At 67.5% G+C, this 57,671-nt stretch carries 45 protein-coding genes and 2 pseudogenes (2 of these 47 only partly in view); 18 read left to right on the top strand and 29 right to left on the bottom strand.

The annotated features are described in order from the left end of the window. Positions 1-271: the start of a hypothetical protein gene (locus tag ACFY7E_RS27145; protein ID WP_389489230.1), read on the bottom strand. Its footprint begins 443 nt before the window's first position; 271 of the gene's 714 nt are visible here — the first part of the coding sequence; the start codon lies at positions 269-271; its stop codon lies beyond the left edge, outside the window. A 56-nt stretch (positions 272-327) separates the two neighbouring features. Then, on the bottom strand, positions 328-1,053 hold the full coding sequence (locus ACFY7E_RS27140; protein ID WP_389489227.1) for a hypothetical protein: 726 nt from the start codon (positions 1,051-1,053) through the stop codon (positions 328-330). 639 nt (positions 1,054-1,692) lie between these two features. Here ACFY7E_RS27140 and ACFY7E_RS27135 point away from each other — a divergent pair. Then, positions 1,693-1,830 carry a hypothetical protein gene (locus ACFY7E_RS27135; protein ID WP_389489225.1) on the top strand — a complete coding sequence of 46 codons (138 nt, stop codon included), beginning with the start codon at positions 1,693-1,695 and terminating at the stop codon, positions 1,828-1,830. A gap of 312 nt (positions 1,831-2,142) precedes the next feature. Here the strand turns inward: ACFY7E_RS27135 and ACFY7E_RS27130 are convergent, their stop codons facing one another. Next, entirely contained in the window at positions 2,143-2,349 is a 207-nt protein-coding gene (locus ACFY7E_RS27130) for a DUF4193 family protein (protein ID WP_389489222.1), read from the bottom strand. A gap of 143 nt (positions 2,350-2,492) precedes the next feature. Next, positions 2,493-3,179: a hypothetical protein gene (locus ACFY7E_RS27125; protein WP_389489220.1), complete on the bottom strand. Its 687-nt coding sequence runs from the start codon at positions 3,177-3,179 to the stop codon at positions 2,493-2,495. Positions 3,180-3,584: 405 nt separating this feature from the next. Here ACFY7E_RS27125 and ACFY7E_RS27120 point away from each other — a divergent pair, with 405 nt between their 5' ends. The 3 genes from ACFY7E_RS27120 to ACFY7E_RS27110 all read left to right on the top strand — a co-directional run bounded on the left by ACFY7E_RS27120 (position 3,585) and on the right by ACFY7E_RS27110 (position 4,952). Continuing rightward, positions 3,585-3,965 (top strand): hypothetical protein, encoded by a 381-nt coding sequence (locus ACFY7E_RS27120; RefSeq protein WP_389489218.1) that lies wholly within the window; start codon positions 3,585-3,587, stop codon positions 3,963-3,965. A 124-nt stretch (positions 3,966-4,089) separates the two neighbouring features. Continuing rightward, complete coding sequence (locus tag ACFY7E_RS27115) at positions 4,090-4,770, top strand: hypothetical protein (protein ID WP_389489216.1); 681 nt, start codon at positions 4,090-4,092, stop codon at positions 4,768-4,770. Positions 4,771-4,772: 2 nt separating this feature from the next. Beyond that, a complete protein-coding gene (locus tag ACFY7E_RS27110) occupies positions 4,773-4,952 on the top strand; it encodes a helicase associated domain-containing protein (protein WP_389489214.1) in 180 nt (59 codons plus the stop codon). 149 nt (positions 4,953-5,101) lie between these two features. Here ACFY7E_RS27110 and ACFY7E_RS27105 read toward each other — a convergent pair whose 3' ends face one another. The 7 genes from ACFY7E_RS27105 to ACFY7E_RS27075 are packed head-to-tail and all read right to left on the bottom strand — an operon-like array spanning position 5,102 to position 12,509. Then, positions 5,102-5,923, bottom strand: coding sequence for an SAM-dependent methyltransferase (locus ACFY7E_RS27105; RefSeq protein WP_389489211.1), 822 nt, complete (start codon positions 5,921-5,923; stop codon positions 5,102-5,104). Continuing rightward, positions 5,917-6,702, bottom strand: coding sequence for a DUF6182 family protein (locus tag ACFY7E_RS27100; RefSeq protein WP_389489209.1), 786 nt, complete (start codon positions 6,700-6,702; stop codon positions 5,917-5,919). Before ACFY7E_RS27100 ends, ACFY7E_RS27105 begins: the two co-directional genes overlap by 7 nt. Further along, the gene (locus tag ACFY7E_RS27095) at positions 6,699-7,865 is read right to left on the bottom strand and encodes a hypothetical protein (protein ID WP_389489207.1); all 1,167 of its coding nucleotides are present in this window, start codon (positions 7,863-7,865) and stop codon (positions 6,699-6,701) included. The genes ACFY7E_RS27100 and ACFY7E_RS27095 overlap by 4 nt, the downstream gene beginning before the upstream one ends. Before the next feature lie 5 nt (positions 7,866-7,870). After that, the gene (locus ACFY7E_RS27090) at positions 7,871-9,274 is read right to left on the bottom strand and encodes an NAD(P)/FAD-dependent oxidoreductase (protein WP_389489205.1); all 1,404 of its coding nucleotides are present in this window, start codon (positions 9,272-9,274) and stop codon (positions 7,871-7,873) included. 1 nt (position 9,275) lies between these two features. Beyond that, positions 9,276-10,139 (bottom strand): class I SAM-dependent methyltransferase, encoded by an 864-nt coding sequence (locus tag ACFY7E_RS27085; RefSeq protein ID WP_389489202.1) that lies wholly within the window; start codon positions 10,137-10,139, stop codon positions 9,276-9,278. After that, the gene (locus ACFY7E_RS27080; RefSeq protein WP_389489200.1) at positions 10,136-11,884 is read right to left on the bottom strand and encodes a GH3 auxin-responsive promoter family protein; all 1,749 of its coding nucleotides are present in this window, start codon (positions 11,882-11,884) and stop codon (positions 10,136-10,138) included. Before ACFY7E_RS27080 ends, ACFY7E_RS27085 begins: the two co-directional genes overlap by 4 nt. Beyond that, positions 11,871-12,509 carry a hypothetical protein gene (locus ACFY7E_RS27075; RefSeq protein WP_389489198.1) on the bottom strand — a complete coding sequence of 213 codons (639 nt, stop codon included), beginning with the start codon at positions 12,507-12,509 and terminating at the stop codon, positions 11,871-11,873. Before ACFY7E_RS27075 ends, ACFY7E_RS27080 begins: the two co-directional genes overlap by 14 nt. Positions 12,510-12,860: 351 nt before the next feature. On the opposite strand from ACFY7E_RS27075, the gene ACFY7E_RS27070 reads away from it, so the two are divergent. The 7 genes from ACFY7E_RS27070 to ACFY7E_RS27040 all read left to right on the top strand — a co-directional run bounded on the left by ACFY7E_RS27070 (position 12,861) and on the right by ACFY7E_RS27040 (position 17,727). Beyond that, positions 12,861-13,412, top strand: coding sequence for an EF-hand domain-containing protein (locus tag ACFY7E_RS27070; RefSeq protein ID WP_389489196.1), 552 nt, complete (start codon positions 12,861-12,863; stop codon positions 13,410-13,412). 65 nt (positions 13,413-13,477) lie between these two features. Then, positions 13,478-14,125, top strand: a complete 648-nt coding sequence (locus ACFY7E_RS27065) for a substrate-binding domain-containing protein (protein WP_389489194.1) — start codon at positions 13,478-13,480, stop codon at positions 14,123-14,125. Further along, entirely contained in the window at positions 14,122-14,895 is a 774-nt protein-coding gene (locus tag ACFY7E_RS27060; protein ID WP_389489192.1) for an alpha/beta fold hydrolase, read from the top strand. Before ACFY7E_RS27065 ends, ACFY7E_RS27060 begins: the two co-directional genes overlap by 4 nt. Beyond that, on the top strand, positions 14,889-15,752 hold the full coding sequence (locus ACFY7E_RS27055) for a class I SAM-dependent methyltransferase (RefSeq protein ID WP_389489190.1): 864 nt from the start codon (positions 14,889-14,891) through the stop codon (positions 15,750-15,752). Before ACFY7E_RS27060 ends, ACFY7E_RS27055 begins: the two co-directional genes overlap by 7 nt. A 484-nt stretch (positions 15,753-16,236) precedes the next feature. Further along, positions 16,237-16,776, top strand: a complete 540-nt coding sequence (locus ACFY7E_RS27050; protein ID WP_389489188.1) for a winged helix-turn-helix domain-containing protein — start codon at positions 16,237-16,239, stop codon at positions 16,774-16,776. Next, positions 16,773-17,300 carry a transposase gene (locus ACFY7E_RS27045; protein ID WP_389489261.1) on the top strand — a complete coding sequence of 176 codons (528 nt, stop codon included), beginning with the start codon at positions 16,773-16,775 and terminating at the stop codon, positions 17,298-17,300. The genes ACFY7E_RS27050 and ACFY7E_RS27045 overlap by 4 nt, the downstream gene beginning before the upstream one ends. A 64-nt stretch (positions 17,301-17,364) precedes the next feature. Beyond that, entirely contained in the window at positions 17,365-17,727 is a 363-nt protein-coding gene (locus ACFY7E_RS27040; RefSeq protein ID WP_389489186.1) for a hypothetical protein, read from the top strand. A 327-nt stretch (positions 17,728-18,054) separates the two neighbouring features. On the opposite strand, the gene ACFY7E_RS27035 is transcribed toward ACFY7E_RS27040, so the two are convergent. Further along, positions 18,055-19,002, bottom strand: a complete 948-nt coding sequence (locus ACFY7E_RS27035) for a hypothetical protein (RefSeq protein WP_389489184.1) — start codon at positions 19,000-19,002, stop codon at positions 18,055-18,057. A gap of 136 nt (positions 19,003-19,138) precedes the next feature. On the opposite strand from ACFY7E_RS27035, the pseudogene ACFY7E_RS27030 reads away from it, so the two are divergent. The 3 genes and pseudogenes from ACFY7E_RS27030 (at position 19,139) to ACFY7E_RS27020 (ending at position 23,195) form a co-directional block, all read left to right on the top strand. Continuing rightward, positions 19,139-19,902 (top strand): annotated as a pseudogene (locus ACFY7E_RS27030) (IS5 family transposase). Between the two features lie 33 nt (positions 19,903-19,935). Continuing rightward, positions 19,936-21,804, top strand: coding sequence for a zinc-ribbon domain-containing protein (locus tag ACFY7E_RS27025; RefSeq protein WP_389489182.1), 1,869 nt, complete (start codon positions 19,936-19,938; stop codon positions 21,802-21,804). 509 nt (positions 21,805-22,313) lie between these two features. Next, the gene (locus ACFY7E_RS27020; RefSeq protein ID WP_389489179.1) at positions 22,314-23,195 is read left to right on the top strand and encodes a hypothetical protein; all 882 of its coding nucleotides are present in this window, start codon (positions 22,314-22,316) and stop codon (positions 23,193-23,195) included. Positions 23,196-23,628: 433 nt separating this feature from the next. Here the strand turns inward: ACFY7E_RS27020 and hemC are convergent, their stop codons facing one another. The 3 genes from hemC to ACFY7E_RS27005 are packed head-to-tail and all read right to left on the bottom strand — an operon-like array spanning position 23,629 to position 26,115. Beyond that, the gene (gene hemC / locus ACFY7E_RS27015; protein WP_389489177.1) at positions 23,629-24,561 is read right to left on the bottom strand and encodes a hydroxymethylbilane synthase; all 933 of its coding nucleotides are present in this window, start codon (positions 24,559-24,561) and stop codon (positions 23,629-23,631) included. A 17-nt stretch (positions 24,562-24,578) separates the two neighbouring features. Continuing rightward, positions 24,579-25,151, bottom strand: a complete 573-nt coding sequence (locus ACFY7E_RS27010) for an O-methyltransferase (protein WP_389489174.1) — start codon at positions 25,149-25,151, stop codon at positions 24,579-24,581. Continuing rightward, complete coding sequence (locus ACFY7E_RS27005; protein WP_389489172.1) at positions 25,144-26,115, bottom strand: hypothetical protein; 972 nt, start codon at positions 26,113-26,115, stop codon at positions 25,144-25,146. The genes ACFY7E_RS27010 and ACFY7E_RS27005 overlap by 8 nt, the downstream gene beginning before the upstream one ends. 150 nt (positions 26,116-26,265) lie before the next feature. Between ACFY7E_RS27005 and cutA the strand changes: the two genes are divergently transcribed. Continuing rightward, positions 26,266-26,592: a divalent-cation tolerance protein CutA gene (gene cutA / locus ACFY7E_RS27000; RefSeq protein WP_383439254.1), complete on the top strand. Its 327-nt coding sequence runs from the start codon at positions 26,266-26,268 to the stop codon at positions 26,590-26,592. 72 nt (positions 26,593-26,664) lie between these two features. Here cutA and ACFY7E_RS26995 read toward each other — a convergent pair whose 3' ends face one another. The 6 genes from ACFY7E_RS26995 to ACFY7E_RS26970 form a co-directional block, all read right to left on the bottom strand. After that, on the bottom strand, positions 26,665-27,627 hold the full coding sequence (locus tag ACFY7E_RS26995) for an HNH endonuclease (protein ID WP_389489168.1): 963 nt from the start codon (positions 27,625-27,627) through the stop codon (positions 26,665-26,667). Between the two features lie 136 nt (positions 27,628-27,763). After that, complete coding sequence (locus tag ACFY7E_RS26990; protein WP_389489166.1) at positions 27,764-29,068, bottom strand: helix-turn-helix domain-containing protein; 1,305 nt, start codon at positions 29,066-29,068, stop codon at positions 27,764-27,766. A gap of 269 nt (positions 29,069-29,337) precedes the next feature. Beyond that, a complete protein-coding gene (locus ACFY7E_RS26985; RefSeq protein ID WP_389489164.1) occupies positions 29,338-31,641 on the bottom strand; it encodes a Helicase associated domain protein in 2,304 nt (767 codons plus the stop codon). A gap of 85 nt (positions 31,642-31,726) precedes the next feature. Then, the gene (locus ACFY7E_RS26980; RefSeq protein WP_389489161.1) at positions 31,727-34,735 is read right to left on the bottom strand and encodes an AAA family ATPase; all 3,009 of its coding nucleotides are present in this window, start codon (positions 34,733-34,735) and stop codon (positions 31,727-31,729) included. Position 34,736: 1 nt separating this feature from the next. After that, positions 34,737-35,933, bottom strand: coding sequence for an exonuclease SbcCD subunit D (locus tag ACFY7E_RS26975; protein ID WP_389489159.1), 1,197 nt, complete (start codon positions 35,931-35,933; stop codon positions 34,737-34,739). Positions 35,934-36,204: 271 nt separating this feature from the next. Next, positions 36,205-38,034, bottom strand: coding sequence for an ATP-dependent endonuclease (locus ACFY7E_RS26970; protein WP_389489158.1), 1,830 nt, complete (start codon positions 38,032-38,034; stop codon positions 36,205-36,207). A gap of 571 nt (positions 38,035-38,605) precedes the next feature. Here ACFY7E_RS26970 and ACFY7E_RS26965 point away from each other — a divergent pair. After that, positions 38,606-38,986: pseudogene (locus ACFY7E_RS26965) on the top strand (transposase); the annotation flags it as partial. Positions 38,987-39,008: 22 nt separating this feature from the next. On the opposite strand, the gene ACFY7E_RS26960 reads toward ACFY7E_RS26965, so the two are convergent. Genes ACFY7E_RS26960 through ACFY7E_RS26945 form a run of 4 tightly spaced genes read right to left on the bottom strand, consistent with a single transcriptional unit; the run spans position 39,009 to position 46,812 of the window. Further along, positions 39,009-40,037 (bottom strand): Wadjet anti-phage system protein JetD domain-containing protein, encoded by a 1,029-nt coding sequence (locus ACFY7E_RS26960; protein ID WP_389489156.1) that lies wholly within the window; start codon positions 40,035-40,037, stop codon positions 39,009-39,011. Positions 40,038-40,078: 41 nt separating this feature from the next. Next, on the bottom strand, positions 40,079-44,593 hold the full coding sequence (locus tag ACFY7E_RS26955; protein ID WP_389489154.1) for a hypothetical protein: 4,515 nt from the start codon (positions 44,591-44,593) through the stop codon (positions 40,079-40,081). Positions 44,594-44,596: 3 nt separating this feature from the next. Then, a complete protein-coding gene (locus tag ACFY7E_RS26950; RefSeq protein WP_389489151.1) occupies positions 44,597-45,397 on the bottom strand; it encodes a hypothetical protein in 801 nt (266 codons plus the stop codon). Continuing rightward, the gene (locus ACFY7E_RS26945) at positions 45,394-46,812 is read right to left on the bottom strand and encodes a hypothetical protein (protein ID WP_389489148.1); all 1,419 of its coding nucleotides are present in this window, start codon (positions 46,810-46,812) and stop codon (positions 45,394-45,396) included. The genes ACFY7E_RS26950 and ACFY7E_RS26945 overlap by 4 nt, the downstream gene beginning before the upstream one ends. A 659-nt stretch (positions 46,813-47,471) precedes the next feature. Here ACFY7E_RS26945 and ACFY7E_RS26940 point away from each other — a divergent pair. Both ACFY7E_RS26940 and ACFY7E_RS26935 read left to right on the top strand, forming a co-directional pair. Further along, entirely contained in the window at positions 47,472-47,621 is a 150-nt protein-coding gene (locus ACFY7E_RS26940; protein ID WP_389489146.1) for a hypothetical protein, read from the top strand. A gap of 167 nt (positions 47,622-47,788) precedes the next feature. Further along, a complete protein-coding gene (locus ACFY7E_RS26935; protein ID WP_389489143.1) occupies positions 47,789-48,481 on the top strand; it encodes an HNH endonuclease family protein in 693 nt (230 codons plus the stop codon). Positions 48,482-48,603: 122 nt separating this feature from the next. Here the strand turns inward: ACFY7E_RS26935 and ACFY7E_RS26930 are convergent, their stop codons facing one another. The 4 genes from ACFY7E_RS26930 to ACFY7E_RS26915 all read right to left on the bottom strand — a co-directional run. Continuing rightward, positions 48,604-49,605, bottom strand: a complete 1,002-nt coding sequence (locus tag ACFY7E_RS26930; protein WP_389489140.1) for a helix-turn-helix domain-containing protein — start codon at positions 49,603-49,605, stop codon at positions 48,604-48,606. 149 nt (positions 49,606-49,754) lie between these two features. Next, positions 49,755-50,303: a TspO/MBR family protein gene (locus ACFY7E_RS26925; protein ID WP_389489136.1), complete on the bottom strand. Its 549-nt coding sequence runs from the start codon at positions 50,301-50,303 to the stop codon at positions 49,755-49,757. Between the two features lie 757 nt (positions 50,304-51,060). Then, on the bottom strand, positions 51,061-52,005 hold the full coding sequence (locus tag ACFY7E_RS26920) for a hypothetical protein (protein ID WP_389489133.1): 945 nt from the start codon (positions 52,003-52,005) through the stop codon (positions 51,061-51,063). Positions 52,006-52,158: 153 nt separating this feature from the next. Further along, on the bottom strand, positions 52,159-57,671 hold the 3' portion of the coding sequence (locus ACFY7E_RS26915; RefSeq protein WP_389489130.1) for an RHS repeat-associated core domain-containing protein. The gene runs 685 nt beyond the window's last position; only the last 5,513 of its 6,198 coding nucleotides appear in the window; the start codon falls outside the window, past its right edge; it ends in the stop codon at positions 52,159-52,161.

Genomic DNA, 57,671 nt, shown 5'->3' with positions numbered 1-57,671 from the left:
CGGGGAGATCGAGAGCACTGATGGTCTCGTTGCGTCCCTGCCAGAATCGGGAGTGGGAGTCCGCCTGCAGGGGTGCGGAGATCGTCCGGTAGGTGGGCAGCGGCGCGTCGGGGCTGGGGTAGCCCTGCAGTTCGTTGCGTGCCCAGGAGCGCAAGGGCTCGGAGAACGCGCGGCCGCCCAGGACGATCACGAGCCGCAGGAGTTGCTGGATGGGAACCGACTCGTCCAAGACATCCTGCTCGAACTTGTCCAGGGGCGGTTGCTTGGGCATGCGGACTACTCACTTCTTGCTTCTTGCGTGGGGGACGGACAGGACCCCAAGACCTGTTACCGAGGGAGTTCCAGTGGGGCGCCGGCCGGGACAGTGGCGGTGGCGTCCTGTTCCGCGTAGGCGACCGGTGCGCTCACGGTCACGGGAGAGTTATCCCCGACGGTGATGTGGATACTGGTGAAGGCACGCTGGACCTGCTCAGACGTCGGCTCTTCCTGCCCGTTCGGCAGGGCAGAGCGCAGTTCGGCGACGAATTCAGTGAGTCGTGTGCGTATCTGGTCGAGGATGCCTTCTAGGGTTGCCGTACTGACGGACCAGTACACCGACGTGACGGCCAAGGTGGGATTGCCCTGCCGCTGACGCTGGTCATGGGTCATTAGCCGGGCTACCTGCGCCATGTTCGCCCCCGCGAGTCGGATGTGCTCCCCTTCTCTGGAGCCTGCGGTCACCTGGATCTCGTGGACGCCCCAGGTGATCGTGATCTCGTTCCCGACGCCCTCCACTGTTTCGGGCAGGTCCCGGGGGCTGATCTCCTGCCCCTTGAAGTGGCCGTTCCCCGCGAGCACGTCTGCCTTCAGTTGCGCCGGGACCTTCCGGTATTCCGGCACCTCTCCCGCAGCGTCGTTGTATCCCTTCAGCTCCTGTTGGGCCCATGTGCGCAGAGAGGCGGAGGAGGCGTGCGCGCCCATGATCAGAACTTGGCGCAGGATCGAAGCGAGCGCGACTGAGTCGTCCAGGACGTCGCGCTCAAGGCGCGCCAGCCTACTGAGGGATTGGTTCACGAGGGCCCCTGGTCGGAAGAGTGCGCGTGGAACTCATGTCGGAGGGTTCAGGTCATCTCGAGGATGGCGACAGCCGCGGCGACCACAGCAGCAATCGAGCCGACGGCCGTCCAGACGACGGCTGAGCGGTGCCACCACGGCGGGGCGGGGGCCGGTTGCGCCGTCGGATTGATGCTGGTGCTGGCAGTACCTCCTTGCTCGGCGTAAGAGAAGGGCGCCGAAACGTTGACCGGAGAGTGGTCTCCTCCCGTGATGTCAATGCGCTGTCCGGTCCCCGAGCGGGACGGCGAAGATGAAGGATCAGCCATGGGTTCAGAATCGGACGTCATACCGCCTCATTCCAACGACATCAGTTCGCCGGACCGTAGCAGCCGCCACTGACATTGCTGCTTGCACTCAGGCCCCGTGGTCGTGACTCCGCCACCGGTCGACGCCCTGCCGTTCGTCGTCGCGTGCTCCTGTCCCCGGTGCCGGAGACCCTGTGCAGGGCGTGCCCGGGTGGGGTCAGCGGGCGAGGTTGAGCAGGTCTGGTGAGCGTCCGTCGACCCGACGCGCGCCAGGCTGAAAGGGCGACCTTCCACCACCCATTCAGCGGTGACATGGCGGCCGCCATGTTCTGACGTCGTTGAGCACGGCCCCATGAACACCAACAACACCTGGGACCAAGAGACACACCTCAGCAGCCACCACAGCGCCCGGGGCCCCGACCTGATCACCTACCGCGACCCGAACGTCACCATCGACCAGCTGCTGCACGTCTTCCGCGGCATCGACTGACCAGGCAGAAACCGCCGGCCGATCCGCCGGTCGGCGGTGCACCATGAACACCTGACAGCGTCCAAAACAGCCGCCCGGGCAGCTGCCCACAGCAACCGCTGTCCGAAGGGCTGCTGAGTCCGCAGGACCGCCAGCATCTTTGGTGCTCGTGCCAGGCCTTGGACCCGTGCTGTGCACCGGACTGCTTTACACCCGTCCATACGGCGGCCGCGGGAGCGCGTCACGACCGGATCGGGCAGCCCTGTCACAGGCCCCATGAAAGAGCAGCACCTGTACACCGGATTGCGACGAGGGCCACCCCTGGGCTGCCTCTCAGGCGCAGTCCGTGCAGACCGGGTCCCCGTTCCTCGCCGCTGCCAGTTCGCTACGAGGACGAACACGAAAGCAGCTCACGCACGTGAACTGGTCTTCCACCTTCGGCATCACCCGAATGGCAAGCTCCTCGTTGTCCGCATCCAGCGGATCCATACCCTCGGCCGCTTCCGTGTCGATGTCGTCACCATCGGCCTGGTGCGCCATGTCGGTCTCCTCCTGCTAAGCGGGCATACAGCACGATCGGCCCAAGCATGCCCTGCGCGGCAACCCGAAGACCCGTGACACGGCCGCTGTCTCCTTTCGGGCGACGCACCCCCGGCTTTCCTGTCTGGGGAAGGAAGCGGGGGTCATGCGTACAGCTCGGTGGCCGAACCGGTGCGGTGCAGTTGGGCGGTGGGGGTGGTGTAGGCGAAGTTCAGGACGGTGCGGCGTAGGCCCGGCCGGGTGAGCGGGGTGACGCGGTGGGCGGTGGTGTCGCTGCGCAGGAGGTAGGCGTCGCCGGCACGGTGGTGGGCCGTGCGGGTGCCGTCTGCGGCCTTCAGGTTCCGCAGGGAGCCCGCGTGGGGGAGGAAGTGGAGCAGGCCGCCGTCGGCAGGGTTGTCGGGGGTTTCGAGGAAGAGGACCAGGGCGTAGGGGTGGTCGTCGGTGTGTGCGCCGTGGGTGTCGCCTGCCTGGTGCAGGATGTTCAGGACGTGCCGCTCGACCGGGTCGGTGATCTCGGTGACCGTCTCACCCGACGCCCGGCTCAGCAGCTTGATCAGGTCGGGATCACGGTAGAGGGCCGGGATCACGTCGGATGCTTCGGCGATCGTCTGCCCGCCGAGTGTGGTCATGCGGCGGGGCGAGTTGTCCATGCACTTCATTGCGAAGTCACGGCGCCGTGCCAACGCCTCCAAGGCTGCTGCTTCCCGGCGCAGCAGCATCAGACCGTCGGTGGTGATCAGACCGGGCAGGGGAAGGTATCCCTCGGCGGTGAGGCGGTCAGGGCTCGTGGGTTCCAGGACGATGGCGTCGGGATCGAAGAACTGGGGCACGGGGCTTCCTGTCGGTTGTGAACTGGTCTGTTGGGAAAGTCCCCGGTCTGGTGCCTTCCCGCCCCCGGGCGTGGGCTGAATGGCCCAGGCTCGCAACCGGTAACGCCGGGCTGCTGCCGGCACCGGCCGAAAGGGTGTGGCCTGCGGGAGAGCGCCACGCGATGTTCGTGACGAAGACACCGTCGCAGGAGCACGGGCGAAAGTCACCGGGCCGCTGCGCCGAGGGGCGAAGAGATCGCCAGGGTGACAAGACCGGTGACAGCCTCGCCGCTCTCCGGCTCAAGGTGGGTCCCTCATAGGAAGGTGAGCGAACGTTTCTGCTGTTCCGGGAGCCCCGAGGCCAGGAAGGGATCACGGCATGTCCTCGGTTTTACGTCCCTCCCTCATTGTTGAAGGTGTGCGCTCGTGATCCTTGTCATCGTTGTCGCCGTCCTGGCCCTGCTCGCCGGGCTGGCGGCCAACCGTTTCCTGCGTCCTCGTCTCCTGAGCGAGGACGACGACACCGGCATGGCCGTCAAGGACCTCGTCGGCCCTCTGCTGACCCTGACCGTGCTGCTGCTCGCCTTCGTCCTGGTCACCGCCAACGGCTCCTACGGCAAGGCCGAGGTCGCCTCGCGCGGCGAGGCGAAAGCCGTCGACCAGCTCGTCGAAGCTGCCGAGTACGCGCCCGCGGCGCAGAAGGCCGCCATCCAGGCCGACGCCGTCTGCTACGCCCGCGACTTCCTCACCCACCACACCGCCGTCGACCTGCCCTGCGACGACCAGGGCAACCGCAAGAACGGCTGACCTCCCATACCGTCGAACCTGGCGACTTGACCACAGCCGGAAATGGCCCCGGGGTGCGCTGCGCTCCGGGGCCACGGAGCGTCAGGGGCGGGTCAGGGACCGCACGCCTTGGCCTGGGCCGTCGATGGCACTGCCCGACGCAGCAGAGGCCGAGCCGCTACAAGCCCACCAGCAAGGTCGAGGACAAGGGCGGGGACGGGCCCCGGGCACGCGTGGGAGCAGAAAGGGCTCCAAGGGCGTCAGCGCCCCGGCCAGGGCGCTGCTGAGGTTCTCCGCGCCCCGCGAATCGACCGCGCTCACCGCGTTCATCCGGCTACGGGTTCTCAACCCCGAGTACAAGCACTGGCGGCGCGGCATCGAGGCCGCCGTGCTGTACCAGCACCTTCACGGGGACCTGCGTGTCCCGTTCACCTTCCGGCTGCCGGTGGAGTCGTGGGCCGGGGCGCTGTCGGAGGCACGGTGTGAGCAGCCGGAGGAGATCGACCCGTCCTGGTGCCCGAGCTGGCCCGTGGAGTGGCAGAGGGCCTTCCACCTCGTCCGCCAGCACCTGGACGACGGCGGGACGCTGCCCGTGGCGGCCGGGGAGACCGTACGGCAGGGCGAGGACCTGGGGCGGTGGGTGCGGGCCCAGCGGCTCGGGTTCGACAAGCTCACGAGCGTGCAGCAGTGGATGTGCGAACACGTCCTCGGCATCACCCCCCGCCACCGAGGAGGAGAAGCCCAAGGCACGGGTGAGCCAGGCGGAGAAGTGGGCGGTGTACTACGCCGCCGGCCCGCCAGTCCTACCAGCGCGAGGGACACCTGACCGTGCCCAGGAAGCACGTCGAGACCGTCGCCCTCGGCGGCGACAGCGAGGGCGAGGGCCAGGAGCAGCGAGAGGTGACGCTCAAGCTCGGCGCCTGGGTCGGCAACCAGCGCACCCGGGCCGCCACGCTGACACCGGAGCGGATTGAGCAGCTCTCCAAGATCGGCATGCGGTGGGCGTGACGGGCGTTGTCGCCGTGATCGGGGTGCTCGCGGCTGGCGGTCTCCTCGGCTGGGTATGTCTGCGGCAACGGCTGGGCAACTGAAATGCTTGTTTCAATGCGTTTCAGGACCTAGCCGTCACGCATGCGTTCCGCGTCTTGGACGGTAGCTCAGGGACGGACGGCGGTAAGGAGGCCGTAGCGAACCTCGGGGATCTGGCCGAAGCGTTCTGTGAGGTCGGCCGCCATCCTCCATTCGGCCGCGGTCTCCTCGTTCTGGTCCTGGGCGGCGGCGCGCCAGGTGGCGGCCAGGACGTCATAGGAGCGGCGGGCGTTCTCGCTGATGTCGGTGAAGTCGACGATCTTCAGTCCGGCTTCCCGGGCCAGCTCCTGGTAGCAGTCGGGGGTCAGGGACAGTTTGAAGAAGTCGTAGGTCTCCGCCATGACTTCGGCCGCCGCTCCGTCCAGTTCGCCTTCCAGGTAGATGTCGGCCATGACGAGTCGTGCGCCCGGTCGCAGTGCGCGGGCGACGTGGGCCATGGCGGTCTTGCGGTCCTTCATGTGGATGAAGGACTCGATGGCGTACGCGCCGTCGAAGCTCTCGTCCTCGAAGGGGAGCTTCATTGCGTCGGCGAGGCGGAAGGTGACCCGCCCGGACGCGTTGGGGGCCTGGGGTCGGCTGTTCGCCGTGTCGACCTGGTAGTCGCTGATGCTGATGCCGGTGATGTCCACGGCGTGGCGGGCGGCGATGTGCAGGGCGGGGCTGCCGTGACCGCAGCCGATGTCGAGGATGTGGTGGCCTTCTGCCGGGGCGAGGCGTTCGGCGACGAGGTCGGTGAGGCGGTCGGTGGCCGTCTCGATGGAGCTGTGGTCTGCCGCGTCGTTCCAGTAGCCGAGGTGGATGTTGCCGCCGAGGGCCTGGACGTAGACGTCGGTGGTGCGGTTGTAGAAGGTGCCCACTTCGGTGGGGGTGTGCGTGTGCTGCTTCAGCATGGTTCGGCTGTCCTTCCTGCATGGAGGGGTGGGAGGGCGGGCCGTTTTTCCGGCCCGTCTTCGGGATTCGGCTCGGTGAGTGCGGCCCACAGACGTAGTCGGCCGGTGTCCTCGGTGTCGACGCGCAGGGCTGCGAAGGGGTGCTCGGTGGCGAGCAGGCGCGGTGCCTGGTGGACGGTGATCCGGTCGCCTCCCTGGAGCAGGCCGTCGAAGGCCGCCTCGGTGAGGAGGTGGCCCAGGTGCACGAGGAGACGGGAGAGCGGGACGCCGCTGGTGGCGAGGTGGAGTTCGCGATGGGTAGGCGTATGGTCGGTCGTGGCCGTTGCTGTCGGGATCGTGAGTGTGAAGGGCGGGCGTCCCGGGAGTTCGCGTGGGGCCTCGAAGGTCTTCAGGAGTCGGCGCAGGGTGGCCGAGTCCGCCGCCGGGGCCGGTTTCGTCCACGCGTGGTCTTCGGTGAGGTGGGCGAAGGAGAAGCGGTCCCGGAGACGTGTCGGGTCGCCGGCCAGGTAGATGGTGCGGGTGAGGGAGCGGCGCCAGCGTTTGGCGGTGTCCGGGTCGAGCGAGAGGGCGAACGCGCAAGTGGCTTCCGCCCAGGAGGCGAGGTCGGCCCGGCGGAGCACCACGACGCCGAGGAAGCCATCGGGTTCGGCCAGCACGGCCTCCTTGACAGCCGCCAAGTCCGCGGGTGTGTCCAGCGGATAGTGTTCCGCGAGGTCGGGGCGGGCCTGGCGTACACGGTCGGCGGCAGAGGCTCGCAGGTGGTGCTGGGTGATCCTCACAGGTACACCTCGCTCAGCAGCGCGGCCGGGGGCGGCGGGCGGTGGCGGGCGAGCAGTGCGGAGGTCAGCCGGTAGGGGTGGACGAACAGGTGGCCGCGGTGGTGACGGGCCAGGAAGGCTGGCGGGCTTTCCTCCGCGGGGCGGCCGGTGCCGGACAGCAGCCGGTCGGCTCGGTGCATGCACTGGCGCAGCAGGTCGTGGCGGAAGGACTGGTCCGCGCCGGGGCCGAGTACGGCGATGAAGTACAGGCGCAGGCCCAGTCGGACCACGTCCGGGGCGTGGTCCGCGCCGACGGCGTCTAGTAGGGATCCGGCGTCGTAGCCCTGCCATCCGCCGTGCCGGGCGGAGCGGACCGTTCCGTCGATCGGTACCCGTCCGATCGCGAACCGGCGGGCCCTGGCGCCCAGGGCGGTGAGGGTGCGTTCCAGGAGGTGGTAGTCGGGGCCGAGCTCGGGGTCGTGGAGGAGGACCACCTCGTCGTGTTCCAGGGCCATCGGCAGGAGTTCACGCATTGCGCAGGCGAGGTAGTTGGGCCGTCCGTCCCGGCCGACGATCTGGCGCAGCGGCAGGCCGTGGCGGGTGTGGTCCAGGTAGACGGGGCCGCCGTGGCCCCGCATGTCGAGCAGGACGTCGAGGGCGCGGAGCTGTTCGAGGGCCTCGTCCAGGCTCAGCCCCGGGGGCTGGTGGGCCAGGAGTCCGGGATCGTGCAGTCCGATGCGGGCGAAGTGCGCGGTCCATGAGCGCAGAACCCGCACGCTGACCGGATGGACCCAGCCCTGGTGTTCGACCGCGTCCGCGTAGGCCCGCAGTTCTACGGCGTCGGTGCGGCGGTCATCGCTCCGGTAGGCGACGTACAGTTCGCCGATCTGCTTCTCGGTCAGGTCCGTGTAGTCGCAGTCTCCCCGGGTGCGGTCCAGGTAGGCCCAGAAGCCCAGGGTCTGCTCGGTGAGGTGGTAGGTGGTGTGGCTGTAGCGGTACGCGCAGTCGGTGAGCTGTGCCGTGGCGCGGAACATCACGTCCGTCCACAGCAGGAACTTCAGGTGGCTGGGGGTCAGCGGTTTGGTGGGGGTGATCGTGACGGGGGCCAGCAGGACGCGTCCCCCGCGTGGGATCGCACCCGCTGTTCCGGCTTCGGTGAGGGGCGGTGCGGCGGTGGTGGGCATCGGGGTCAGGTTCCTTCCGCCACCGTGAGGAGGCGTGTGAACTCGTGTCGGTCCGGCGCGGCGGGTCCTCCAGGGGCGTGGGCCCTCTTCTCCCACACGTGTCCTGTCCGGTCCGTGTCGTAGGGGGTGAGGGTCATGAGCATGCGGATCAGGTCACGCCAGGTGTGTGCGTCCCGTTGGGCGGCGGTCGCTTGTGCGGGTAGGAGCAGTCCGGCCGGTCTGCCGGGTGTCGGCGGGTTCGTCACGGCGGCGTGCCAGTGGGCCGAGCGCTCGGTGTCTGCCCGTACGGCGTGCTCGTACCAGGGCCGCATGAGGGCGGTCGTGCTGCGGGCTGCGTCCGGGCCCAGGAGCGGGTCGTTGGCGGGCCTGGTGGTCAGCAGTTCGCCGAGTGCGAAGGCGTGGGCGAGGGCCAGGGACATGCCGCGGCCGAAGAGCGGGTCGGTCACGCAGGCCGCGTCCCCGACCTGGTGGAGACCTGCGACGGCTGGGCGGGGGGTGGTGGCCGTGCCGCGCAGGATGTTGGGCGGGCAGGTGAGGGCGCGGACGGTCGAGATCGGCTCGCCCGCGTCGGCCCACTGTGCCAGCCACGGTGTGGCGCGGGCCGCGGCGGTGAACACCTCGGTATCGCGCAGGGCGCGTACGGCGGGGTCGCCGGGCAGGACCGTGAAGACGAGAGAGTGGGTGTCGTCGTCCCCAAGGTGGACGAAGGCGGCGTAGTGGTCCCAGATGCCGCCGGCCGCGTTGCCCCGGTTGAGGGGGCCGGGCAGGTCGCTGCTCTTGCGCCGGTAGAAGCGGGTGTACACGGCGATGTCGGAGGGGTGGATGAGGTCCTCGGGGACGGGGACGCCAGCCGCGCTCAGCCAGGACGCCGAGGCGGCGCGGCGCCCGGTGGCGTCGACGACGAAATCGGCGTCCAGCCGTTCGCCTCCGTCTACCACCACGCCGGTCACTCGTGGAAACCGGTCCAGCAGCAGGCCGCGGACGGTCGTCTCGTGCCGGATGCCGACGCCCGGTGTGTCCCGTACGGCTCTGTACAGCGCGAGTTCCAGCGTCGTGCGGCGACAGCCGAGGGCGACTAAGTCTTCATCGCCCTCGCGGCGGGAACGGTCGGTGATACCGGCGGGCATGGCGGCAGTGAGGTCGAGCAGTTGGGCTCCCGCCCGCAGGACCTCGTCGAGCACGTGGGGAGCGTGCTCCCGCAAGGTCCTGACGCCGAGGCCGGTCAGGTTGTGCGAGTGGCCGGCCTGTGGCACCGAGGGCCGGTGCCACCGTTCGGCGGCCTGGACGAGCGGGCCTTCCGGCGGGGCCGGGCAGCGTTCCAGGACGCGGACGCGGTATCCGGCCCTGCCCAGGGCGAGGGCGGTGGCCAGCCCGGCGAGGCTGCCGCCCGCGATGACGGCGGTCGGCATGTCAGAGACGTTCCCCGTGGACGTAGAAGAACCGGCGGACCCCGGTCTGCCCGGCGGCGGGCACGGGATCGGCCCAGCGGTCGTAGCGCACCGTCTCGCCGGTGCCGGGCTGGACGGCCCGGGTGGTGAAGCCGTGTTCGGCGAAGAGTCCTACGGGGTTGTCGCTGCCGAAGACGAAGGGGCACCCCCATCCCTCGAACACGTCGAGCAGGGGCCTCATGTCGGGCACGGCCAGAGCCGTAGCGCTGACGATGTCGGCGCCGATCCGGCTGCCGGGCGCCATGATGGCCGCCACCCGGTCCAGCATCCGGCGCGTGTCGGCCTCCGGGATGTAGTAGAGCAGGCCCTCCAGGAGCCAGGTCGAGGGGAGGGCGGGGTCGTAGCCGGCCTCCTGGAGCGTGGTCTCCCAGTCGTTGGTGACCAGGTCCACGGCGACGGTGCGGTGGTCGACTCGGGGCTGTTCGCCTGCGAGCCGGGTCGCCTTGTGCTCCAGGACGACCGGCCGGTCCACCTCGAAGTAGCGGATGTGGTCGGGCCAGGGGAGCCGGTAGGCGCGGGAGTCCATGCCGCAGGGGGCGAGCACGATCTGGGTCATCGCCGGGTCCTGGGCGGCCTGCTGCAGGAACTCGTCGAAGAACCGGGTGCGGATGGCGTTGTAGTCGGGCGTGCTGGGGACGATCCTGGGGCTGTCGTGCGGGAAGGTGACCTGGAGGACTTCTTCCAGGAGCTGGGGGCCGAGTTCGCCGGCGAGGCGTTCGGCGTACGGGTCCTCGTAGAGGCGGTTCTGTCGGCGGGTCTCGGCCGCGCGCAGTGCTGCGGTGAGCAGGGCCGTGCGTTCGACGGCGTCGAGCTGTGTCTGGGTCATGCCTGTGCTTTCTGTGAAGTGTGCGTCTGGGTCTCCGCGGTTGTGACGTGCGGTTGTGACGTGGGGTCCTGCCCTGTCAGTCGGTGCCACAGTGCCGGGTCCTGGCGGAAGAGACGGTCCTTGACCTGGGTGGGGCGGATTCCGCTGCCCACGGTCTCGTGCCAGTCGCGCTGGAAGGAGTCGGCGGGCAGACACAGGGCGACGGGCGTCTCCAGGTTGCCCTCGGCGCGTGCCGTGCGGTAGCCGGGCGACTCGGTGCCCAGCGCGTGGTCGAGGAGCGCGGTGAAGCGGTCGGTCTCGTCCTGGCTCCAGGCAGTGCGCGGCTCGACGGCGAAGGTGTACCGGGAGGCCCGGTTGTTCGTTGGGTCGACGCGGCAGGTCGCGTTGCGTACGTCGAGGCCCAGGCTGGCCAGTGCGGTGGAGATCGCGCGGACGACCTGTCCTTCGCGAAGGCGTTCGCCGGCCGCGTCGCTGAGCGTGCTGCGCCCGGCGTACTCCATCCTCGCAACTCCGTGGGCGTGGTCGACGACCCGTACGACGTCTCCGCCTGCGTAGCGGTACAGGCCGCCGACGTGGCTGAAGATGGCGTGGTATTCGCGTCCCGCTTCCAGCTCGTGTGTGAGCAGGGTCGGTGTGTCGGGGCGCAGGTCCTCCTCGGCGTGTACGAACTCGTGCACGGCTGCTGTCAGGACCGGGCTTCCTGCGGTGGGGTGCCGGTCGAGGGCGATGGCGACCGGGCCTTCGGACTGGGCGACCGGGCCCGGCAGGACGGTCACGCCCGCGCCGAACTCCTCGCGCAGTCGGGGCAGGTACAGGGAAGCGACGCCGGTGGTCCAGGTGAGGATGACACGCAGGTGCGGCCAGATGTGGGCTGGTCGCACCTGGCCACCGGCGTAGGCGGCCAGCCGTTCCAGTTCGGCGGCGCGGGAGGGGTTGGGCGAGGTGTGCGGGTGTCCGGCCACGGTGCCGTCGCGGACGTCCTTGAGGATGCGGGGCCACCACAGGCGCAGCTGGTAGGGCAGAGCGGCCACCATCGCGGGGTTGAAGGTGATGATGCCGCGCACGCCGCTGTGCTCGACCGCGAGCCTGAGCCTGGCGTAGACGCGTTCGAGGTGCTCGTCCTCGCCGATGGCGGCGGGCAGTACGGACCAGGGGGCCGAGGTGCCCGGCTCTGCGGACAGCGGCTCGCCGAACCGCTCGCCGAGGTCGACCTGGCTCGCACCGAGGTGGGGGTGTCCGGAGCCGGTGGTCCTGGGGGCGGTCAGGGGGTCCTGCTTGAGGTTGAGCACGGCCAGCGGGTCCGCCACCACGTCCCAGAAGTGCTCCAGCATGGGAGCCCACATGGCGTAGTAGAACGGCATGAAGACGCTCTTCATGAAGCGCGGGGTGACGGGGATCTTCTTGTGTGCGCCCGTGCTGCCGCTGCTGGTGAAGTAGATGGCCGGGTCGTCGGCGCTCAGCAGCCGGCTCTCTCCCGCGGCCATCCGCTCGATGTAGGGGGCATGGGCGGCGTAGTCCTGGATCGGGACCGCCTTGCGGAAGTCGTCCAGGCCGCGGATGTCACCGAACCGGGCCCGCTTGCCGAACTCGGTGTCGGCGTTGAAGGCGAGCAGGTCCTCCAGGACTCGCTCGCGGTGTCCCGCCGGGTCCTGGCACGCGGTGCGCAGGGCCTGGCGCTCGGCCAGGACCCGGTCACGGTAGCGCTGCAGACGGTGCGGGTCCGCCCACTGCTCATGCGAATTCATCGTCCAGAACCTCTCGGATGGCTTTGGCCGTATCGGCAGCGCTGCGCTGTTCGCCGATGGTGGTGACGGGCAGGTGGGCGATCTCTTCCCGGATGAGCTTTCCCAGGTCACGCTGGTAGGTCTGGAACCCGTCCCGGCCGATGTTGTTGCCGTAGCACTCCAGGTGATGCGCCGTTCCTTCGCGCTGCGCGCGTTGCCAGGCGGTGGCCGGGTCGACGTCGAGGTAGATGACGCGGCGCGGCTGAGGAAAGGAACGCCACCAGTCGAACATGGGGTTCTCGCCAGCTCCGGCGATCCTGCATTTGGCCAGCGTTTTGTAGTAGTAGGAATCGACCAGGACGGGGCTGTTGCCCATTCGCTGGATGCGGTCTCGCATGTAGACCACCAGGGTCTGCGAGAGAGCGGTCAGGAAGTCCGGCGAGTACGCCTGGCCAAGGGCAGTGCCTACGTCTGTGACGATGGCGCGGTGCAGCCGTGTCAGCAGGCGGTGACCGGGGCCGAGGTGCGCTTTGTCCACTGAGACGACCGGCATGGCAAGTCCGCCGGAAATCAGTTCACGCAGTGCTGATGACTTCCCCGCGTGATCCGGACCAGACACGACACAGAAACCCGGATTCGAAGTCATAGTATTTTCGCATTCTCCGATTCCAGGACCTGTGTGGACCGTCGAGAAAAATCGTTCCCGGGTCACCCTGATCACGGACACGCTCCACCGCAACCCCTTCCCTGCCGAACAGCGCGCGGGTGTTGACGCGCCGCCGGACGAAGGGGAAGGCCTGATTCCGCGGCAAAAGGAGCAGGGGAGACGGCGAGCCGCCGGGCATGAACGATTCTGCAGCCGATTGGTAATTCACCCAATAGCGTGATTAACCCTGTTCGCCGATTTTGTTCCTCTTTTCCGGAAACTACGGTCCTAGGCTCTGCAGAGCTGTCGGCACGTTCGCCGAAGCACACTCCCCACACAGAAGGGACGGTCATGGCCACCGCCACCGCCGATCCGATCACCACGAAGCTGGACCACTTGTTCAGCGCCACCGACAACGACAACGACGGCTACGTCGAGTGGGCCGACTACCAGCGGCTCATCGACCGCTACCTGAGCGCCTACAAGATCGACAAGAACGACCGCCGGGCGCACGCGCTGACGGCCGCCTACCAGATGTACTGGATGGAGCTGCTGCGCCACGCGGACGGCAACAACCGTCTGAACAAGGAGCAGTACCACCACGCCAACCGCGCGGCGAGCGTGGACACCAGCCGTTTCAACATGGTCGAGGGTGTCCCCCATGCCATCTTCGACGTCATGGACACCGACGGCGACAACACCATCAGCAAGGAGGAGTTCAAGCAGTTCCTCGACGTCTGGGGCATCAGCGCCCCGGACGCGATGGACACCTTCGCGCAGCTGGACACCGACGGCGACGGATCCATCAGCCGCCACGAGTACATCCGCGCGGTGAGGGAGTTCTTCTACTCCCCCGACCTCGACGCCGCCGGCAGCCTGTTCTTCGGCCGCCTGGCCAAGTGACGTAAACGCGGAGCACGGCCTACCGGCCGTGCTCCGCGTCCGCTCCCCACCGAGGAAACACCGCCTTGCACCACACCACCCCTCACGCCGCCACGCCCCCCGGGGTGATCCGGCTCGGCTATCACGGCTCCCCCGCCCTGTCCGCAGCCCTCCTGCGAAAAGCAGGAATCGGCATGGAAGAGGCACAGCTCCTCGAGCACGACGTGGCCGACCCTTTCCGCGCGCTGCGGGCCGGTGAACTCGATCTGATGGTAGTCAAGTTCAGTCTGGGACAGGCAGAACCGGACCTGCGGCGGAGCCGGCCTGTGGCCCACGACGCGCGCGCTGTCCTGGTGTCCGCGGACCACCCTCTGGCCACCCGGGCATCGGTGTCGATCGAGGACGTGGCCGACTACGGCGTCTTCGACTGCCCCGGCACCATGCCTGTGGACGTGTGGGAAGAATCCGTACCCCGCACCACCCCCTCCGGCCGGACCGTCCGCCGCACCCACACCCTGGTCGACGTTCCACAGATGCTCACCGTGGTCAGAGCGGGCGAGGCCGTCCACCTGTCCCTCGCCTCACTGGCCGCCGTAGTGCCCAAGGACGTCAAAGCGGTACCCGTGCACGACCTGCCCCCGGCCCCGGTGGCCCTGGCCTGGTGCGCAGAGCGCGGGCTGCCGCCGCACATCGAACGCTTCGTGCGAGCCGCCGAAGCAGCCGCCGAACAGTGAGCCCCGGCAACTGCTCCGCCCCCGCGCCCGTCGTCCTGCTGCACGCTCTGTTCCAGGACTCCTCCATGTGGGAGGCACAGAAAGCGGAGCTGACCCGTCGAGGGCACCGGGTCGTCGCACCCGACCAGCGCGGCTTCGGCCGAAACCCGCTCGGTGACTCCGCCCCCTGCATGGACCTGCTCGCCGACGACGTGGTGCGCACCCTGGACAAGGAGGGCATCGACCGTGCGGCGTTCTTCGGCTCCTCCATGGGCGGCTACGTGGCCATGGCCGTCCTGCGGCGCCACCCCGACCGCGTCCTGGGCCTTGGACTGCTCGCCTCCCGCGCAACGGCCGACCCTCCCGCGGACCGGGCGAACCGCGAAAAGACCGCAGAACAATGCCTGGACGGCACCGCCCGGCAGCGCCTGTACGCCCAGATCCTGCCGGCCCTCGTAGGAGCCACCACACACGCCTCCCGCCCGGCCGTCATCTCCCGCACAGCACAGACGGCGCACCGGATGGACCCGCGATCGGTCGCCTGGGCACTGCGCGCCGTCGCCGACCGGCCCTGCTCACTGGCACTGCTGCACGAGACACAGCTACCCGCCCTCGTCGTCGCCGGAGCCGAAGACCGCCTCGTGGGTCTCGATGAGATGCGCCTGGCCGCCTCCGCCCTCCGGCGAGGCCAGCTCGTCACCATCCCGGACGCCGGGCACCTGCCGCCACTGGAAACCCCCGCACCCGTCACCCGAGCCATCCACGGCCTGCTTACGGAGATCCCATGCTGACCCGAGAAGACCACCCGAGCCCCACCGAGCCCAGCACCTGGGGGTTCACCGCCTCCACCGGACTGCCCTTCACCCATCAGACGATCGTCGACGCACACTTCCGCGCCTGCATCGAGCCGTACCGCAACCTCCTGAACCAGGCCGGCATCCGCCCCGGCATGCGCGTACTGGATGCCGGATGCTGCGGAGGCGACTTCCTTCCCTGGCTCGCCGAACTCACCGGTCCCCACGGCCGCGTCTCGGCCATCGACCTCGCCGAAGAACACGTGACCCGAGCCACCGAACGCGTACGGTCCTGGCACCTTCCCTGCCCCGTCGACATCCGCCAGGGCAGCATCACCCAGCTGCCCTATCCCGACGACAGCTTCGACGCCGTATGGTGCTCCAACACCGTCGAACTACTCACCGACGACGAGCTCAGGGCGGCGCTCCGCGAAATGCGCCGGATCACACGCCCCGGCGGGCTCGTCGCCATCAAGGATGTCGACGGCTACTCCTTCGCCGCCCGCCCCGGCGATCCCTACCTCTTCACCGACCTCTTCCGCACCGCCGGCGCCACCCCCGGCTACGCACAGCAGGTCCTGCGCACCCGCGACCTGTACCAGTGGATGCGCGAAACCGGTCTCCACAGCATCCGGCAGCACACCACCCTGATCGAACACTTCGCCCCCTTCACCACCGACGTCCGCTCCTACTACGCACCCGCCTTCGCCGAACTCGCCGCGCAGGCCAAAAAGCTGGGACTCACCTCACCCGACTGGGACACCCTCCTCGACCCCGCCCACCCCAACAGCCCGTTCAACCACCCGGACGGATATGTGTGCGAGGGCAACACCCTGGCAGTAGGAACCGCATAACAGCGAAGCACCGACCGGCGAACAACCACCGCGGACCTACCCACACCACCCTCGCCACCACGAGCACCGCCTCACACGACACCAACGCCCACGGACCGAAGCTCGCCACGATTCACTGGCACCAGGGCAAAACAGTGAACGCCCGCCTGAAAATGCCCCGGACTCTGACCGCCGCCGGGCTCCCAGGCGAGCAGACCCACAGGCTCGTCGCGGCGCTGGGGCTCGGGGACGGTGACCGAAGGAGCCCGCACTTGGATCGCAGAAAGCGGGGCTCCTGACGGAGTCAAGCAGATCCCCGGGACAACCGGGCGAGCAGGGCGCGCGGCCACGAGCGACCCGGTACGCCTGGCCGACCAGCCCGCCGCCCTTCACCGAACAGCACCGCGGGCCCCCGGAGGAGACAGTGCACAGCTACTGAACTTGATTGGGTGATGTCGGTGCCCTTCGCCTGACAGTTGGGTGTCAGCACCGGTAGCTCTGGGGTGTGAGGTACGCGCAGGGCGGCGGGCTGACCGACGCCGAGAGAACCAGGCGGGAGGGGTTACGACTCCAGGCCGTGGAGCGTTTCGATGGCGGGCAGAAGAACGCGGAGATTGCCGCTGCCCTGCGGATAAGCTTGCGGTCGGTCGAGCGGTGGCGTCGGGCCTGGCGCGAGAGCGGCGAGGCGGGAGTGCTGTCGAAGGGGTCGCCGGGAAGGCCTCGACTCAGTGAAGCTCAGATCGGGAGGCTGGAGCGGGAGTTGGAGCGTGGTCCACTGGCTCACGGCTGGGTGGACCAGCGGTGGACTCTGGCACGGATCAAGACGCTGATCGGTCGGCTGTTCCATGTCTCCTACACGGTCGAGGGCACCTGGCGGCTGCTGAAGCGGCACGGTTGGAGCTGGCAGCAGCCCACCAGGCGGGCGATCGAGCGTGATGACGGCGCGGTCGAGGTGTGGAAAAGGGAGACCTGGCCGCGGGTAAGAGCACCGCGGCGGAGCGCAACGCCTGGATCGTCTTCGAGGACGAGGCCGGGCAGTCGATGACTCCGCCGCGCGCCAGGACGTGGGGCCGGGTCGGCCAGACCCCGGTGGTGAGGGGGAGGGGCCGGGGCTCGGGGCGCGTGTCGATGGCGGGTATGGCCTGCTACAAGCCGGGCGAGCGGTCCCGACTGATCTACGCGATCCGCGAGTACAGGGGCCGCAAGGACGAGCCGAAGGGCTTCGGCTGGCGCGACTTTCGCGACCTCATCGTCCGCGCCCGCATCCAGCTCGGCGGACCGATCGTGCTGGTCTGGGACAATGTCCGCCTGCACCTGACGGCCGGCATGCGCGAGTTCATCGGCGCGAACGCCGAGTGGCTCACCGTGTTCCAGCTGCCCACCTACGCCCCGGACCTCAACCCGACCGAGGGCGTCTGGTCGCTGGTCAAGCGTGACATCGGAAACCTTGCTGCGACCGACCTCGGCCAGATCACCCGCGCCGTGAAACGCAAACTGAAGATGCTGCAGTACCGGCCGGAGGTCATTGACGGCTGCCTCGCCGGCACCGACCTGGCCCTGGACCTGTGAGCGTCGGGTTGGCGGACCCGAAATCGGCCGAAGCCCAAAACTACTGGTCAGCTACGGTGGCGGCATGACTGACAGCCTGCCCGAGGACGTTGCCGACGTGCTTGACCTCGTCCTGAACCCGGACGAGCCTATTCACGTCGCCCTCCGACGGCAGGTGCCCCAAATCAGAGTGCAATCCCGCTGTGAGTGCGGGTGCGGCACTGCCTATTTCGACCTTGACGCTGACGCGGTGGAGCCCGCACCGACGGGTTCCGGCACCGTCGTGGCTGCCGACATAAAGCTGTTCACAGAAACCGGCGAGTGCCCTGGCGAGGTCCTGGTCTTCGCGCAAGGCGGCTACCTCTCATGGCTGGAGGTCTGCTCTTGGAGCGATGACGTTGAGGTGAACCTCTCCGCGGCGCGGCGCTGGCTACAGCCACCGTCCTGAACCCGAGTCGGCTACAGCTGGCATCTCGGATTCTGACGCCGCCACCACGAGTCGACCGACATCACGAGTTCAAGTTCAGTACGGACCAGGCAGGCCGCCTGCCGAGTAGGGCCATTGCCCTCTGGCCGGCAGGTCGAGACTCGACTCATCGTCGAGTGGATGAACAGCGCCTCGTTGCTCTTGCGCGGTCGCTAACAGAAAGTCGGGGAGGGCGATCGCAAGTTCGTATTGGAGCTGCGTGTCCGTTTCAGCGGTAAGTTCCAGGCGGAGCGGAGGCAAGCGGCTCGGCCGGGCAGAGTGATCATGTCCGGTCTCGCTGCCCTGTGGTCAGGCATGGAGTCCCGCGGGCGGGTACTCCTGTGCAACCGGGCCACTGGCGTGGCTGAGGGACAAGCCCAGCAGCAGGGCTCCTTCGAGACCGGTGAGCAAGGCGAGGAGCTGGTCTTTCTCTTCCTGAGTGCCACCGTCTTCGTGTTTGAACTTCTGCAGGCTGGTACGGGTAATCGTGATCGCGCGGGCCAGAGTGTCATGGATGAGGGACGGACCTACGCCGTTGTCATACTCGTTAGCCTCACGGGCCACGGGGCCACCGCGGTAGACGAAACACAGAGCTTCGGCCCGCTTGGTCGGCAAAGTGGCCCCGTCCTTCTCGTGGGTGAGCTCGGGCTCATCCGGCAGGTTGCCTTCGACCCAGGCCAAGACCTCCTTCTTGGAAAAGGTCTCCCGCATGATCCGGTCGATCAGCTCGATCAGGGAGTTGGCGGCCTGGGAGATCCCGTCCTCGGAGTGCGCCAGGGCGTCCTTGGCCCCTCTGATCTTCCTGACGAGCTGGGAGTTCTCCCGCTCCAGCTTCTTGACAGAGGACTCCACCACCTGCCGCCTGACACGGATGATGATCTCGGGCAGGTTGTCAGGGCGCCAGCTGGCAAGGTCGTCGGCGGTGGCAGCCGTGAGCTGCATGGGAAGTGCGGCGATGATCTTCTCGTCGATCGTGATGAGCGCCCGGGTCAGCTCAAGACTCAGTAGATCGATCTTCGAGACGGCCTTCCGCTGCTGTTCCGTCATGTTGCCCAGCGCGTCGTTCCAGGCGACGGCGAACGGCATCAGCGCGCGGATCCCGCGCCTGAGAGCCAGAGTCACCACCGCGCTGTCCCTCTTGAAGGCATCGATCAGACGCCTGTACTCGGCGGCCCCCAGAAGCCTGAGCGCGAAGAGCTGATAGTTCGTCTTTCTGAAGGAGTTGAACCAGGCCAGCATCTGCTCGCGATCCTGCATCTGGTCAAGAGTGAGCCGTTTTCATCCTGTCTCTGTGGGGTGAAGTGGCAGGTCAGCGGGGGTGGGTGACGAGGCGAGGCTCTTGGTCGTTGCGGTGGTGTTCTCTACGCACCACGCATCGTCCGAGGAGCCTCGCTTGGTCCCGTATCGTGCCACGGTCGACGTCCCGCATGAGCTGGTCGAGCATGTTTCCTGGCTGATCTACGCACGAAGGTGTGAACGCCGCTCGCGGTGGCGGAAGCTCGGCTGCTTCCGCCAGGCCCTGCTCGTACTGGTGCACCTGCGGAAGAACGAGCCGCTGCCCGCCTTGGCGGCTGGCTTCGGCGTCTCGACAGCCACAGCCTGGCGCTACGTCGACGAGACTCTCGACGTCCTCGCGGCGTGGGCGCCGGGCTTGCACGAGGCCCTGACCGGCCTGGGTGAGGGCGACCATGTGATCGTCGACGGCACATTGATCCCCATCGACCGCATCGCAGCCGATGAGCCGTACTACTCCATGAAACATCGCAAGCATGGGATGAACGTGCAGGTCATCGCCCGTCCCGACGGCACACCTCTGTGGTTCTCGCGTGCGACACCGGGCCGCACCCACGACCTGACCGCGGCCCGGGTCCACGGCATCGTCCGGGCCTGCCTCACCAGAGAGATCCTCGTTCTCGCCGACCGGGCCTATCAGGGCGCCGGCGCAACCGTCCGCACCCCTACAAGAACCACCGCGAACAGCCCGAGCACTACCAGCAGTTCAACCGCGACCACGCACGACTCAGAGCTCCCGGCGAACGCGCCTTCGCGCAACTGAAGTCCTGGCGGATCCTCCGCCGAGCCCGATGCTCCACCCGCCGCATCGGCACCATCGTCCAAGCCATCCACACACTCCTGACCTGCAACTATTCAGGATGAAAACGGCTCAGTGGGGCGCACCATACTGCTTGGATGGTGTCCACACAGGATGTGCTCGGACGGCGTCGGGGCGGGCAGGCACGCAAACATGTGAGGGACGGTATTGCGCGACCGCCACGACCCGGCCAGTCCCTTGCCGAGCGGCTCCCTGTAGTGGCGCAGGACTGGGATACAGCCGGTAACGGCGGAATCGGCGCTGGCCAGGTCGCGTGGCGGAGTAGCCTGCTGGCAGCGTGGCGCTGCCATCGTTGTGGTCATCGTGGAGAGAACACGGTCGCTGGACGTGTTCAGATTTTCTTGAAACGCGGTCCCGCGTTCGGATGCCGTCGCTGCTCCATCCAGCGGCGGGATGCTCCAAGGCCTGGCGTGTCTCTGGAGGAGGCACGCCCTGGCTTGGCCGCGGAGTTTCATGCCGAACTGAATGCTCCGTTGACGGCCTCGGAGCTGACCCCTGGGTCGCAGCGCAAGGTGTACTGGCACTGTGTGTCCGATCCAGAGCACCCGTCCTACCTGCAAAGTGTGAGCAATCGCCGCAAGAGTGGCTGTCCTGCCTGCGTGAACAGGGTGGTCACTCCGGCTAATAACCTTCTGGCCGTAGCTCCGCAGATTGCGGCGCAGTGGCACCCGAGCAAGAACGGCTCGTTGACTGCGGATGCGGTCGTTGCCGGCTCCAACCGGCGGGTGTGGTGGAGGTGTGCTCGGGGCCATGAATGGCAGGCCCACATCAGCACGCGCGTGTCGCAGCGAACGAGGTGCGGTCTTTGTTCCCGCGGTCAGCAGTCCGGTGCTGAGGTCGCTCTCTTCTCCGAGCTGCACGAGTTGCTGGCTCCGCTCCTGGGTGGCCGTGCGGTACGCCGGCATGTCAGGCCGGAGGGCGTAGCCACGAGGTTCGCGCGGTGCGACATCGTGATCACCGGCCTCGAGCCGTGCGTGGTCGTGGAGTACGACGGGGCGTACTGGCATCGCGGTCGTTCAGGGCCGGATCGGAAGAAGGCCCTCGCGGTGCGGGGTGCCGGGCACCATATGGTGCGGGTGCGTGAAGCGCCGTTGAAGGCATTGCACCCGGACGATGTGGTCATCAACGGCGGGGCGGACGCTCATGCTGCTGCCGCGGCGGTCCTGGGGCGCATGGTGGAGCGGGAGTGGCTGCCTGCCCGGGTGGCATCGGCGGCGCAGGAGTACGTCGCCGCGGGGCGGCCCCTGGGCACAGAGCTGTGCGCTGTTCTGCTTGAGGACGTTGATCATCGAGATCTGGGTGCTGATTCACTGGCGGTCACCCACCCGGGCCTGGCAGATGAATGGGACATCGAGGCCAATGGGTTGCTGACACCCCGGCATGTCGGCGTTACCACCTCTGCTCCCTGTTGGTGGATCTGCCCTTTGGGCGACCGCTACCCTTGCGCGCCTCGTGAGCGTGTCGCGGGGCGTGGATGTTCGGTCTGCAGCGGGAAGCGAGTCAACGCCCGCACCAGCCTGGCTGCTCTCCATCCCGACCTGGCGGCGGAGTACGTGCCCCAGGCGGGACGCAGCGCCGATGACATCGGGGCGGGGTCCCATCGGCGTGTACTTTGGCGCTGCAGCACCTGTTCCTACGAGTGGCAGGCCATCTTGCGTAGCCGAACCCGTAGCGGAGCGGGATGTCCTGCTTGCGCGGGCAAGGTCGCCACGGAACGTGCCAACCTGGCTGTGGTGTACCCGGCGGTCGCTGCGGCCTGGCACCCGGTGTTGAACGGTGAACTGCACCCCGAGGACGTGCGGCCGAAGTCGAACAAGGCCGTGTGGTGGCTGTGCCCTGACTGTGAGAAGCCCTATCGGGGAAAGGTCGTGGACCGGGTGGTGGCCCGGCATTCTTGCTGTGCTGCTTGCGCGCGCCTTCGGGCCTGGAGCGCTCGCAGAGCATAGAGCCTGTCCGCAGCCGCGCCTATGAACCGGCTACAGGCGCGTGCACGGGGACTCGGCATCTCTCTGCTGGCAGGAGTGGTCTGCGCATCGGCTTCGTGTAGGGGCACGGGTGCATGAGAGATGCTAACTAGGCCTGCGTCCGGTCAGCGCCAGGTACCGCTGGATACCTGGGCAACCGTCTGTGCTCAGGGGGCATGGCGGCAAGCCGTAAGGATCTTGGGATCTATGTCTGCGGTCAACTCACGATGAACCGGAGGATCCCTGCTGATCGTTCCTGGCCTTACATCTCACGCGCGCGTAAAGCTGAAACCGTTTCCTGGCGGGGAGTACACGCAGCAGCACCGGCACGGAGCAGAGCAGGCGCTTGGGCTCCGCCAAAGCGCTCCTTCGCCACAGCGGCGCCAGGTCCGCGCCCTCAGCGGCGTACAGCAGTGATCATGGGCTGTCACTTTGCGGCAGTATCTGCCACAGCGCCGGGACCATAGGGCAGGGCCGTCAGCATCGGTGCCATGGACTTAGTAGATCTTGTGGCTGTCGCCACCGCTTTCCTCGCGCTTCCCCTCACGTTCCTGGCCGCCTTGTGGGCCAGACGCAGCGGCAGGCAATCGGCGGACGCGACCGTCATTTCGGGTGTCAACCAGGCCCATGGCTCCGTGGCCGCGGCTCGTGTTCAGACGCCTGGAGAGCTCGCGCTGCGGCAGCAGGCCGCGCTGGCGGACGCGTCTGCCGCTTTCCTGCGGGCTTGTGACGCGCTCGCGCGCACCGTCGAGCAGCTGCCGGGCGTCGTTCTTGAGGAGCGTCCCGTTCAGCTCGCTGCGCACGGTATGGCGGTGGAGACGACCCTCGGCCCGTTGGAGCTTCTGGCGCAGCCGGAGCTCCAACGGCATGCGAAAGCGCTGCGGGGATACTGCCGGACTTTGGAGGACCTTGCGCTGGACAGGGCAGTGCTCCGTTCGGCTGTGCGGGCTCTGGAAAACGGCTGGTGCCCTCTCAATGCGGAGATCTGCGATAACGATCATCACGGCGCGGCATTCGTCGCCTGGCAGTTTCTCCTGGAGTGGCCCGACCGGGAAGATGAGGAACGGTGGACAGACCGCGGCCTGCTGGAGTACTGCCTCCAGGAGAGCCAGTGCATGACCGAGGGCGAGATAGCCGGTGTTCTCGCGGTCGTCGACCGTGTGCCGCCTGCCTGGTCCCGGATGATCGGCGGCCTCGTCCGTGATCCGCTCCTGGAGCGGTTCACTGCCCTGCGCGCGCCCTTCGTCGAAGCCGCCCGCTCCGCACAGCCTCTGATGTCACCGGCTGAACCTGATGCGTCGAGGGCATGGCCGGGTGACGCTGTCGGTGCGGCAACATCCATGGCTGTTTCCGAGCCTTCCGTACCAGCCTGACCTGGGGGGATCAGCAGCTCCTGGGGGCGGGGACTTGATGTTTCCTCATCGCCAGGTTCTCCTGGGTCTCTGCGGCTTTCCCAGTGGAGCGAGCGCCAGGGATGGCGCCTGGGAAACCGTTGCAGATTTCATTGCCTGTCTTCGATCTGAAGACGTGGGGGCGCTATGGAACCTTTGATTGGGGCGAGCATGTGCGACCAAGCGCTACCCGTAGTTCGCGACGTGATCTATAAAACGGCCACCAACCTGGCTGGCTGTCGATAGCAACCGTCCACAGCGGGCTGACGCAGAAGTAGGTCGGGGCACCGCCCCCCCTGACGGGCGAACAGGCGGCCCCCGCCTGAGAGCATGGGGGCAGGGGCCGCTGCACGCCCGTCAGGGCACCGTTCTCGCGGTGCCGATAGGGGGCCCGGTAGCGGACCGGGTGGGCCGCTCAGTGAGCAATGCCGTCGATCAGCTCGCGCGCGCCCTGCCGCAGGAGGGCCACGGCGACGGAGGTACCGAGGGTGGCGGGGTCAAGTCGGCCAGCCCACTCGTGGGCGTGGAGCATGACCTTGCCGTCGGGCGAGAACACGGTGGCCCGCAGCGACAGCTCGCCGTTGCGCTCGACCCGGGCGTACCCCGCGATCGGGGAGTTGCAGTGCCCCTGGAGGACGTGGAGGAACATCCGCTCGGCCTGGGTCTCCCGGTAGGCGTCGTGGTCGCCGAGGCCGCTCACGCGATCGATGAGGCCGGTGTCGCCCTCGCGGCACTGGAGCGCGAGAACGCCGGCGCCGATCGGCGGGATCATGACGTCGACCGGGAGGGTCTCGGTGATGACATCGGTGCGGCCGATGCGCTCCAGGCCCGCTACGGCCAGGAGCAGCGCGTCGGCCTCTCCGGCCTCCAGTTTCGCCAGCCGCTTGTTCGCGTTCCCGCGCATGGGGACGCAGTCCAGGTGCGGGTGGGATGCGGCGAGCTGGGCGATGCGGCGGACGGAGGAGGTGCCGATCCGGGTGCCGGCGGGCAGCTGGTCGAGGGTGAGGCCGCCCAGGTGGATGAGGGCGTCGCGGATGTCGTCGCGCTTGAGGAAGGCGGCGAAGGTGGTGCCGGCCGGGAGGGGCCGGTCTGCTGGGATGTCCTTCACGCAGTGCACGGCGAGGTCGGCCTCACCGGCGAGGAGCGCGGCGTCGACCTCCTTGGTGAAGGCGCCCTTCCCCTCGACCTGGGACAGGTCGCCCATCCACTTGTCACCGGTCGTCTTCACCGGCAGGACGGTGGTCTCCACGTCCGGGTGGAGCGCGGCCAGCTCGACACGGACACGCTCCACCTGGGCGAGAGCCATCGGCGAATCACGGGAGACGATGCGGATCAGATCAGGAGCCATGCACGCACGATAGACCGTCAGATTCTGGCGGCGACCACCAGGCCCGAGGCCCAGCTCATGTGCGTGGCGCGCCAGTTGGGAACCTCGGGCAGTCGTTCGAGGAAGTCGTCCACCCGGGGCTGATGGTCGTCCGGCCACGTCGCCTGGGGCAGCATGTCGTCCACGACATACAGGGCGCCGGGCTTGAGCAGGGTCAGGAGATCGGGCAGCCGGAGGTACTTCCCGGGCCGGCAGTCGACGTACGCGAGGTCGAACAGGCCGTCTTCCTGGGTGAGCCAGTCGTCCGCGTCCGCGTGGACGAATTCGATCCGGGCGTCGTCGGCCAGGTGGTGGCGGGCGATGGCCTGCACGGCCGCGTTGGCCTCCACCGTGACGAGGCGGGCTCCGGGGGTCATGCCGGAGGCCAGCCACGCGGCGCCGGCGCCGACGCCGGTCCCAAGCTCCAGGAAGCGGCCGTCCGGCTTCGAGGCGGCGAGGGTGGCCAGGAGGCTGCCGGTGCGGTCTTCGCAGGACATGGCGAAGCCTGCGTGGGCGGCGTCTTCGAGGATCGCGTCGAGCTGCGGCGGGCGCTGGTGGGGGATGTCACGCACGGCGGGCCTCCAGGTGCTCGGCGACGGTCTCGGCGGCGAAGGTGAGGATCTGGTCCGCGCCGGCCCTCACGAGCATCGCCAGGTACTCGACCATCCCGGCCGTGCCGAGGGCCTGGAGCGCGGCCCACTCCCCCGAGGTCGAGTAGGCGACGAGCGGGACCTTCTGGTCGTCGCGGAGCCGGACAAGGACGTCGCCGGTGGTCATGACGGGCTGGAGGGTGAGGGAGTCGGCGCCCTCGGTGATCCAGCGGCGGGCCTGGAGGAGGGTGTCCTGCTGCGCGCGGCCCGGTTCGAGCTGGAGGCCGCGGCGGTGTCCGGACCGGGGGTCGGTCTGCATGAAGGTCTTGAAGGGGCCGTAGAGACTGGTGTGGACGGCCACGTTAGGGTTGACGCCGACGTCGCGGTGCCCGGCCTCGTCGAGGGCCTGGCGGACGGCGCGGATCGAGCCGTCCAGCATCGCGGTGGGAGAGACACAGTCCGCGCCGGCCTCCGCGTGCATGACGGCCATGGTGGCCATGAGCCGGTACGTGCCCTCCAGGTCGATGTCACCGGCGTCGGTGCGCAGCACGCACTGGCCGCGGTCGGTCCACGAGCAGCCGCACACCTCGGTCGTGACGGCCGTGGCGGGCGTCTCCCTCTTCACGGCCTGGACGGTGCGGACCATGCGGTTGCCGGGGGCGGTGGCGCCGGCCGCGACCCTGTCGCGGTCGTGCCCGAAGGCGAAGACCTTCACGCCGCGGATGCCGAGGGTGGCCCAGCGGGCCATCGTGGTGGGGACGTCGGCGAACTGGACGGCGCCGGGCAGCGAGGTCTCCGGCGCGCCGTCGGGCAGGGACAGCAGGGGCGCGCTGAGGTCCGCGGCGGTGAGCGGCGGGCGGTTGTAGAGGGCCCGGACGACGTCGCGGGCCCGGGACGGGTTGATGCCGTCGGGTGTCGGTGCAGTGCGCTCGGTGAGTACGGTCATGCCGGGAGTACATCCCGACGTGGCGTCGGCAACTAGACCGTCCGGGGGGACCCATGGTGGGGGGTTCACAGCTTTCAACCATGCTCCCCTGTGGGGCTGTTGAGCGGGAGTGATCTATTGGGAGCAGGGGCCGGTGGTTAGGCTCGCGGCATGACTGACTACGTGCAGGTGTCGACCGCCACCGAGACCGAAGAGCAGGCCACCGCCCTTGCGGGTGGCGCCGTTCAGAAGCGGCTCGCCGCCGGGGCGCAGATCGCCAAGGTGAAGTCCGTGTTCTGGCACCTCGGCGAGTACGGCACCGGCGAGGAGTGGCAGATCCTCCTCAAGACGACGGCCGACCGGTACCCCGGGCTGGAGGCTTACCTCCTCGAGGCGCACCCCTGGGACAATCCGGAGGTGTGCGCCGTCCCGATCGTGTCCGGGGCCGAGCGGTGCAAGGAGTGGATCCGCGACTCTGTGAGCAGCCCCGAAGGGTAGCCCTCCAGCTGTCCCCCCTCCGCCCGAACGGACTTCTTGCCGGGCAGCGGGAGTCAGGGTTCTGCCGGAGCGCTAGCCGGCCATGGCTCGCTGATGGGCTGTACGGGCGACCTTGAACAAAGTCTGCTGGAACTCGTGCCGAGTGGAGCCACGCGTCTTGACGGCGTGGCAGTTTGGGCACAATGCCACCATCTGCTCCGGGTGGTCCCTGCCCTCTTCGGCGATCGGTCGAACGTGATCGACTTCGAGGATCGGCTTCCCGGCGTCGGTGACGTCGGACGGCATGCCTGAGCATCCTGGGTTCTCGCACCGGCCGCCGCAGCGGTCCAGGACGGCCTCTCTGGCCGATTCCCGGCGCACTGGGACGCTGGTCGTGCGTTGTGTGCGCTGGCCAGGAACCTCGTTGTGCTCGACGCGGGCGACGAGTTCCCGGTAGCGGCTCCATGGAGCCGGGAGCACAGGCTCCGAAACCTCCGGCGCACCGGCGGCTGCCCTTTCGCACCGTTGGTGTCGGACGTAGCCGGAGGGGCGGGGCTGGCCACAGACCGGGCAGGACCCGCCAGGTTGGGAGCGCTCCGACACCTGCCCCGCAGGCTGTACGTCGGGGGTGCTGGCAGGCTGCATGAGCGCGCTCAGGGACGCCTCGATGGCAGGACGGAGCAGTCCATAGGTGCGCTCCACCCAGTCAATCGCTCTGATACGTACCGTGCGGGGGAAGGGCCGGCTGACGATTGCGATTCGGGCGGTGCTGTCGTCCAGCGGTTTGGCGTGGACGACAGCGCCGTCCGCCAACGGCAGAGTGCGCACGATCCGCTTCATCTTCTCTGTTCCACAGTCCCGCACCGTGAAGACGATCTGCGGAGTCAGCTGTCTGCTGGAGCACTCGTATGTGGAGGCGTGGGCCGTGTAGGACAGCTGCCCATCCTTGACCAGACGCACTGCATGGCCCTTGACGGCCCAGTGCGGGCTCCGGTTGCTGACCAGGCTCAGAAAGCGGTCACGCTCGAGGTTTGCCTTCGCCTGTTCGTTCACCACAATCCCCCTCCGTACGGATAGCGGGGTATTGAAACAGGAGGGGCCACGCAGGGGAAAACGCGATCACTTCCTGGGTACCGCTGCCCTCCAGCCGCCCGGCGTCGCCCCATCCAGATGCCGAAGTCCCACCGAAGCGCTAGGGACTGACAGCCTCCAGGACTTCGCGTACCTCGGCCACGTCGCCGTACGGGCGCAGGCGGGCGAGCACGACGTCGATCCGCTGTCTGGGCCGGATCGACGCCACGCCTGTCGCGAGTTCCAGAGCGCGGCGGGTGGTCGCGGCGGCCTGCTCGACCTCACCGGCCGTGACATACGCCTCGGCGAGCCAGGAGAGGTAGAGCGCCTTGTCCCGTGCGTGCTCGTCTGGGAAGGTCTGGAGGGCGCGGGACAGCACCGGAACGGCGCGGAGCGGGCGCTTCAGCTCCGTCCAGCAGCGGCCCGTCATGATGTCCAGCTCCTGGTGATCCACCCACGCCGACCAGTGCGGCTGGGGCTCTCCGTCCGGCGCCTCCTCCAGCGCCTTCCGCGCGGCCTGGAGCGCCCTGTCGGTGTCGGCAGGCTGGTGGTCCACGGTACAGGCCCAGGCCAGCCGCTCGTACAGCAGGGCGCGCACGCTGGACGGCGTGCTGTCGGTGATCGTGGCGCAGGACTCCTCGGCGAAGGAGACGGCCGTCCGACGGTCCTTCCCGAGCGTCCCGTACGCCAGGAAGGCCAAGGAGTTCGAGTAGAGGTCGCCTGCCTGCGCCTCCCGGGCGTAAGTCCGGCTTTCCTGGTAGAGGGACGCGGCATCCCGCCCGCGGCCGCCGTCGAAGGCCGCCCATCCTGCCTGCTGGGCCTGCTCCGCGAGGAGCGATGTCAGCCGCTGACGGGAAGTGTCCGAGAACGAGCCGGTGCGCAGCAGCGCCTTCGTCCGCTGCACTTCGCCGAGGTACACCTTGAAGGTGTCAGCCCCGCCGAGGATGTCGTCGAGGCGGCGGAGGCGGGCGGTGCGCTCGTGGAGACGGTCGACGTAGGAGCCGGTGATCCGGGCGGGCGGAGCGTCGGGCTGCTGGAGAGCGGGAAGGGCGGCGGCCAGGCCACCGGCGGTGGCGACCTGGAGGACGGTGCGGCGGTGCAAGGAGGGTCCTGTCGTGCTCGGCGCAGGAGCGACTTCCGCCTCCCAGGGCCGGGAAGCGAGACCGACCATGCGGCCCGGGATGCGTAGGGCATCCGCGATCCGCACCACCTTCTCGAAGGTGGTGATGCGCCCGGTACCGCGCGCGAGCTGCCCGACACGCTCAGGCTTAATCTCGCACTCGGTGGCGATCTTCGAGTAGCTGATGCCGGCCTTCTCGCGTGCGATGCGGAAGACCTGGCCGAAGTCGTGGGCGCCCAGCGCACGCTGGACGTCGTCATCGGCGAGAAGGTCCGGCGGTAACGCGGTAGGTGGCTGGTAGGTCATCGGTATCTCTTCCTGCCTGGCTAACCCTGCGTCCTGGGTGATCTAAGGGCCTACCCATCACGCGAATCCCACCCTGTCGACAGAGCCCCGGGAGGCAGTACCGACCGCGCCCGGGGCATGACGACTGGTAAGGAGCCGTCGTGCCCGACAGTACCCAGCTGGACCGTGATGACAGGCCAGCTGATTCGGTCTTTGTTCATAGACCGGTGGAGACGGAGCCGGGCGTGCTCGTCCCCTCGCACCGCAGCCACGAGGGTCTGACTGGCCTCTCAGGCTTCTGGTATGTGGGCGAAGGTGATCCCCATGTCTGTGAGTGCCTGTCGGCGGTCGGGGGCTAGGCGGTCCCGGCGGCGTCGGATGTTGCTGAGCCACTGTCCGAGACGTACGGCTGCGGAGGGAAGCTGTTCGATGTGTCGCTGGGGCACGTCGAAATGTCCTTCCCGGGCGTGGAACTGTGCGAGTGCTTTGAGGCCTTGTTGGAAGTTGTGCTCTCGGGTCCCAGGGCTGCGGCGCGGGAGCGGAGCGATGTCCGCCTCTGTTGTGCCTGCGTTCAGGCGAGCCAGCAGGCTTAGCTGCTGCGGGTTTCCGGGTGGGTGGGTGCGCTGGGTGTGCAGCCACTCCCCCAGGCGTTCGCCCTTGTCTGTGTGGAAGTGGCGTGGGATGGCGGTGAGTGTGTGTCCGGCTTGTGCGTGGTGGCGTGCTACGTGATACATGCGCTGCCATGTCAGCGGCCAGGGTGGGTTCCAGTGTGGGTCGAGTTCTTCCAGGGCCTTCGTGCGGGCGGGAGTGAGCTGGTTGGCCCGCTTGCGTTGGGTGGCGAGCCAGCGGCCGAGTGCGAAGCCGGTGTCGGGGTCATGGTGGTCGACGGGGGCGGCGAGGTGTCCGTGGATGGTGGCGTAGGCGGCTGCGTGGGTGAGTCCGCGGTCCCATGCTTGCTGGCGGGGGTTCCAGATGATGCCGAGTTGCTCGAGGGCGTGGGTGCGGGCGTGGTCGAGGGCGTTTTGGTTGTGGAGGTGGCGTTGCCAGGTGATCCAGCGTCCTAGCGGGTAGCCGGCGGGGTCCTCGTACGCCTGAGGGATGTCGAGGTGGTGGTGGGTGCGGTGGTAGCGGCGGGCTGAGGCCAGGCCGCGGCGCCATTCAGCGCTTTTTGGTTTAAGGACCCGCAGGGTGAGGGCGAGGGCGACTTCGTCGGCGTTGGTGGGGCGTTCGAAGTGGAGCCAGGTGCCGGGTTCGCCGGTGAGGGTGGGGCGATGGGTGCGGGGGTCGGCGAGGCGGGCTTCGAGGCGGCTGTCGTGGGCGCGGAGGGCTTGGATGGTGCGCCATAGGGGGGTGTAGGCGTCGGCGCCGAGGAGGTCGTCGGGGTTTTCGTCGGGGGTGAGGTAGACGGGGACGATCAGGGTGGCTTTTTTGTTCGCGCCGGGTTGTTGGCGTAGGGCGCGGCCGACGGCCTGGACGGTGTCGACGGGGCTGTTCTTGGGGTCGGCGAAGACGACGGCGTCGATGGAGGGGACGTCGATGCCTTCGCCGAGGACGCGGGCGTTGGCGAGGACAGCGGGTTGTTCGGGATGGGTGTGGGTGGCGTAGTCGAGGAGGATGCGGCGGCGGACACGGGGTGGGTGGGTGCCGCTGATCCACTGTGACCACAGGCCGTCGGGCTGCAGGTGTGTGGGGAGGGCGGCGGCGGTGTCGGGGAGGGTGGTGGCGAAGACGCGGGCGTCTTGGACGCGGTGGTGGAAGGTGAGGACGCGGCGGAGTTTGTGGTCGTGGATGGCTTTGAGGACGGCGACCTGGCGGCCGGCGAGGCGCAGGCCGTCGACGCCGGCGCCGGGTCCGGTGGCGAGCCAGTCGCGCAGGGTGGTGTCGTCGATGACGGGGACGAGGATCTGGTAGTCGGCGAGGAGGCCGAGGTCGATGGCGTCGGAGAGGGTGAGGCGGTAGGCGACGGGTCCGAAGAGGGTTTCGTCGTCCATGGAGGCAACGGTGTCGGCGTCCCCGTCTCGGTCGGCTTCTGCGTCGGCGTCCCAGATCCGGGAGGTGGCGGTGAGGTAGAGGCGGTGGTGAGCGGGGATCTGGTTGTCGTGGTGGACGGCGGCCCAGGCTTTGCCGAGGCGGCCTGCGGTGCGGTGGGCCTCGTCGACGACCAGCAGATCCCAGGGAGGAAGGCCGTGGGTCTGGTGGGCGGTGACGACGGCGGGCAGGGAGGCGTAGGTGGCGTAGACAGTGACCGGTCCGCCGGTGCTGGTGAGGGCGGTGAGCTCGGCGGGGCTGGTGGTCATGGGCAGGTCGCCGGCCGGGATGTGGTCGGAGGCCTGCCTGGCCGAGCAGACGGCGACCATGGTGCCTTTGCGGCCGGCGGTGTGCCAGGAACGGGCGGTCTGGGACAGCAGGTCCAGAGTGGGCAGCAGGACCAGGGTCCTGCCCTGTGGGGTGAGGCGGGCTGTGGTGCGGGCGGCGATGAAGGTTTTTCCGGTGCCGCAGGCGGCGACCACGGTGGCCCGGGCATGGACGCGCAGTGCTTTGACGGCGGCGGTGACGGCTTCCTGCTGGTGCGGGCGCAGCTCGATCTCGGGCATGTGAGTACCGCTCCAACGGGTCGGCCGACTGGTGCAGAGCAGAGGGGACGGGTTGCCCGGTCCTCTCTGCTTGGGGGGTGTCAGGCTATTCGGCTGCTTCGGTCAGGTGGGCGAGGGTGGAGCCGGTGGGGTTCTTGCGTACGTGGAGCCGGTGGGGGATGCGGCGGCGTAGTTCGGGGACGTGGCTGATGACGCCGACGGTGCGGTCGTGGGCGCGCAGGGAGTCGAGGACGTCGAGGACTTTGTGGAGGGTGTCTTCGTCGAGGGTGCCGAAGCCTTCGTCGATGAAGAGGGTGTCGAGGGGGTTGCCGCCGGATTCGTGGGTGACGACGTCGGCCAGTCCGAGGGCCAGGGAGAGGGAGGCGAAGAAGGACTCGCCGCCGGAGAGGGTGTCGGTCTTGCGGGGGCGGCCGGTCCAGGAGTCGGTGATCTGCAGGCCGAGGCCGGAGCGGGCGCCGCGGGGGGCTTGGTGGTCGGAGTGGGAGAGGGTGTAGCGGCCTTCGGACATGATGTTCAGGCGGGTGTTGGCGGCGGTGACGACTTCTTCGAGCCGTGCTGCCAGGACGTAGGCCTCGAGCTGCATGCGGACGCGGGCGCTGGTTGAGGTGCCGGTGACGAGTTCGGCCAGGTGGCGTGCGGTGCTGTAGGCCTGTTCGAGTGGCTGAAGTCGCTGGACGGCGGTCGCGAGGTCGGTGGCCAGTGTGGCGAGGTCCTGGGTGCGGGTGCGGGCGGCATCGGCGGCGGCGGTGGCCGCTGCGTGCTGATCGTCGGCGGCCGCACGGGCTGCTGTGGCTGCGCCGGTGTCGGCGGGGGGCTGGACGGCGGCCTGCTGCAGGGCAGGGTCTTGGAGGACCGCGGTGTGGACGGCGCAGTTCTCGCGCCATTGGGCGATCTCTTCCTCGATGACGCGCAGGGTTTCGCCGTCAAGGAGGGCCTGCTGGGCGAGTGCCAGGGTGTCGAATCCCTGCTCCTTCGCGGTGAGGAGGGCCTGCTCGGTGCGGTGGTTGAGGGTCTGGGCCGCGGTGGCGAGGGTGCGGGAGGCTTGGGCGGCTTCCTTGAGGTGGTCGGCGGTGCGGGTGAGTTCGGCGGCGCGGGCGGCGACGGTGGGGTGGGTGCCGCGGGCTGTGGTGAGCTTGGTGGTCAACTCGGCGAGTTGCACGGTGAGGGTGTCGTAGTCGGCGTTGCGGGCGGACAGACCGGCGGTTGCGGTGCGGTGCTGCTCGGTGTGGTAGGTGTGCTCGGTGTCGAGCGCGTGGAGTTCTTCTTGCACGGCACCTTGGTCGGCAGCCCGGGCCAGAGCGTCGGCTAGGGCGGCGTTGAGTGTGGCGCGCTGGGTCTGCAGGTCGGCCAGTGAGGTGTCGCCCGCTTCACCGGTCGCGACGGCTGCTTGTTCGCGCAGGCCGTGCAGGACGGCCGCGGCGGCGTCCCGGGCGGTGTTGGCTCGCTCGTGGGCGGTTTCGGCGTCCTGTTCGTCCTGGCGTGTGGGCTGCCCGTCCTGGGCGGCAGCGGGAACGGGGTGGATGCAGGACCCACAGACCGGGCAGGGAATGCCGTCAGTGAGGGTGGCAGCTAGCTCGGCGGCCATGCCTTCGGTGCGCCGCCGGCGGATGTCGAGGTGCTCCTGGCTGGCCAGGGTGGCAATCTCTTGCGCCTTTACCAGGCGCTGTTCGGCCTTGGCGACTTCCGCAAGGTGGGTGTCGCGCAGCTTGGCGGCTTCGATGCGGGTCTTGAGGTCGTCCAGGACGTCGTGATGACGTCGGCCTTCCTGTTCGGCCTGACGGGCGGCTTCACGCCGTGCCTCGCGGTCGCGGCGCATGCTGGGCTCTTGGTCGAGCCAGTCCTGGGAGGTGCGTTGCTGGGTGGCGAAGTCATCCCGTTCGGCGTCGATGCGCTCCAGCTGGACGGTCAGCCGGCGGACAGTGTCCTCTTCGGAGATGAGCTCGGCCAGGACAGCAGCTTCGTCGCGGGTGGTGTGCTCGATGGTTTCCAGCTGGTCGGCGTCCAGATCCGCGTGCTGAGGCAGCAGGCGGTGACGGGCGCTGTGTTCGGTGCGCTGGGCGTCGGCGTGGTCGCTGGCTGCGGTGTCGGCGGCATGCAGATGAGGAGCCGCGTGCTGGGCGCGGCGGGCCTGGTCGCGACGCTGGCGGAGGGCGGCCTGGTGTGGTTGTTGTTCCTGCAGCAGGTCGAGCTGCCGCCGGGCGTCTGTGTAGCTGGCCTGTTGCTGGTGGAGGTCGCGTGCTGCGGCTTCGAGGATCTGCTTTTCGAGCAGGTGGGTCTTGGCCGTGGCGGCTGCTCGGAGTGTTTTTTCGTGGTGTTTGTGGCTGGCATGCAGGAGGTCCTGGGCCCAGGTCTGTGCGGGCTCGGTGAGGGTGCGGGGGTCTTCGGGGGTGGGTGCGGGGTGATCGGTCGCGAGGTCGGTTCCGGCTGCCTGGTGGATGCGTTCGACCAGGCTAAGGACGGCGGTGCGGGCGGTGCCGCGGTCCTTCTCGATAGTGCGGCTGTGATCGTGGAGCCAGTGTTCGACGAAGGCGAAGCGATGGGTGCGGAAGAGTTTCCCGAGGAGTTCGCGCCGGCCGTGGGCATCGGCGTGGAGGAACTTGGTGAATTCGTTCTGGGGCAGCAGGACGACCTGGCAGAACTGATCCCGGCTCATGCCCAGCAGGTCGGTGATCTCGGCTGAGGCTTCCTGGTGGGACTTGCTGAACGGTTCCCAGCGTTCCTGTCCGGTGGTGTCGGTGGTCCGCTCGCTGAGGAAGGTCTCGGGTTTCTGCTGGGTCTCGCCTGGACCGGATCGCTTGGGTCGCATCTGAGCAGGAATCCGGCGGATGCGCAGGCGGCGGCCTGCGAGGGTGACGTCCAGGGTGACTTCGGTCAGGAGGCCTTCGGGAGCGTGGTGGCTGCGCAGCAGCAGGTCACGGTCGCCGGGGGGCTTGCCGTAGAGGGCATAGCAGATGGCAGCGAAGACGGTGCTCTTCCCGGCGCCGGTGTCGCCGTGGAGGAGGAAGAGGCCGTCGGCGGACAGGTTGTCGAAGTCGATGGTGTGGGTGCCTGCGAAGGGGCCGAAGGCCTGCAGGTGCAGAGAGTGCAGGCGCATGTCAGACGGTTTCCTTCTGCTGCTCGCTCAGGCGGGAGGCTTCGACGGCTTGCTGCAGCAGGGCTTGTTCCTCAGGGGTAGGCCGGGTGCCGCGCATGCTGTGGATGAAGTCGGTGGTGATGCCGAGGTCGCTGCGGCCGCGCATCCGTTCGCTGTAGGTGCTGGAGGTGACCTGGGCGGGGATGTGGGCGGGCCGGTGCTTGAGGTCGGCGGTGTGGGGGAAGCGGCGGCGCAGGCGGGCCATGGCCTCGAAGGGCAGGGCAGTGTCGGTAAGGGTGACCTCGAGCCAGGCGTCTTGCAGTGGTTCGTGAACGGGGTTGGTCAGGAGGTCGTCGATGAAACCGGTGACGCGCTCCAGGCGGCGGGCAACGGGACAGGGCAGGCGGGTAAGGGCGGGGGCCTTTTCGGGGGTGAGGTCGACGAGAGTGATCGTCTTGGTGTGGCGGGCCTCGGAGAAGGAGTAGGCCAGAGGGGAGCCGCTGTAATGGATGCGGTCGGTGACGGACTGAGCGCCATGCAGGTGACCGAGGGCAACGTAGTCGATGCCGTGAAAGAGGTCGGCGCCCACATGGGCGATACCTCCGACGGTGATGTCGCGTTCGCTGGTGGATTCCTTCGCCTTATCGCGTTCTTCGGGCTGTCCGGTGCCGGGGGTGACGAAGGCGTGGGCGAGGACCACGCAGCGGGTGCCGGTCGAATGGTGGGTGGCGAGGTCGGTGCGGATGCGTTCCAGGGCCGCGGTCAGCACGGCACGGTGGGAGACGACTTCTGCATCCAGCGGGGCGCGGGCCAGCGAGGGCTCGAGGTACGGGATGCCGTAGACGGCGACGGGGCCGTGGGCATCTTCGAGGATGACGGGGGTGTCGCAGGTGGCGGGGTCGGTGCGCAGGTGGATTCCGGTGCGTGCGAGAAGGCCGGAGGCGACGCCGAGGCGGTGGGCGGAGTCGTGGTTTCCGCTGATCATGATGATCGGTACGTTCAGATCCGCGAGCTGATGCAGGGCGTGGTTGAACAGGCGTACAGCATCAAGGCTGGGGATGGCCCGGTCGTAGATGTCTCCGGCAACCAGGACGGCGTCGACGTTCTCGGTTCGTGCGATGTCGACCAGATGGTCGAGGAAAACGCGCTGGGCGGGTACCAGGTCTTCTGAATGGAACCGTCGGCCCAGGTGCCAGTCGGATGTGTGGAGGAACCTCATGCGCGTACACCTCGAGCTTCGTCACTCAGTGTGATTGTCAGTGCAGGAAGGGAAGATAAGAGGCGTGGGAAGGAGGAGAGATGTCCTCTCCGAGGTCTGCTCGTGCTGGCTGCGTTCCCTCGCCAGGCGGGTGCAGATGGTGCGGTATCGACGCCCGGATTCACGCCCGCCAGTGGGTGGAATCGGTCGGCTGGCACGCGTGGGTGGCGCCGACCGACGAGCAGCGCAAAGAGCGCATGCTCTTGCGTCGGGCGCAGCGGTCGGCGTCTGGTCAGTGAGTAAGCTGCTGTAGGCGGGTGAAAATCTCCCGTAGCTGGCGGGGCACGTCCTCGGCGGTGGTAAGGGTGGTGGCGAGCCCGTAGACCATGGCGGGTTTGCCGTTGGGGCTGTTGTCCTCGGCTTCTTCTTTGATCATGTCGAGGATGCGGGCACTGAATTTTTTGCCGTCGCGGTGTGCCTCGAAGTCGTCCGGGTGCCAGGTCTGGGGTGCCGGCTTGGGCCACAGGGTGTTAGCGGCAGTGGTCCACTGCTCGTTGCTGAAGAGTTCTTCGAGTTCGTTGTAGCCCTCGGCTTCGCCGATATAGGACACCTGCTCTTCGAGGTCGAGGCCGGCGCGCTGAAGTCGTTCTGTTTTGAAGAGTTTGTTGGTGCGGCTGTCGGCGTCGACCATCAGCATGACGGTGCGCTGGTGTTTGACGAGGTAGCTGGCCAGGTGGAGGGCGCCTTCGTTGTTCTCGCAGCCCCACAGGGCGATGCCCGCGGCTTGGAGCGACATGTTCTGGGCGAGGCGGAAGAGCAGGGGGAGGCTTTTTTGCTCGGTGTCGCCTTCGACGGCGAGGAAGCAACGTTCGTGGAGCAGGACGGAGTTGCGCAGCCCCAGCGATGCCGCGATCTGGCCGAGGTGGAAGTCGATGCCGTCGTGCTGGTCGTCCTTGAGGCGCTCGACGACTGTGCGGCCGCCGGGTCCGAGGCTGAGGTGGACCACGTCGGCGATGTCGACGCCGTCGATGAGGTTCATCGAGTGGGTGGCGACCATGACGTTCACATGGGGCAGGGCGCACTGCTTGCGGACGATGTCCATGACCGTGCGCTGGTGGTGATAGTCGAGGTGGGTGTCGGGCTCGTCGTAGACGACGATGGTCTGTGTGGGCTGGGCGGCTGCGGGTTCTCCTGATGCGGCCAGTTCGGCGGTCTCCAGGAGGTTGCTGGTCCACTCCCATACCGCCAGGGCGATGCGGCGGGTGCTTCCCTGGCCGGCGCGCGTCAGGTCGACCAGTTCACCGTCGGCCCTCGAGACGTGCAGCGGGGCGCCTTTGAACCCTCCGCTGAAGGAGACCATGGGCTTGACGTTGACGTTGACGTACTCGCCGCAGTGCTGGCGGATGTGGCTGCACAGGGAGTCGGCTTCCTTCTCCAGCCGCTGGTTGATCTCTTGTTCGATCTCGCGGACACGGCCCTGGAGGGTCTCGTCCTCCAGGTGCGTCTTGTAGCTGCTGTTCAAGGCGGTGTGCACGGCGTCGTCGGGGCTCTCGTGTTTGCCTCCGAACGACAAGAGCCGCGGGAGTCGCTCTTGGAGCAGTTTGGGCAGCGGCCGCCATCCCTGTTCCTGGGGAACGGTCTTGGCGTGTGCCGTGAGTTCTGCCAGCAGAGATTCCTTGAGGGTTCCTGCCGGGGACAGGCCGTACTCAGCGACGAGGGAAGCGAGCGCAGGCTTGAGCAGTTGGTCGAGGTCGCGCAGCTTCGGGTCGACGGGCCGGCTGCCGAAGTACTCCAGGCTGGCTGCTTCTCCCAGGGGGGAGCGTCGGCGGATGCGCATGTGCTCACCCAGGCCGTTATGGCTTTGTTCTTCGGCGTCCAGCCGGAAGTGGCCCTCTACCCAGGTTTCGGCGCAACGTCGGCCTTTGGCGTTGTCTTCGCTCTGCGCGTAGGTGCGGTCCTCGTCGGTCAGGCGGTGGTTGCCGAGGAGGAAGGCCAGTGCGGTGAGCACGGCGCTTTTGCCTCCGTCGTTGCGGCCGGCCAGGACGGTGGGCCGGCTGACGGGGATGTCTTCGACATGGGCCAGGGAGCGGAACCCGTGCGCGGAGTAGCTGTCGAGATACACGGGAGCTGCTCCGTATCTCTCTGCCCGACGGTGGACAGAGGCGTGGCGTGCGGCAAGCGCAGATGCTGACGAGGCGCCTGTGCCACTGGCACAGGCCGTCATATTAAGTGCTGTTGAACAACTGCAGTATGTTTTGGGCCACTTGAACCAGTGAGTAGCTTCGCGTCCTGCTGACGCCGCGACCACCTCCTCCTGGGAGACGTGGGTGCATACGGAACCCGAAAATCGCAAGGTTGATCGACACTCCGGGGGGAATGTCTTCGGCTTGGATTCGACCACCGCACCAGGTAGCCGCCCACCTGGCTTCCTCTACGGCCCCGACAACCAGAGCCGAACAGCTACAAACCTGCCCGGTCAGTGACTCTGCGCGCTGGACGGCCAGCATCCACCATGAGCGCGCGCACTTTCCCTGCCGCGCCCGCAAAGCGTGAGGGATACATCTCCCCATGCTCTGTCGAGCAGGCTTTGCGGATCCCTCACCCGCTCGCGGCTCCGTAAACTGGCCTGCTACCCGGTATGACAACTGCGGCCTCACTCGGCGACCGCACCCTGGTGGTGCCGTTCGCCATGCGGCAACACCAACGACTGCACCCGGTTCACCACCGTCGTGGAAGCGATCCGGGTGCCACGGACCGGCTCCGGGCGACCCCGGGTCCGGCCCGATCACGTCCTGGGCGGCAAGGGCTACACCTCGAAGGCGATCCGCACCTGGCTCCGCCGCCGAGGCATCGCCCACACGATTTCCGAGCGGGCCGACCAGATACGCAACCGGGCCCGGCGAGGCAGCTGCGGAGGCCGCCCGCCGGCCTTCGACCACGAGGTCTACAAGCAGCGCAATATCGTGGAACGCTGCTTCAACCGCCTCAAGTAGTGGCGTGGCATCGCCACCCGGTACGACAAGACTGCCGAGTCCTACGAAGCCGCCATCGCTCTCGCATCACTCCTGATGTAGGTGTGACATCTGACGACAGAACCTAGGGGAATGTGAGCCCGTCCTGCCACTCGCTCACCTCGATGCGTGCCTGTAGGGCACGCATGCCGACCGCTTCTTGGGCAAGGCGGCAGCCATCGGCGAGGAGCGATGCGGCCCGCGTTGCTAGCGGTTCGGAGAGCCATCCAGCGAGTTCTAGGGCCTTCCTGTGAGACACCGGTGTCTGTCCTGGCTGCGGAACACCGATCTCGAGCAACAGTCGGTACAGACCTGCTGCCGGACGTACGGGGGGGAGCCCTTCCTGGGCCGCCCTTCGATGTGCGCTGGCTGGGATTCGCAGGCCATCGGCGTCGAGATCGCCGAAGTATGCGATCGCATGTACCTCCGTCATGTCGGTGACCGAGGCGACCGACGCTTCGAACGCTGCCCCCGCTCCCCACGCAACTCGCCCGACGTCTCCGGGATTCGCAGTCAGCACGCGCGTGAGGGTGTCGAAGGTGTCGGCGTTCTCGACTACGAGAAGCACCGGGCCGCCTCCGGTCCTGCGGGTCGACAATGGCGGGTGCGCCCGGAAGGTGCGCAGGAGTTCAAGCGTGAGTCGGCCCGGCGCGAACAGGGAGGTGTTGAGCAGAGCGTCGAGGCGCTTCTCATGCCCGAGAACTTCGAGAGATCGTTCTCTCAGTGGTGCAACGTCGTCGTCGCGGCCGCAGTCTCGCAGCCATTCGTTGATCGAGCGCAGGGTACCGATCTGTCCCAACGTGAGCCGGGCGGATGCGGCCCAGGCCAGTTCCGGGCGCCACGCTATCGCTTGGGCGGCTGCTGCGGCCGTGGGTGAGGGTTGAGGGGCTGGCAGCTTGAGGCGGGTCGGCAGCGCGGGGGTCGCTGAGGTGTCCTTGGTGTGGGAGCAGCTGATCAGACCTGCGGCGGTGAGCGCTTCGATGGCCTCAGCGAGGTCTGTGCGGCGGCTGGGGCGCATTGCGGAGGCTGCGTCGGCGATGGCGAAGGCTTCCCAGAGTTCTGCGAGGGTGAGAGTTCGTCGTGGCCACTCCTCCAGTGCTGCGGCGAGTCTCATGGCCCGCGGGGACAGTGTGACGTTGGCTGAGGTGGCAGGGTTCATGGTGTCTCTGCGGGCCGACGGTAGAGGCGGGCTGCGGTGACTGTTCCCGGTGCTGCGCCGGGGGGCGCTGTTTCGACGTCTTCGAAGGGATGTGGCATTTGGGCGCGGACGGTCTCGGCAACTCGGATGTGCTTGAGTCCCGCTCGTAGATCGGCGTCGTTTCGCATCCGGATCCACAGCGGGAACGCTGCCAGGGCGCGATCATCGGACAGTCCGGTTGTGTATACCAGTTGGACGCCCAGGGCGGAGGCCACGCCCTGCTGCAGGTCAAGGAGATAGGACGCACTCGCCTTGCCGATCGGGTTGTCGAGGAACAGTACGCCGGAGTGACGGTTGCGCATCTGGCCTCGTTCGTTGGCTCGCAACGCCGCCATGGTGCAGTACAGGATGATCGCGGCGGTGAGTTCCTGTCCTCCGGAGAAAACAGTGTTCATCTGCTCGATCGGGACTCGCTCGTCACGCAGGACGGAGTCTGGTTTCAGTACTTCGACGGAGAAGCCTTTGGGGACGGCGGCTTCGGCGGAGCGCAAAAGGAGTGCGATGCCGTCCCGTTTGGGGGCGCTGCCGCGGGCTCCGATCTGGCGGGCTGCTGTGGAGGCGGCAATGTCGTCGATGAGTTCGCCGATGCGGGCGGCGAGCAGGCTGGGGTCGGGATCGGTGAAGCGGATGCGGAGGAACTCTTTGCCTTCCCAGTCACCAAGCCCGGAGGGCAGTCGGGACAGGCGTGTTGCGGTCCGTAGGGTCTTGAGTGCCCCGTCGGTGAGCGCGGCCAGTCGTTCGACGATGAGTTTGCGGTGCTTGCCGGCGTTGTCCAGATCGGTGTTCAGTGTGGCGAGCCGCTGCGCGAGCTGATCGGCAAATTCTGTCGCACGGGCTCCCAGTTGTTCGCGTCCCAGGCTGATGATGGCCCTCCGGGCGACGTTTGTTGTCTTTTCGAACCGGACGTCGCTGACGAAGCGGACCGCTTGGTCGACGAGTCCGTTGAGAGCGCGGTTGGCGGCGTTGGCAGTGGCGCGGGCTTCACGCAGATCGCGTCGCAACCGGTCGGAAAGCTCATGGGCACTCTCCGCTGACTGCTGGTAGGGCTCGATGATGTCGGGGCCCGGTTCCGTCGTCGGCCGTCCCGCCAGGGGGCTGGAGGTGTCGTCAAGTGTCGCTTGCACAGGTTGGAGTACTTCACGGAAGCTGCGAGCGGCTTCGCTTGCCTGCTGCATGTGGCGTTGCAGGTCTGTGGCGTTGCGTGTGGCTTTTTCGAGGGCGTCTTGAGCGGCACGGTGCTCGGCCTGGGCGGTTTCCATGAGCTGGCGTCCCTGTTCTACGGAGGCAGGGCGGCGTGTCTCAGGAAGAACGATCCACACGTTGCGGTCGCGGTCGGCGGGGCTTGCGGTGCGCAGGTCGCTGCGGAGTTGTCCGACGCATTCGTTCGCAGTGCTGATGGTGGCAGCCAGCCGCTGCTTGTCCCGGTTCGCCCGGGCGATTTCGGCCTGCCGGCTGGCGCGGTCGGCGCTGGCGGGTGTGGTGAGCAGTCGTTCGGCTTCAGCGATCGTCTCGGGTGGGATTCGTTCAAGGTCAGTACGGCGTCGGGCGGCTTCGGTCATGGCCCGGTCTGCCTCTGCTCGGAGATCCTGGCCGACTTCAAGGCTGCGGTAGACGTCGGCTGCGGCTGCGTAGGCCTGTTGGAGGGCCAGCAGACTTTGGCTCGGGACGGTTGAAGCGATGGTGCCACTGGCGGTGACGACCTCGGATGCCGCGGCAAGGTGGCGCTCGGCACGGTCTCGGGCGTTTTCTGCCGCCCGCACGGCCTCTTCGGCCTGTGCCAGCTTCTGTTCTCGGGCCACGGTCGCCTCGGCCACAATACGGCGGGCTGTTTCCCTGGCCTGCTCAGCCTCGCCGGCTCGCCGTTGCGCCTCGGCAGAACGCTCCACCTTGGCCGTGAGCCGTTCGAGAGCGCCTGCGGTGTCTGCGGCAGCCCGCTCCTGGGCTCGCAGCTGGGCAAGTTGAGCGGGGTAGAGGGCCTCACGCTCTGTCCAGGATTCCACGTCTACGGTTGCTGCCTGCACCCGCTCCTGCGCTGTGGCGACGGCGGCGTCTGCGGCAAGGAGTTGCTCCGTTAGCTCGGCAAGATGGCCTGCTGGGCAGGCTTTGCGCCAGGCAGCTAGTTCGGCGGCGACGACGCGGGTTCGGTGCAACGCCGCGGTCAGTGCCGCGATCTCCTGGCCGCGCCGTTTCATGTCCTCGCGTAGCTCCGCCCGGCGCGCCTCGGCGGCTCCTTCGTCGAACATGGCCGGGTTGGTCTCGAGCACGAAGCGGGCTGAGGTCAGCTCAGTTGCGGTGAGCAGCTGCACACCGGTGCCGACGGCAATCGCGGCCGCAGGCATCAGGCTTGCCGCTTGGACGATGGTGCGGGCCTGGGGAAGCTGCGTTGCGTCGACGAGCACGACTCCGTCGGCGAGTTCTGGATGTGTCGCGATGAGGGTGATGCGTTCACTGGCGGAGGCATTTTGCGCCAGGTAGCGCCAGCCGGTGTGGGCGGCAACGCCTGCGTCCCGCAGAACCTCAACGGCGGCCTCGACCTCAGGTCTGGCCGGCAGCAGGCCACCGTCGCCTAGAGCAGTGAGAACACGATGGTCGCCGTTCTGTACAGCGCGTAGGCCGTCCAGCCGTTCTTCACGTGAGTCGATGTCTTCGGCGAGCTGGCCAGCAAGTGCTTCCGCCGATGCATCGAGGGTCGCCGTGTCGATCCGGTCTGCCGCTAGGGCGGCGACGAGCGCTTCGTCGGCGGCCAGGTGGGAAGCGCGGGCGGTCAGCTCGTGCAACTGTTGTGCTACCGGTTGCTGTTCGCGCTCCCTGGCCAATAGGGCCCCGGCGGCTTCACGGGCACGGGCTTGAGCGTTCTTGAGCTCCCGTTCAACGTCTGTGGCCTTGCGTTCTGTGGCAGCGAGTGTGTCTTCGAGGAGGGCTGCTCTCTCGCGGGCTTCTTGGGCTGCGGCAGGCACGTCTGAGCCGGCCGGCAGAAGACCGTCGGAGATGGCCTGGGCTACGGTGCGGGCCGTGTCGCTGACTTCGGCCAGGGCTGTCTGCTGTGCGCTGCGGGCCTTCTCCTCGTCCTGTAGCGCGACAGTGCGCTGCTCATCCGCCTTCTTGGCGGTCAGCTTGTATTCCTCGGCTTCCTGATTGAGCTTTTGCGCCTGAGCACGGTCGTTGGCTGCCTCGTTGTGGAGTTTCGCCAGCAGCTGGGATGCGGCCTCATCGCGTGCGGCCAGAGCGGGGCGTGCGGTCTCCTCGGCGTCGGCAATCTGTCGCTCGAGTGCGCGTGCGTGAGCGACTGACTGGTCACGGGCGTCGACCGTCTCGGATGCCGTCCACCCGGCCAGCTCGAGCTCGACCGCTGCTTGTGCAAGCTGTGCGGCGCCTTGCTGTTCCTCCGCGGCAGCGAGTTCCAGGGCAACTGTCTGACGGCGGATTTCGTTGACGACGTCACGCGTCCGGTCGCGGTCGGTTTCGGATGCGCTTGCTTTGGCTACCGCTGCGGTGTGCTCACCAGTCAGCCGTCTGGCGGCAGACTGTTCAGTGTCATGGCGCGCTGCGACTTGGGCACTGAACGCGTGGATGTCTTGCTCCGTACGCTCCAGCGCGGCTCGCGCCTGCATCGCCGTAATGTACGCCGCGCCGACAGGGTGCAGCGCCGCTACGGCACCTTCGGTGAAGTCGCGCTCCATCAGCATCGCGGATCGATCGCCGACGGTGGTGGCGTAGCTGTCGAAGTTGTCCGCCACGCTGGCGGCGTCGGCGGGGTCCATGACGATCGTGAGGAGCCAGTCGACGAATTCCTTGCTGCTCTTGAATTTGAACGCGCTGGCTGCTTCCCCTTCGTCAGCGTTCATCTGCCGTTGGATGGAGAACAGTTCGGGTTCGATGCGCAGGCTGCGCAGGTGGTCGAGCCACTCCCCTTGATGGGATCCGATCCAGGTCAGCTGAGTGGCTGGGGAGTTGCGGTAGGTCTCCTCCAGTGCCTCCTGGAAGTGACCCAGTCGCAGACGGCGGCCGTCGGCGGTGAAAGGGAGCGTGGCCACTTCGACGGCGGCGTTAGGGCGTAGCGACCACCATGCCTCGTCCAGCTTTCGGCCGTCGCTGGTGCGCTTGCGTCGCCACTGGTAGGTCTTTCCGGTGATGATGCGTTCGCCGGTTTTGACGTGCATCCACTCCAGCACAACGTGTCCCGCGTCCTCCCCTACGACGAACTTCTCCAGAACTTCGGGCGCGCCGCCGAGGGTGTTGCGTTTCCCGGGCAGGATGACAGCGAAGAGTAGTTTGAGCAGGACGCTCTTGCCTCCGCCGTTTTCCAGAAGGAGGAGGCTATAGGGACTGGGGCGGCGCGGAGGTGCGTCGAACAGCGTCCCCCCGCCGATGGGCTGGCCCACATCGGCGAGATTCAAGGTGACGTCGGTGAAACGGGCGCCGCGCGGGCCGACGCCGAACAGGCGGACGCGGTTGAGTTCGTACACAGTCATCCCCTACAGCTTGGCGATGTCGTCGGGTGACCATTCGACGGCGGTCAGCGTGCCTGTTCCGTCCGTGATCTCGGTGATGCCGAGCGCCAGGAGCTCGTCGAACATGATTGCGCCGGCCTCACGGACTTGTGCCCGGTAGCGCGGTGTCGTTCGGTAGGTGCCGCCTCGTGCGTCGCCGGTGCGCACCAGCAGGCCTTGGTCGGCGAGGAAGGCAAGGGCCTTGCTGACGATGCCGGTCGTCGAGGTATGAAGTTTGCGTCCGTCGCCGGTCGCCCCGGTTTGGGCGCGGCGCGTGTAGACCCTCCACACCGCCTCCAGGCCCGGTCGATCGCTGGATGGGTCGGTGTCCGCTCCTTCGGCCGTGGCGGTTTCGGCTAGAGCGGTCGAGGCCTGGCGCACGAAAACTTCGACTCCCTGTGCGGTGATCCGGCCGAGGTAGGTTTCGTCGGCGAGGTCTGCCGGGCGTGGGAATGCGAGGGTGGCGGCGCCCAGGTGGGCCAGTGCGTGCAGCACCCGCTCGTGTGCTTTCCCATCGCCGCCGGTCCGACGCGCATAGTCGGTCATCCGGATGGCGAAGACGCTTTCCTCGATGGAAGCGACGACCACGCCCGTCCGCTCGGTGACCTCGAGGATGACCAGGTCCAGTCCTCGGGCAACGGCGGCAGTGACGGTGGCGAACTCGTCGTCGCTCCGAAAACGCCGCACCAGCCGCCTGTATTCGTCGTCGCGGGAAGGGACGAGTTTGGGCCGTAGGCCGAAACCGACGAGGCGGGAGGCTTCGGCGGCGGTGTCGGCGGCGCTCATGCAGCCCCCCTTTCCCGTCCGGCAGACACAAGATCTCGGGAGAGGGCTCCCACGGCTGCCCCTTCAGGCCCTGCGCCGTCGCCCTCAGCGGGCGTGGTCAATCCGGCTCGGGCAACGATGAGATCGGCGCCAGCGAACTCGGGATCACTCAGCACGGTGCCGTCGTCCACGGCGAGAAGCACGGAAGACGCGCCCTGCCGGAGGGCCGGGCCGATCTCTTGCGCTGCGAGGGCGAGCACCCGCACCACTACGAGCAGTGGCAGTTCAGGGTGCAGGTCGCGAGCTTCCTCCAGAAGACCAGACAGACGTCGCGGCGCTTCCACGTCGAGGTCCAGCAGCCACTCCAAGTGCTCGTAGCACTCCTCCGGGAAGCGAGGCGCCTCTGCCGCCTCGGTCAACTCCGGTTCCTCGACTTCGCTGCCCAGCACTTCGCGGACTGCCGGAGGAGTCACCAGCAGGGTGAAAAGGTCAGCCAAACGCAGCGCCGGGCGCACGGCCAGTCCGACGACCCGAGTGAAGTAAGCGGCGAGCACCCCGTCGGCGTCGCGCACCGGCAAGGCGAGCGCCGGTTGCAGGAGCTGAGCGTGGAGGTCGAGGTCCGCCTGCACGGGCTGCGGTGCGAACGTCTGCCGGTCCTGTTCAGCCCGAAAGCGTCGGCCGGCGTTCTGAAGTGCTGCCTGGAGCTGCTCATGACGTCGCAGGCAATCGCGGACGATCCCGACGAGCGCAGCGGCCTGCTGCTTGCGCACAGGGGTATCGGCGGTGTCACGCGCCTCTGTGATGTTGACCAAGATGGCGTTCTCCGCCCGGCAGCGGGCCTCGATGTGCTCAAGCGCCTCCGCGATGAACGTCGGCATGGCGGTCAGCCAGTCCACTGTTCGCACGTCGCGGCTCGTGGCCTCCAGCCGCTGACGCAGCATCTCGCCATACTGGATCGTCCGGTACCGCGCGGCCTGGGCAGCAGCTTGCGCGTCTGAGAGCCGACCGCGCCGAATCAGCGTCTCCAGCCGCACATCCGCGGCAACCTGCGCCGACTCGATGTCAACCTCCAGCGCACCGACAAGAACGTTGACCGCCTCGTTCGAAGCACGCAGGTAGATCCCGCCGTCGGCTCCCGGAACCTCCTCAAGAAGACGGAAGTCGAAATCACGCCGCTCGTACCGCCCGTCGGTACCCGTCATCCCGTAGACCGCGCGGAAGCCGCGATCAGCCGATCCCACGTTGAGCAGGTTCTCAAGCACCCACCCAGCGGCGTGCTCGTGCTCAGATGCAGAGCGGTCCGGCGCCTGATCAGCAGCGTAGCGGGACAGGTCTTCAACGGTCCGCTCCGGAGAAGCGCCGGCATCAAAGTCCATCGCGAGAGTCACCAGGTCGATCGCGTGCAGCGCAAGCTCACTCATCTGGTAGGCAGACAAGTCAGCTGACTGAACCGATGACTTACGGGCGTCCAGGTCGTGCAGGGGTGCTGTGCACGCCAGAGCTTTGATGCGCTGGGCGAATCCAGTGTCTAAGTTCACATGTCCTTCAACCACCCTCCAGACAGTAAGGGGGAGCACTGACAACGCGTCACGGATGGCTAAAGTCGACAGTCAAGCTGGCCGAGATCCCAACAGCACGTCCCTGGGGGACTGCCCTCACGGCTCCATCCGCCAGGCCAAGGCAGATCTTTCCACGACCCGTCATCGGACATCGGCGAGGGGCGACGTAGACGCCGCCCCCTGGATGCGAGTGAAAAGGCTGCACGCACGAGGAGATAGCCGTGATGCCTGGCCTGCAGGTGTGGCCGGGCGCCACACGAGCTCCTTGTACCTCACCCGGCGCAAAGTGCGTACTTGTTCGAAGCGGCTCGGTGGAGTCGATGGAACTTGACATCGACTCCGCGCCTATGACCCCGCCGGTCCGTACGGAGAGTGGAAGGCGCATCCCGACGACGTCGTCGGACGCGTGGTGGCATTGTCCGAGGACTTGGTGGTGTTGCTGGGACAGGTGCGTGAGCAGTTGGACCGGTGTTGCGGCTGCAGGAGGATGCGGTGCGTGCGTACGTGACGAGCTGAGGGTCTGCGGTGAGCTGGAGGTGATCGTCGCCGAGACCGGCTTCGAGGCCGCCTGTGCTCTGGCTCGGGAGCGGGAGGAGTCGATGCCTGCGCTTGCCGAGACCCTGGCTATGACCGGGAAAGCCGCCCGTACGCGCCTTCTGTACTGCGAACACCTCACCTGGCGCTGACCCGGCCGACTGGTGAAGGACGGTCTCCTCATACGGCCTCGTCCTCGCGGGTGAATCCGGGCCCACCGAGCTGGAGCGTTTCTCCAGCGAATCCCCGCCCTTCGTGCGGTCGATGGGCGTCCTGGTCCCGGTATGTCCGCGGACCCTGGTCCGCTATGCCTACGGACGTGATCGCCAATTTGCTGCGCGGAGCTGCCGCGTTCTGTCTCGCCCTGACCCCACTCGCTCTCCCCTCCTCCGCCGCCGTGGCCACGACTGCGGCCGCGGTGGGGGTGCCTGTTCCGGAGGTGCTGCCGCTGGAGGACGCCGTCGGTCAGCTCCCCGTCACCGAGGAGGACCGCACCGGCTACATGCGTGACTCCTTCCGGCACTGGAACACTGGCCTGGATGCGGCCGACGGCTGCAATACCCGCAATGAGATCCTCCTCGCCGAAGCCGTCCAGGAGCCGGCCGTGGCGGCCGGCTGCAAGCTGACCGGCGGGAAGTGGATTTCGTACTACGACGGCGTCGAGGTGAGCGAGGCGGGCAAGCTCGACATCGACCATATGGTCCCGCTCGCCGAGGCCTGGGATTCCGGTGCCAGCGCCTGGGACGCCAAGCGGCGCGAGGCCTACGCCAACGACCAGGGTGCTGTAGCCTCGCTCGTCGCGGTCACCGCGCGCACCAACCGCTCCAAGGCGGATCAGGACCCGGCCACCTGGATGCCGCCCCTGCCCGAGGCCCACTGCCGCTACATCGGCGATTGGACCGCCACCAAGCTGCGCTGGGGCTTGGCCGTCGACCAGAACGAGGCCGAGGCGTTGAAGGTGTACGCCGAGGCCTGCGAGACCACCGTCGTCCACTACAACCCTGCGCAGTAACCCGGAGGCGGGGAGACGTCGTGCCCCGTGCCGAGGTCACGGAGTACGGGGCACGATGCGAACCGTGAACGAGGCGAGTGTGCCGCGCCGCGGCCAAAGCCGGAGCCGGCAAGTGCCGGCGTTTACGCGCGGGCGCGGACCGTCTTCGCCGACAGGCCGGTCTGGGCGGCGATCGCCTCCCAGGACAAGCCCTGGGCGCGCAGTGCGCGGATGGTGTCCGCGTCGACGTCGGGGGCCGGACGGTTCAGCCGCTGGGCCTGGAGGTGGGTGCGGCGTTCGGTTTCGGGGATGCGGCGCAGGATGGTGCGGCAGTCCACGCCCGCCTCGCGGCCGATCGCGGTCGCGGACTGCCCGGCCCGGTAGCGGGCCAGGATTTCCTCGTCCGAGAGGACCAGCGTCATCCGAACGCCTCTCGTCCTCGGGCGCGCAGGATTGTGCGGTGGGACCGGGGCTTCACCGGTCGGGCGGCCGCGCCAGTCGGCGTCGGGGATCCGGGTCCGGATGGTGTGGACGGAGATGCCGAACTCGCGGGCGAGCGCATAGGCGCTCTCCCCCGCCGCATACCGACGACGGACCTCCTCATCGACCAGCACCCGCCCAGACCCGGTCCGGGGACGGGGCTGCGAGGCGCGGCTACGGGAGCGGATCAGGCCGTCGGGGATCCTGCGGCGGATCGTAGAGGGATGCACTCCGTAGAGCCGGCTGAGCTCAGTCATAGTGGCGCCCTGCGCGTACCGGGCAATGATTTCGTCCTGGGGTAAAAACTCGCCCTGCTGCTCGACGGCGAGCCGGGCCGCTTCCTGCCGGGAACGCCGCTGAGACGGCTCAAGCCGCGCCACCACCGCCTCGACCGAGATCCCCAGCGTGGCCGCCACCCGCTGCTGCGGCATCCCCGAGCGGTAGAGGCGCACCACCTGAGCTCGCAGGGCCTTCTCGTACGGCTCCTCCGCCCGGTTGCGGTGCCGCTGACGCGCCGCGGCCACCGCATCCCGCCGATCCTGCACGGGGACGTAACGCTGGACAGTGGTCTTCGAAACTCCCAGCTCTTTTGCCACCACGGCAATGCTGGCGCCCTCGCGATACCGGCTGCGGATCAACGCCGCCAGCGCTTTCAGATCCCTCACTACTTCGCCTCCCTTCCCCCCAGCCAACGAGGTGCTGTTGCAGAGGATGCGTCGGCGCCAGGGAAAGAATGACGTTCAACGTCGTCGTCTACAGGTGGATCGGGAGCGGCTCGAGAGTCGCTGCTCCGGGGCAGTGGTGTCGGGTTCTGTCAGGTGTTGGAGAGCCAGATGGCGAGGTTGAGGGCCGCGGCGAAGGTCACCCACAATCCGTAGGGGACGAGCAGGATCGCGGCGGCCCTGCGGTGGCGGGCGAAGAGGACCATCGTGGTCAGGAGAGCCGCGAGGAGGAGGCAGATGTCGAGGAAGGCCAGGCCGTACTCGTCGGCGGCGAAGAAGAGCGGGGTCCAGGTGAGGTTGAGGAGCAGTTGGGCCGACCACCAGGTCATGGCCGTGCGCGTGGGCCCTTGGGGGTTTCGAAGGACCAGCCACGCGGCAACGGCGATGGTTCCGTATAGCACTGTCCATACGGGTCCGAAGAGCCATCCGAGCGGAGCCCACGGCGGCCGGCGCTCCTGCTGGCCCTTGGTGCTCTGGTCATCGCGGGGTGTGTGATCGCGGCAGTGGTGGACTTCGTACGCGCGCACCCCTGGGTGCCCGTCGTCCTGGTGCTCGCCGCCGGCGGGGCGGTGGCTGTGTGGGTGGTCGCCAGGCAGCGGGCCGCGCGGCGGGAGCGGGTGCGCCTGCAGGGACTGTGCCATACGCTGGCGCAGCTGGACGCGCTGCATCACCGGCAGTTCGAGCACGCAGTGCGGGGCCTGATGCAGCGCGACGGGTGCGCGGACGTGAAGGCCACCGACCCCTACGGGCGGCGCAGGGGTCCGGACCCACAACGAGTGGACCAGCCACCGGCTGGCGACGACCACTCCCCGTCAGTCCTCATGATGACAAGTCTGCTGTCTTCGAGAAGGATTCGATAACCGGCAGCCAAGAAAAATGGGTTCGTCAGCTCGAAGGCATAGCCGTCGTCGGTCTCGAGGTCCTTCACCATCACCAGTCGCGAGGCCCGTCTGGCTCCATCGGCTACCAGGCGCATGCCGCGATGGCCCCATGGGCTTCAACGCCACTTCGACCCTGTTCAGCAGCAGGTCAACGGCCCTCTCGGACGGGCCGCATCACCTGAGCCAGTCCCTCTGTCGTGTCTTTCACTTCAGGCGGTGGACCCGGATTTCCTCGATACGTCACACCACTAATAGTGACTTCACCAGTTGCTTCACTCAGCGGGAGATGTTCAGTACGGCCATCAGCCGGCCCACCAACGAAGGTCGCCAGGACAGTAATTGAATTATGATCCATCAAAATTTTCTCCTCTACTCGCTTTGCTTCAATCGAAACTGTACTACTGTCGCCGGAACTGCCACACCCTACGAGTGCGACCAGTAGACCGACGCAGCTCGCTATTTTCAGAAACTGCAACTGTAAACCCTTCCGCTATATAGCCGGCGCGCGTATGTTCAATCAATCATTGAAGATCACCATATGCATCGGAGGCTGTCCGGGAACTGGAGCCGGGTGACGGAATTCTCCCGTGATGAGAAATTCTCGGAATATGTGCTGAACGGCCCTGACTTTCTCTCCCTCATATTCCCGGAAGGTGGGAGTGGCTTGGAGTAGGATCGAACCATTAGGGAACGAAGAGATTGACTCGAAAGCTCCTGACTCGAGCAATGTGCCCACGCCTCCGGCGGCATCGGAAATTTCACGCGGCACAACCATCAGCCACGAGTACCCCCGAAGATACTTGCGCCACTTCGGAGTATTCCACGAAGGAACTCGGGCAGGTCCACGTAGGCATCGTTCGAGCTCCGTGGCGCCTTCTGTATGCACATAGGAAAAGTGACCGAATACCACATTTGTATTCCGGCAGGCCCAGTTAGCTGCAGCCAGCAGACGCGCATGCTCACGCTGAGATCTATCTGGCGTGTAAAGCGAATCATCACTGATGTAGTAAGAGAGCTTAACGTAACTCGGCAGATCCTCGTCGAAGGACAGAGAAAGCCGGATGGCGGAGTTTCCAATTTCTCCGCTTCCCGAGAACTCGCCGATCTTCGCTTCCAGTGACTCCGGGCGCGCGCGTACCATATCGGTAACCCACGGTATTACTTCGCATACAAGAGGATTGTAGAGGACTTCGAAAGAATCTCGTGGAGCCACCGAGTAGTGGCCCCACCATTTCCCACTTCTCGCCTTCACGGCGCGTGAAGCGGACTTGAATCCCGTAGCGGACACCGGCAGGCCTTCTGAGGGAACCCCCACCCCTCCCACTGAAATTGCTGCGTCAATGCCATGGGTGAGCCACCCGAGCGCGAACTTGGTCAGATCCTCCTGATTTTCTCCATGAACGGTCAATTCCAGCACAAGATCGTAACTGAGGCCAGAATTTAGTGAATCCAACACATCCATGCATTACTCCGAATCAATCAGGATGAAATAGCGCTGCTGGACGCCGAGGTCGAGTCCCTGCGTCCAGCAGCTTATTTTACCTGAGTGCGCCGAAGCCTGCCCTTGAGTTCGGCGCAGGTGCTACTCGATTTTTGATTCCCTTGCAGGGCTGTTTCATCCCGATAGCCCGGTGGGATCGGTCGCCATCTTACCGAACACATATATCATGGCGCCGGCTACCGCACCCCAGGCGATACTTTGCTGTTGTTCCGGCGACGGAGCCCATGCCTGGACTGTCACGGGCGCCCATACCGGCACGGGTTCCATTCCTTCCGGGGGCCTCGTCCTCTGGTTGCGCGTCCACCATCCGATGACACCCTTGTACTCTTCTCCGGTACGGGCGGATCTAGGGCGTGTGCGGGTGGACTGAGCGACGACCTGCTGCCGAGGGTTTAGGGGATCAATCGTCACTACTTGCGGCAGCTCCCAGCCACGATGCACAGATCGTCCGAAGGGGCCCTTGCGTTCTAGCTTGCTCAGCGCCTTGATGTATCGATCCAGTGTTGCGGGGCCGTCCAGCTCGGCAGTCTTGGCAGATTTTACTTCCCAGATGTAAATATCATCGTTGAAGAACATTACTATATCTGCCCAGCCCCCCTTTCCGGTGGTTCGCTGCGCTCCCTCTATATAGTATTCGGTTTCTATCCTCACTTCAGGATTAGTGGCCCACTGTGCACGGAGAAATGCTGCTGTAGCCTCCACGGCGGCGTCGTGCCTGACCTTATCGGTGAGCATCTCATCACTTGTACGCCCCTTCTTCTTTTTCTCTTCTTCGGCGCTGGTTCCCGCCTGGGTGGGCTTCGGCGGCTTCGGCTTCTTGCCCGGTGTGGTGTTCTCGCAGTTCGGGCAGGGGCGGGTCGGGCAGTCGAGTTCGGCGCACATTCCCGTGGGGTCGGACGTGGTCACGGGGTTGTTGCCGGCGTAGCTGTAGCCGTTCAGCGATCCCGGGGCGTCGGCCACGAGGAGGGGGTCGACGCTGATGAACTGGCCGAGGCCGGGGTCGTATTCGCGGGCTCCGATGTGGGTGAGGTTGGTGGTGGTGTCGATGTCGCCGCCGACGAAGCCCTTGGTTCCGGGCCAGAAGTAGGGGGCCGCTCCGCGCTGCCCACCGTACGGGAGGGACTTGCGGCGGTTGACCGCGAGGTTGGCGGCGGAGATGGAGAGGGTGTTGGTGTTGTGGTGGTCGGAGACCAGGATGCGGACGCCGCCGTCCTTGCTGGTGCGGATCACCGAGCCGCCGGGGACGCTGTAGTAGCGGGTGCCGTTGGTGACGGCGGCAGAGGTGGTACCGGCCTTCCGGGTGAGTTCGAGTTCCTGTCCGCCCGGCAGGTAGAGGGTGGTCTTGGCCGGGTCCCGCTTGACGAGGCGGGTGCCTTCGGCGTCGTAGAGGAACGACGTGGTCTGGCCGGAGACGGTCGAGGTCTTGAGCTTGTCCTCTTCGTTCCAGGTCAGGTCCTGGACCGGTCCGGTGGCCGGGGTCTTCTTGGTGAGGTTGCCGGCGGTGTCGTAGGTGTAGGTGTCGGTTCCGGTCACGCCGCCGGTGGCGGTGACGGAGCGGACGGCGTGGGCCTGGGCGGCGCCGGTGGTGGTGGGGTAGGCGTAGGTGCGGGTGGTGTTCGCGGTGACCGGGCCGGCCTTGTACAGGGTCTCGGTCTTGCGCTGGCCGGTGTCGGTGAACGTCCAGGACGTCCGGTAGGGGTCGGTCGTGCCCAGGTTCGGGGTGCCCGCGCCGTTGACGGACTTGGTGGCGCAGGCGTCGCCGGAGGACCAGGCGTCGGTGAGGCGGCGCGCCCAGTCGTAGGTGAAGCACTGGTCGTCGGTGACGGTGCCGTCGTTCTGGGCGTCCCGGATCGAGGTGATGTTGCCGACCGGGTCGTATCCGTAGGTGATGTTGGACAGAGTGGCGGGCCCAGTGGCCTCGCGGTTGATCTGGCTCTTGACCAGGCGCCGGGTCGACGTCTCGTAGGTGAGGGTCTGGGTGACCAGCTTGCCGAGGTTGCCGAGCTGGGCCTGGGCGAGTTCGCCGAAGGCGGTGTACCCGGCGCCGCGCAGGTAGGCGTGGTCGAGGGAGCTGTCGACGATGGCCAGGGTGTCGTTAGAGCCGTAGTGGCTGGTGACCGTCTCGGCGGGCAGGGCGGTGGTGGCGTTGGTGTTGGTGGTGCTGTAGGCGGCCGTCCTGGGCAGCCCGCTGACCGGGGTGGCGGTGGTGGCCACGGTGTAGGTGCCGGCGAGGAGTTCCTCGCCGGTGACGCTCGGAATCGTCACCTTGGTGCCGGTGGACCGGCCGGCGGTGTCGTAGCCGGTGGCCTCGGCGGTGTAGGCGGCGTTGGCGTTGCCGGTGTCGTAGCGGATGGACTTGTGGGGCAGGCCCTTGCCGCCGGTGGCGGTGTCGTAGGTCCATTCGGCCAGCTTGGTGCCGGTGGCCGATCCGATGCGCAGGGTGGTCTTGCGGCCCAGTTCGTCGTAGGTGGTGGCCAGGGTGTTGCGCTTGCCGGTGGCGGGGTCGAGACGGCCGACGACGGTGTCGAGGCGGCCGTCGGCGTCGTAGTGGTTGGTGGTCAGGCCCTTGTCGGGGTCGGCCGTGGTCAGCTGCCTTCCGCGCAGGTCATAGGTGTAGCTCCAGGTGTTGCGGCCGGAGGGGTCGGTGAGGGAGGCGAGGAGACCGGCGGTGTTGTAGGTGCGGGTGGTCTTCTCGTACTGGGTGGCGGCCGCGGTCGGGACGGGGTTGCTGTCCTTGTACTGGCGTTCCTCGGTGGTGCGGCCGCGGACGTCGGCAACGGTGAGGGTGGCGGTGCCGCCAGCGGGCGGGACGATGGCCGTCCAGTAGTCGCCGTAGGTGTTCACGGTCTTCCACTGCGGCACATTCAGGGAGAGCTGGATGCTCTCGGCGACCCGCCCTCGGCCGTCGTACGCCGTTCGGAAGGCTTGCGGGACCTCACTCGGGGTGACGACGAACATCGTCGTCGTCGAGACGGCTTTGTCGTTGTAGTACGGCGCGTTGGTGAGGTGGGCGCGGCCGTGGGTGTCGTAGTACGTGTCGCTGATGACCCGGCCGGTCACACCGACGGAATCCGTCTGGGTCTGGCGGGTGCGCAGCAGCGAGTCGTAGAAGGTGACGGTGGTGCCCCACAGGCCGTCTTCGTACAGCTTCTTGGCGACGACGGTGGAAGGGACCGCGGCGGAGAGGTTGTAAGTGAAGGTGGCGTTGGGCTGCAGCGTCTTAGGCCGGCCGGCGCTCCATCCCTTGGTCAGCCGGCCCAGGGTGTCGTACTCGTTGCTGGCGGTGCGCCCGTTCGCGTCCGTTGTACTCAGGACGAGGCCGCGCATGCCGTCGAAGGTCGTGGTGGACTCGTGTCCCTTGACGTTGGTGACCTTCACCGTGGTCGCCTGGGCACCGGTGGAAGGCGTGTAGGTGGTGTTGACGGGCCGGCCGTCCTGCCCCATGGCGAGGGTCACGCGTCCGTACTGGTCATAGGTGGCCTGACTGACGGTCTCCCAGACAGAGGTGCTATCGCTCTCGTGGCGGGCGAGCTGTTCTGTGCGGGTGAGATTCGCTTTGCCCGAGGCGGGTGCGGCGCCGAGGGTCTTGCCGTCATAGTAGGTGCGGGTCTGGCCAGTGACTTCACCCGGGCCGGTCAGGCAAGCGGCGTTGTTGGTGGTAGTGACCTCGCTGGGATAGGAGATCAGCCAGTCCTCGGTGTCCGGTGTGACGTAGTCGGTCACGGTGCAGCGGGTCTCGACGGTGCCGGCGCCGTCGTCGCTCTCCTTGGTGAGCAGACCGTAGGTGGCGTCATAGGTGCGGTTGGTAGTGAGGGTGCGCCAGGTGGTCCCGTCGTCGAGAAGTGTGCTGTTTTTCTCGGTCTTGGTGCCGGACAGGTACGCCGTCTTCGCCGGCAGGGCGGGGGCGGGGGTGTCGGGCTTGTCGGGGTCGGTGACGCCTTGGACCGGCTGGGTCGCCGTCGCCCCGGATTCCCAGGGGGTGTAGGTGGTCCTGGTGACGATCTTGCCGCCGGTGCCTTCGTTGTCGTAGGCGCTGGAGGCGGCGAGGCGGCCGGCGAAGTCCTCGCGGTCGGTGATGCCGTTGACGGTGGCGACCGGGCGGGGGGTGCCGTTGGCCAGGGTGTCGCCGGCCATGCCGAGGTAGTAGGTGTTCTCGGTCTTGACCCGGTTGCTGTCGCCGCCGTCGTAGGTGCGGACGGTGGAGTAGCCGCGGAAGACGTTCCAGGTGCGGTGCTTGTCGAGAGTGAACTCGCCGGTGTCACGGCGCCAGTGGGGGCCGCCGGAGTAGGTGTAGGTGGTGGCCTTGGTCTCCGAGCCGCTGCCGGCGGTGGTGTCGTTCTCGTCGACGCGGCTGACGAGGTACTTGTGGAACCAGTCCTTGACCGGGTCGACGGCGCCGTCCGGGGTCCACCAGGAGGGGTAGCAGCGCTTGTTGTTGGTGTCCGCCGCGGGCAAGGTCGTCGGAGTGCACTCGCGGGCGGTGTAGGTGACGAGGGTCTGGCCGCCGGTCTCGTTGGTGATCTTCGTGATGCGCTTGCGGTTGAGGGCGGGACGGCCTTCGGCGGTGTCGACCCGGTTGGCCATCAGCTCGCCCTCGAAGGTGACCGGGTTCATGGCGGTGTCGGTGGACGACCCGGCCTTGCCGGTGCGCTGGATCGAGTCGAGCCACATCGCCGGAGTGGAGGTATCACCGGTGGGCGGGAAGGACTGGGCGAGGGTCCAGCTGTCAACGTCCACCATCGCGGTGCCGATCAGCGAGGAGGTGGTGATGCCGGTCAGCCGTCGCTGGGACCAGAAGGAGGGCGAGCCCTCCAGGCACTGCTTGCCGGAGGTGCAGTTCAGGTCGACGGGGGTGTCGGGCCAGTTGGTGGCGTTGGCCTCGGTAAACGCGCAGTCTGCCGCGGTGCACCGGGGCGCGGTGGTGAAGGTGACCCGGCCGACAGGGTTGGCCGTGGTGTAGACGGCGCCCGCGCGCAGACCGTAGTCGATCCGGTTCAGATACCCACCGCGGATATACGGTTTCGGATCGTCGAGCTTGCTGTTCTGCGCGTAGTAACCCTGCTCCTTGGTGTAGTACAGGGCCATCGCGTTGCCGTGCGGATCGACCACATAGTCAAGGTTCCAGCGCCAGCCCTGCTGCTCGGCCGAGGAGGCGAAGTCCGAGCCGTTGCCCTGCTCACCATCGTGGTTGCCGTAGACCGGGACGGAGAAGACGGAGTTGGTCTCCGTCTTGCCGCTGGTGTAGCCGGGCAGCCGGTTCTTACCGAACCAGTACTGGGTACCGTCGAGGGTAGTGACCTTCCAGTACTCGAAGTCCTCATCGCCGGAGTTGTTCGGCTCGGTGTCGTAGATCCGCTCGATGCGGGAGCCGTCGTCGCTCTCCAGCTTCCACGTCTTCTTCACCGCGTCCCAGATCAGCTCGTTGGACGAGCCGTTCAGGGAGAGGGTGGCGTTCTCCGACTTCCAGCACAGGTCGCCGGTCTTGGTGGTGTTGTTTCCGTCCTGCTTGTCGTTCTCGCACGGGGCGTAGCGGCGCTCGATGAAGCCGGGTGAGTATTCCCAGCCCTCACCGATCCAGGACGCCTGGTTGTTTGTGGAAGCGGTGCGGCCGTCGATGGAGGAGGAGT

Origin of the sequence: Streptomyces sp. NPDC012825 (assembly GCF_042900925.1) — a bacterium.
GTDB lineage: Bacteria > Actinomycetota > Actinomycetes > Streptomycetales > Streptomycetaceae > Streptomyces.
The sequence above is the reverse complement of the archived record's forward strand: the minus strand, read 5'-3'. Positions and strand labels throughout refer to the sequence as shown.

Excerpts from the sequence above, each read along its gene's own strand:
- ACFY7E_RS27135 (WP_389489225.1), top strand. The coding sequence starts at position 1,693 with ATGAACACCAACAACACCTGGGACCAAGAGACACACCTCAGCAGCCAC.
- ACFY7E_RS27130 (WP_389489222.1), bottom strand. The coding sequence starts at position 2,349 with ATGGCGCACCAGGCCGATGGTGACGACATCGACACGGAAGCGGCCGAG.
- ACFY7E_RS27115 (WP_389489216.1), top strand. The coding sequence starts at position 4,090 with ATGGCACTGCCCGACGCAGCAGAGGCCGAGCCGCTACAAGCCCACCAG.
- ACFY7E_RS27105 (WP_389489211.1), bottom strand. The coding sequence starts at position 5,923 with ATGCTGAAGCAGCACACGCACACCCCCACCGAAGTGGGCACCTTCTAC.
- ACFY7E_RS27095 (WP_389489207.1), bottom strand. The coding sequence starts at position 7,865 with ATGCCCACCACCGCCGCACCGCCCCTCACCGAAGCCGGAACAGCGGGT.
- ACFY7E_RS27090 (WP_389489205.1), bottom strand. The coding sequence starts at position 9,274 with ATGCCGACCGCCGTCATCGCGGGCGGCAGCCTCGCCGGGCTGGCCACC.
- ACFY7E_RS27085 (WP_389489202.1), bottom strand. The coding sequence starts at position 10,139 with ATGACCCAGACACAGCTCGACGCCGTCGAACGCACGGCCCTGCTCACC.
- ACFY7E_RS27080 (WP_389489200.1), bottom strand. The coding sequence starts at position 11,884 with ATGAATTCGCATGAGCAGTGGGCGGACCCGCACCGTCTGCAGCGCTAC.
- ACFY7E_RS27075 (WP_389489198.1), bottom strand. The coding sequence starts at position 12,509 with ATGACTTCGAATCCGGGTTTCTGTGTCGTGTCTGGTCCGGATCACGCG.
- ACFY7E_RS27070 (WP_389489196.1), top strand. The coding sequence starts at position 12,861 with ATGGCCACCGCCACCGCCGATCCGATCACCACGAAGCTGGACCACTTG.
- ACFY7E_RS27055 (WP_389489190.1), top strand. The coding sequence starts at position 14,889 with ATGCTGACCCGAGAAGACCACCCGAGCCCCACCGAGCCCAGCACCTGG.
- ACFY7E_RS27045 (WP_389489261.1), top strand. The coding sequence starts at position 16,773 with ATGACTCCGCCGCGCGCCAGGACGTGGGGCCGGGTCGGCCAGACCCCG.
- ACFY7E_RS27040 (WP_389489186.1), top strand. The coding sequence starts at position 17,365 with ATGACTGACAGCCTGCCCGAGGACGTTGCCGACGTGCTTGACCTCGTC.
- ACFY7E_RS27035 (WP_389489184.1), bottom strand. The coding sequence starts at position 19,002 with ATGCAGGATCGCGAGCAGATGCTGGCCTGGTTCAACTCCTTCAGAAAG.
- ACFY7E_RS27025 (WP_389489182.1), top strand. The coding sequence starts at position 19,936 with ATGGTGTCCACACAGGATGTGCTCGGACGGCGTCGGGGCGGGCAGGCA.
- ACFY7E_RS27020 (WP_389489179.1), top strand. The coding sequence starts at position 22,314 with ATGGACTTAGTAGATCTTGTGGCTGTCGCCACCGCTTTCCTCGCGCTT.
- hemC (WP_389489177.1), bottom strand. The coding sequence starts at position 24,561 with ATGGCTCCTGATCTGATCCGCATCGTCTCCCGTGATTCGCCGATGGCT.
- ACFY7E_RS27005 (WP_389489172.1), bottom strand. The coding sequence starts at position 26,115 with ATGACCGTACTCACCGAGCGCACTGCACCGACACCCGACGGCATCAAC.
- cutA (WP_383439254.1), top strand. The coding sequence starts at position 26,266 with ATGACTGACTACGTGCAGGTGTCGACCGCCACCGAGACCGAAGAGCAG.
- ACFY7E_RS26990 (WP_389489166.1), bottom strand. The coding sequence starts at position 29,068 with ATGACCTACCAGCCACCTACCGCGTTACCGCCGGACCTTCTCGCCGAT.
- ACFY7E_RS26985 (WP_389489164.1), bottom strand. The coding sequence starts at position 31,641 with ATGCCCGAGATCGAGCTGCGCCCGCACCAGCAGGAAGCCGTCACCGCC.
- ACFY7E_RS26980 (WP_389489161.1), bottom strand. The coding sequence starts at position 34,735 with ATGCGCCTGCACTCTCTGCACCTGCAGGCCTTCGGCCCCTTCGCAGGC.
- ACFY7E_RS26975 (WP_389489159.1), bottom strand. The coding sequence starts at position 35,933 with ATGAGGTTCCTCCACACATCCGACTGGCACCTGGGCCGACGGTTCCAT.
- ACFY7E_RS26960 (WP_389489156.1), bottom strand. The coding sequence starts at position 40,037 with ATGAGACTCGCCGCAGCACTGGAGGAGTGGCCACGACGAACTCTCACC.
- ACFY7E_RS26955 (WP_389489154.1), bottom strand. The coding sequence starts at position 44,593 with ATGACTGTGTACGAACTCAACCGCGTCCGCCTGTTCGGCGTCGGCCCG.
- ACFY7E_RS26950 (WP_389489151.1), bottom strand. The coding sequence starts at position 45,397 with ATGAGCGCCGCCGACACCGCCGCCGAAGCCTCCCGCCTCGTCGGTTTC.
- ACFY7E_RS26925 (WP_389489136.1), bottom strand. The coding sequence starts at position 50,303 with ATGGCACAGTCCCTGCAGGCGCACCCGCTCCCGCCGCGCGGCCCGCTG.
- ACFY7E_RS26920 (WP_389489133.1), bottom strand. The coding sequence starts at position 52,005 with ATGGATGTGTTGGATTCACTAAATTCTGGCCTCAGTTACGATCTTGTG.